The sequence below is a fragment of the Ferrimonas balearica genome (assembly GCF_019802085.1).
In the GTDB taxonomy this organism is placed as follows: domain Bacteria; phylum Pseudomonadota; class Gammaproteobacteria; order Enterobacterales; family Shewanellaceae; genus Ferrimonas; species Ferrimonas balearica_B.
The window spans coordinates 335,305-392,136 of the sequence record NZ_JAHVHV010000003.1 but is presented as its reverse complement, the minus strand read 5'-3'; the positions used below and the strand labels follow the sequence as shown (position 1 = coordinate 392,136).

At 65.6% G+C, this 56,832-nt stretch carries 51 protein-coding genes (2 of these 51 cut by a window edge); 29 read left to right on the top strand and 22 right to left on the bottom strand.

The features are described from left to right. Both KUV81_RS14575 and KUV81_RS14570 read left to right on the top strand, forming a co-directional pair. On the top strand, positions 1–293 hold the 3' portion of the coding sequence (locus KUV81_RS14575; protein ID WP_222544612.1) for a uroporphyrinogen-III C-methyltransferase. 1,090 nt of this gene lie to the left of the window's left edge; 293 of the gene's 1,383 nt are visible here — the last part of the coding sequence; the start codon falls outside the window, past its left edge; it ends in the stop codon at positions 291–293. After that, complete coding sequence (locus KUV81_RS14570) at positions 290–1,453, top strand: heme biosynthesis HemY N-terminal domain-containing protein (RefSeq protein ID WP_222544611.1); 1,164 nt, start codon at positions 290–292, stop codon at positions 1,451–1,453. Before KUV81_RS14575 ends, KUV81_RS14570 begins: the two co-directional genes overlap by 4 nt. A 3-nt stretch (positions 1,454–1,456) precedes the next feature. Here the strand turns inward: KUV81_RS14570 and rarD are convergent, their stop codons facing one another. After that, positions 1,457–2,362 carry an EamA family transporter RarD gene (gene rarD / locus KUV81_RS14565; protein ID WP_222544610.1) on the bottom strand — a complete coding sequence of 302 codons (906 nt, stop codon included), beginning with the start codon at positions 2,360–2,362 and terminating at the stop codon, positions 1,457–1,459. Between the two features lie 215 nt (positions 2,363–2,577). Here rarD and recQ point away from each other — a divergent pair, with 215 nt between their 5' ends. Next, positions 2,578–4,410, top strand: coding sequence for a DNA helicase RecQ (gene recQ, locus KUV81_RS14560; RefSeq protein ID WP_222544609.1), 1,833 nt, complete (start codon positions 2,578–2,580; stop codon positions 4,408–4,410). Here the strand turns inward: recQ and KUV81_RS14555 are convergent. Beyond that, positions 4,386–6,101, bottom strand: coding sequence for a tetratricopeptide repeat protein (locus tag KUV81_RS14555; protein ID WP_222544608.1), 1,716 nt, complete (start codon positions 6,099–6,101; stop codon positions 4,386–4,388). The genes recQ and KUV81_RS14555 overlap by 25 nt on opposite strands. 438 nt (positions 6,102–6,539) lie before the next feature. Here KUV81_RS14555 and leuA point away from each other — a divergent pair, with 438 nt between their 5' ends. The 5 genes from leuA to KUV81_RS14530 all read left to right on the top strand — a co-directional run bounded on the left by leuA (position 6,540) and on the right by KUV81_RS14530 (position 12,839). Continuing rightward, positions 6,540–8,105 carry a 2-isopropylmalate synthase gene (gene leuA / locus KUV81_RS14550; RefSeq protein WP_222544607.1) on the top strand — a complete coding sequence of 522 codons (1,566 nt, stop codon included), beginning with the start codon at positions 6,540–6,542 and terminating at the stop codon, positions 8,103–8,105. Then, positions 8,102–9,199, top strand: coding sequence for a 3-isopropylmalate dehydrogenase (gene leuB / locus KUV81_RS14545; protein WP_222544606.1), 1,098 nt, complete (start codon positions 8,102–8,104; stop codon positions 9,197–9,199). Before leuA ends, leuB begins: the two co-directional genes overlap by 4 nt. Then, positions 9,199–10,608: a 3-isopropylmalate dehydratase large subunit gene (gene leuC / locus KUV81_RS14540; RefSeq protein ID WP_222544605.1), complete on the top strand. Its 1,410-nt coding sequence runs from the start codon at positions 9,199–9,201 to the stop codon at positions 10,606–10,608. Before leuB ends, leuC begins: the two co-directional genes overlap by 1 nt. Beyond that, positions 10,608–11,210, top strand: coding sequence for a 3-isopropylmalate dehydratase small subunit (gene leuD, locus KUV81_RS14535; RefSeq protein WP_222544708.1), 603 nt, complete (start codon positions 10,608–10,610; stop codon positions 11,208–11,210). Before leuC ends, leuD begins: the two co-directional genes overlap by 1 nt. 309 nt (positions 11,211–11,519) lie before the next feature. Continuing rightward, the gene (locus tag KUV81_RS14530; RefSeq protein WP_222544604.1) at positions 11,520–12,839 is read left to right on the top strand and encodes an outer membrane protein transport protein; all 1,320 of its coding nucleotides are present in this window, start codon (positions 11,520–11,522) and stop codon (positions 12,837–12,839) included. Positions 12,840–12,901: 62 nt separating this feature from the next. Here the strand turns inward: KUV81_RS14530 and KUV81_RS14525 are convergent, their stop codons facing one another. The 3 genes from KUV81_RS14525 to KUV81_RS14515 form a co-directional block, all read right to left on the bottom strand. Then, a complete protein-coding gene (locus tag KUV81_RS14525) occupies positions 12,902–13,426 on the bottom strand; it encodes a porin family protein (RefSeq protein WP_222544603.1) in 525 nt (174 codons plus the stop codon). A gap of 228 nt (positions 13,427–13,654) precedes the next feature. Further along, positions 13,655–14,194, bottom strand: a complete 540-nt coding sequence (locus tag KUV81_RS14520) for a porin family protein (protein WP_222544602.1) — start codon at positions 14,192–14,194, stop codon at positions 13,655–13,657. A gap of 89 nt (positions 14,195–14,283) precedes the next feature. After that, positions 14,284–15,168: a LysR family transcriptional regulator ArgP gene (locus tag KUV81_RS14515; RefSeq protein WP_222544601.1), complete on the bottom strand. Its 885-nt coding sequence runs from the start codon at positions 15,166–15,168 to the stop codon at positions 14,284–14,286. A 101-nt stretch (positions 15,169–15,269) separates the two neighbouring features. Here KUV81_RS14515 and KUV81_RS14510 point away from each other — a divergent pair, with 101 nt between their 5' ends. Continuing rightward, positions 15,270–15,872 carry a LysE/ArgO family amino acid transporter gene (locus tag KUV81_RS14510; RefSeq protein ID WP_222544600.1) on the top strand — a complete coding sequence of 201 codons (603 nt, stop codon included), beginning with the start codon at positions 15,270–15,272 and terminating at the stop codon, positions 15,870–15,872. A gap of 227 nt (positions 15,873–16,099) precedes the next feature. Here the strand turns inward: KUV81_RS14510 and KUV81_RS14505 are convergent, their stop codons facing one another. From KUV81_RS14505 to KUV81_RS14495, 3 genes are all read right to left on the bottom strand, one after another. Continuing rightward, positions 16,100–18,157, bottom strand: a complete 2,058-nt coding sequence (locus KUV81_RS14505; protein ID WP_222544599.1) for an alpha/beta hydrolase family protein — start codon at positions 18,155–18,157, stop codon at positions 16,100–16,102. A gap of 63 nt (positions 18,158–18,220) precedes the next feature. After that, complete coding sequence (locus tag KUV81_RS14500) at positions 18,221–19,045, bottom strand: hypothetical protein (RefSeq protein WP_222544598.1); 825 nt, start codon at positions 19,043–19,045, stop codon at positions 18,221–18,223. Between the two features lie 2 nt (positions 19,046–19,047). Further along, a complete protein-coding gene (locus KUV81_RS14495) occupies positions 19,048–19,440 on the bottom strand; it encodes a nitrous oxide-stimulated promoter family protein (RefSeq protein ID WP_222544597.1) in 393 nt (130 codons plus the stop codon). Between the two features lie 206 nt (positions 19,441–19,646). Between KUV81_RS14495 and KUV81_RS14490 the strand changes: the two genes are divergently transcribed. The 5 genes from KUV81_RS14490 (at position 19,647) to KUV81_RS14470 (ending at position 23,481) form a co-directional block, all read left to right on the top strand. Next, complete coding sequence (locus tag KUV81_RS14490; RefSeq protein ID WP_315900090.1) at positions 19,647–21,041, top strand: protein adenylyltransferase SelO; 1,395 nt, start codon at positions 19,647–19,649, stop codon at positions 21,039–21,041. Continuing rightward, complete coding sequence (locus KUV81_RS14485) at positions 21,005–21,334, top strand: DUF3630 family protein (protein ID WP_222544596.1); 330 nt, start codon at positions 21,005–21,007, stop codon at positions 21,332–21,334. The genes KUV81_RS14490 and KUV81_RS14485 overlap by 37 nt, the downstream gene beginning before the upstream one ends. Continuing rightward, positions 21,331–22,326, top strand: coding sequence for a serine/threonine protein kinase (locus KUV81_RS14480; RefSeq protein WP_222544595.1), 996 nt, complete (start codon positions 21,331–21,333; stop codon positions 22,324–22,326). Before KUV81_RS14485 ends, KUV81_RS14480 begins: the two co-directional genes overlap by 4 nt. 55 nt (positions 22,327–22,381) lie before the next feature. After that, the gene (locus KUV81_RS14475; RefSeq protein ID WP_222544594.1) at positions 22,382–23,011 is read left to right on the top strand and encodes a thiol:disulfide interchange protein DsbA/DsbL; all 630 of its coding nucleotides are present in this window, start codon (positions 22,382–22,384) and stop codon (positions 23,009–23,011) included. Positions 23,012–23,274: 263 nt separating this feature from the next. Continuing rightward, positions 23,275–23,481, top strand: coding sequence for a DUF1107 domain-containing protein (locus KUV81_RS14470; protein ID WP_222544593.1), 207 nt, complete (start codon positions 23,275–23,277; stop codon positions 23,479–23,481). Between the two features lie 47 nt (positions 23,482–23,528). On the opposite strand, the gene KUV81_RS14465 is transcribed toward KUV81_RS14470, so the two are convergent. Next, positions 23,529–23,750, bottom strand: coding sequence for a cell division protein ZapB (locus KUV81_RS14465; protein WP_222544592.1), 222 nt, complete (start codon positions 23,748–23,750; stop codon positions 23,529–23,531). A gap of 126 nt (positions 23,751–23,876) precedes the next feature. Then, a complete protein-coding gene (locus tag KUV81_RS14460) occupies positions 23,877–24,293 on the bottom strand; it encodes a DUF2784 domain-containing protein (protein ID WP_222544591.1) in 417 nt (138 codons plus the stop codon). Positions 24,294–24,330: 37 nt separating this feature from the next. Here KUV81_RS14460 and KUV81_RS14455 point away from each other — a divergent pair, with 37 nt between their 5' ends. Both KUV81_RS14455 and KUV81_RS14450 read left to right on the top strand, forming a co-directional pair. Then, positions 24,331–24,804 (top strand): CIA30 family protein, encoded by a 474-nt coding sequence (locus tag KUV81_RS14455; RefSeq protein ID WP_222544590.1) that lies wholly within the window; start codon positions 24,331–24,333, stop codon positions 24,802–24,804. Positions 24,805–24,976: 172 nt separating this feature from the next. Next, positions 24,977–25,375 (top strand): glycine zipper domain-containing protein, encoded by a 399-nt coding sequence (locus KUV81_RS14450; RefSeq protein WP_222544589.1) that lies wholly within the window; start codon positions 24,977–24,979, stop codon positions 25,373–25,375. Positions 25,376–25,488: 113 nt separating this feature from the next. Here the strand turns inward: KUV81_RS14450 and prpF are convergent, their stop codons facing one another. The 5 genes from prpF to KUV81_RS14425 all read right to left on the bottom strand — a co-directional run bounded on the left by prpF (position 25,489) and on the right by KUV81_RS14425 (position 32,076). Next, complete coding sequence (gene prpF / locus KUV81_RS14445) at positions 25,489–26,664, bottom strand: 2-methylaconitate cis-trans isomerase PrpF (protein WP_222544588.1); 1,176 nt, start codon at positions 26,662–26,664, stop codon at positions 25,489–25,491. Then, positions 26,661–29,285: a Fe/S-dependent 2-methylisocitrate dehydratase AcnD gene (acnD, locus tag KUV81_RS14440; RefSeq protein ID WP_222544587.1), complete on the bottom strand. Its 2,625-nt coding sequence runs from the start codon at positions 29,283–29,285 to the stop codon at positions 26,661–26,663. Before acnD ends, prpF begins: the two co-directional genes overlap by 4 nt. A gap of 72 nt (positions 29,286–29,357) precedes the next feature. After that, on the bottom strand, positions 29,358–30,482 hold the full coding sequence (gene prpC / locus KUV81_RS14435) for a 2-methylcitrate synthase (RefSeq protein ID WP_222544586.1): 1,125 nt from the start codon (positions 30,480–30,482) through the stop codon (positions 29,358–29,360). Positions 30,483–30,532: 50 nt separating this feature from the next. After that, positions 30,533–31,414: a methylisocitrate lyase gene (gene prpB / locus KUV81_RS14430; RefSeq protein WP_222544585.1), complete on the bottom strand. Its 882-nt coding sequence runs from the start codon at positions 31,412–31,414 to the stop codon at positions 30,533–30,535. Continuing rightward, on the bottom strand, positions 31,411–32,076 hold the full coding sequence (locus tag KUV81_RS14425) for a GntR family transcriptional regulator (RefSeq protein ID WP_222544584.1): 666 nt from the start codon (positions 32,074–32,076) through the stop codon (positions 31,411–31,413). The genes prpB and KUV81_RS14425 overlap by 4 nt, the downstream gene beginning before the upstream one ends. Before the next feature lie 193 nt (positions 32,077–32,269). Between KUV81_RS14425 and KUV81_RS14420 the strand changes: the two genes are divergently transcribed. Then, positions 32,270–32,770, top strand: coding sequence for a DUF523 domain-containing protein (locus KUV81_RS14420; protein ID WP_222544583.1), 501 nt, complete (start codon positions 32,270–32,272; stop codon positions 32,768–32,770). Here KUV81_RS14420 and KUV81_RS14415 read toward each other — a convergent pair. The 3 genes from KUV81_RS14415 to KUV81_RS14405 form a co-directional block, all read right to left on the bottom strand. After that, a complete protein-coding gene (locus tag KUV81_RS14415) occupies positions 32,700–33,656 on the bottom strand; it encodes an acyltransferase (RefSeq protein ID WP_222544582.1) in 957 nt (318 codons plus the stop codon). The two genes, KUV81_RS14420 and KUV81_RS14415, sit on opposite strands and share 71 nt — an antisense overlap. Then, on the bottom strand, positions 33,657–34,547 hold the full coding sequence (locus tag KUV81_RS14410; RefSeq protein ID WP_222544581.1) for an acyltransferase: 891 nt from the start codon (positions 34,545–34,547) through the stop codon (positions 33,657–33,659). Positions 34,548–34,623: 76 nt separating this feature from the next. Then, positions 34,624–36,141 (bottom strand): YifB family Mg chelatase-like AAA ATPase, encoded by a 1,518-nt coding sequence (locus tag KUV81_RS14405; RefSeq protein ID WP_222544580.1) that lies wholly within the window; start codon positions 36,139–36,141, stop codon positions 34,624–34,626. Positions 36,142–36,555: 414 nt separating this feature from the next. On the opposite strand from KUV81_RS14405, the gene ilvC reads away from it, so the two are divergent. The 9 genes from ilvC (at position 36,556) to KUV81_RS14360 (ending at position 49,620) form a co-directional block, all read left to right on the top strand. Then, positions 36,556–37,554: a ketol-acid reductoisomerase gene (gene ilvC / locus KUV81_RS14400; RefSeq protein WP_222544579.1), complete on the top strand. Its 999-nt coding sequence runs from the start codon at positions 36,556–36,558 to the stop codon at positions 37,552–37,554. Between the two features lie 4 nt (positions 37,555–37,558). Next, positions 37,559–39,205: an acetolactate synthase 2 catalytic subunit gene (gene ilvG / locus KUV81_RS14395; RefSeq protein ID WP_222544578.1), complete on the top strand. Its 1,647-nt coding sequence runs from the start codon at positions 37,559–37,561 to the stop codon at positions 39,203–39,205. Next, a complete protein-coding gene (gene ilvM, locus KUV81_RS14390; protein ID WP_222544577.1) occupies positions 39,202–39,465 on the top strand; it encodes an acetolactate synthase 2 small subunit in 264 nt (87 codons plus the stop codon). The genes ilvG and ilvM overlap by 4 nt, the downstream gene beginning before the upstream one ends. Positions 39,466–39,486: 21 nt before the next feature. Next, positions 39,487–40,458: a branched-chain amino acid transaminase gene (locus tag KUV81_RS14385; RefSeq protein ID WP_222544576.1), complete on the top strand. Its 972-nt coding sequence runs from the start codon at positions 39,487–39,489 to the stop codon at positions 40,456–40,458. A gap of 78 nt (positions 40,459–40,536) precedes the next feature. Beyond that, the gene (gene ilvD / locus KUV81_RS14380; RefSeq protein WP_222544575.1) at positions 40,537–42,372 is read left to right on the top strand and encodes a dihydroxy-acid dehydratase; all 1,836 of its coding nucleotides are present in this window, start codon (positions 40,537–40,539) and stop codon (positions 42,370–42,372) included. Further along, complete coding sequence (gene ilvA / locus KUV81_RS14375; protein WP_222544574.1) at positions 42,369–43,892, top strand: threonine ammonia-lyase, biosynthetic; 1,524 nt, start codon at positions 42,369–42,371, stop codon at positions 43,890–43,892. Before ilvD ends, ilvA begins: the two co-directional genes overlap by 4 nt. Positions 43,893–44,197: 305 nt before the next feature. Next, the gene (locus KUV81_RS14370; RefSeq protein WP_222544573.1) at positions 44,198–45,271 is read left to right on the top strand and encodes an efflux RND transporter periplasmic adaptor subunit; all 1,074 of its coding nucleotides are present in this window, start codon (positions 44,198–44,200) and stop codon (positions 45,269–45,271) included. Between the two features lie 14 nt (positions 45,272–45,285). Then, positions 45,286–48,357 carry an efflux RND transporter permease subunit gene (locus KUV81_RS14365; RefSeq protein WP_222544572.1) on the top strand — a complete coding sequence of 1,024 codons (3,072 nt, stop codon included), beginning with the start codon at positions 45,286–45,288 and terminating at the stop codon, positions 48,355–48,357. 132 nt (positions 48,358–48,489) lie between these two features. Beyond that, on the top strand, positions 48,490–49,620 hold the full coding sequence (locus KUV81_RS14360) for a pyridoxal-phosphate-dependent aminotransferase family protein (protein WP_222544571.1): 1,131 nt from the start codon (positions 48,490–48,492) through the stop codon (positions 49,618–49,620). A 63-nt stretch (positions 49,621–49,683) separates the two neighbouring features. Here the strand turns inward: KUV81_RS14360 and nrfD are convergent, their stop codons facing one another. From nrfD to KUV81_RS14340, 4 genes are all read right to left on the bottom strand, one after another. Further along, positions 49,684–50,631: an NrfD/PsrC family molybdoenzyme membrane anchor subunit gene (gene nrfD / locus KUV81_RS14355; RefSeq protein WP_222544570.1), complete on the bottom strand. Its 948-nt coding sequence runs from the start codon at positions 50,629–50,631 to the stop codon at positions 49,684–49,686. Then, complete coding sequence (locus tag KUV81_RS14350; protein WP_013347138.1) at positions 50,628–51,200, bottom strand: 4Fe-4S dicluster domain-containing protein; 573 nt, start codon at positions 51,198–51,200, stop codon at positions 50,628–50,630. The genes nrfD and KUV81_RS14350 overlap by 4 nt, the downstream gene beginning before the upstream one ends. A 12-nt stretch (positions 51,201–51,212) precedes the next feature. Continuing rightward, positions 51,213–53,492: a thiosulfate reductase PhsA gene (phsA, locus tag KUV81_RS14345; RefSeq protein WP_222544569.1), complete on the bottom strand. Its 2,280-nt coding sequence runs from the start codon at positions 53,490–53,492 to the stop codon at positions 51,213–51,215. Between the two features lie 238 nt (positions 53,493–53,730). After that, the gene (locus KUV81_RS14340; protein WP_222544568.1) at positions 53,731–55,482 is read right to left on the bottom strand and encodes a sensor histidine kinase; all 1,752 of its coding nucleotides are present in this window, start codon (positions 55,480–55,482) and stop codon (positions 53,731–53,733) included. 152 nt (positions 55,483–55,634) lie between these two features. On the opposite strand from KUV81_RS14340, the gene KUV81_RS14335 reads away from it, so the two are divergent. The 3 genes from KUV81_RS14335 to napA form a co-directional block, all read left to right on the top strand. Next, a complete protein-coding gene (locus KUV81_RS14335) occupies positions 55,635–56,228 on the top strand; it encodes a response regulator transcription factor (RefSeq protein WP_222544567.1) in 594 nt (197 codons plus the stop codon). A 108-nt stretch (positions 56,229–56,336) separates the two neighbouring features. Further along, positions 56,337–56,597, top strand: coding sequence for a chaperone NapD (locus KUV81_RS14330; RefSeq protein WP_222544566.1), 261 nt, complete (start codon positions 56,337–56,339; stop codon positions 56,595–56,597). After that, positions 56,594–56,832, top strand: partial view of a nitrate reductase catalytic subunit NapA gene (gene napA / locus KUV81_RS14325; RefSeq protein WP_222544565.1) — the 5' portion only. Its footprint extends 2,242 nt past the window's final position; 239 of the gene's 2,481 nt are visible here — the first part of the coding sequence; it begins with the start codon at positions 56,594–56,596; its stop codon lies off the right edge, out of view. Before KUV81_RS14330 ends, napA begins: the two co-directional genes overlap by 4 nt.

Here is a 56,832-nt window from a genome sequence, read left to right as displayed (position 1 = left end):
CGGAACAGGAGTGGTACCTGCGTGAGCACCTCAAGGGCAAACTGATGCAGGCCCAGCTGGCGCTCTACCACGGCCACAACGAGGCGTTCCAGCAGGCGCTGAATACGGCCCGCACCTGGATGGCCGATTACTTCAGCCTCGAGGACAGCGCCGTCGAGGGCGCCCTGACTCAGCTGGACCAGTGGGCCCAGCTCGACGTGGCCCAGGCTGCACCGATCCGCTTCAGCGTGGCGGATCCCCTGGAGCGGCTGGTGAGCGAACGGCTGCGTCGCAACGGGGGGAGTCAGCCATGATCCGCCTGCTGATCTACGCGGTCCTGATCCTGGCCGGCCTGCTGGTGGGCCCCACCCTGACCGCCAACAAGGGTTACGTGCTGGTGGCCGTCGGCGAGTACACGGTGGAGACTTCGGTGCTGGGCGCGGTGGTGGTGTTGCTGGTGGCCTTTGGCCTGTTGCAGCTGCTGGAGTGGGCGGTGATCAAGGGGATCAACCTGACCGGCTCCACCCTGGCCTACCCCCGTCGCTGGCGCCGCAACCAGGCCCGCAAACACACGCTGCAAGGGGCCCTGGCCCTGGCCCAACAGGATTGGGCGGGGGCGGAGAAGGCGATGGCCAAGGGGGCCCAGGCCGGGGAATACCCGGTGATCAACCTGCTGGCGGCGGCCCGCGCCGCCCACCACCGGGGGGATCCCGAGGCCTGCGAGGGGTACCTGACCCAGGCCGAGGCGCTGCCCAACGCCGCCAAGGCGGTGCGCATCACCCGGCTGCGCTACCAAATCGACGACGGCGAGCTGGCTCAGGCCCGACAAAGTCTGGAGGCGCTGGAGCCCAAGCTGCGCCAGCAGCCCCAGGTGCTGAAGCTGGCCCTGGAGTTGTACCGGGCCCAGCAGGACTGGGATGCCCTGGCCCGATTGCTGCCCGCCCTGAGCAAGCACAAGGTGTTACCGGAGACGGCCCTGGAAGCCCTGCCGGAGGAGATCGAGGTGGCCTGTCTGAGCCAGTGCCCGGACCTGACGGCGCTGGAGCAGCGTTGGCAGGGACTGTCCCGTCGGCTCAAGCGTGCCGATGCCGTGGTGCGGGCCTACGTCACCGGCCTGGCCCGCTTCGGTCAGCCCGCCCAGGGGCGCAAGCTGGTGCTGGAGCGGCTGGACAAGGTGGCACCCCAGCCGATGCTGCTGGGGCTGTTGCCGGAGTTGGCGGAAGACGCCGGGGAGTCGGTGTCCCACATCCTGGAGCGCAAGTACCCGGGCCTGGAGAGTGTGGCGCTGATGGACTGCTATGCCGCCCTGGCGGAGAAGGAGCGCGCCTGGCACCGGGCCAAGGAGTGGCACCAGAAGGCGGCCAAGTCCGAGCCCACCCTGGATCGCTACCGCGCCCTGGCGCGGGTGCAGGAGCAGCTGGGTGAACGGGACGGCGCCCTGCACAGCTATCGCCAGATCCTGGCGATGAGCTGAGCCTCAGTGGGCGGCGATGGGGGCCCGGCGCTTGCGCCGGGCCTTTTGGATCCCGTCCAGGGAGAGCAGCAGCAGGCCGGCCCAGATAAAGCCGAAGGTGACCAACTGTGGGGCCGACAGCGACTCGCCAAACAGGGTCAGGGCCATCACGAACATGATGCTGGGGCCGATGTACTGCAGCATCCCCAGCAGGTAGAGGGGGATGCGGATGGCGGCGGCGGAAAACGCCAGCAGGGGTAGCGTGGTCACCACCCCGGCGGCCAGCAGCAGCAGGTTCAGGGAGAGGGGATTGTTGGCCAGGTTGGCGGTGGGGCTGTCCAGCCACAGCCAGTAGCCCAGGGCCAGGGGCAGCATCATGGCGGTTTCCACGAACAGCCCGGTGCTGGCCTGCAGGTTCACCTGCTTGCGCAGCAGACCGTAGATCCCGAAGGTGCCCGCCAGGGCCAGGGAGATCCAGGGCACCGAGCCGAACTGGATCAGCTGCACCAGCACCCCGACCGCGGCGATCCCCACTGCCATCAGCTGCAGCCGGCCCAGCCGCTCCCCCAGCACCAGCAGGCCCAGGGCCACGCTGAACAGGGGGTTGATGAAGTACCCCAGGCTGGCATCCAGCACGTGGTGGTTGGCCACGGCCCAGATGAACAGCAGCCAGTTGGTCCCCACCAGCAGCGAGGTGAGGGCCAGGATCCCCAGCTTACGGGGCTGGCGGGCCAGGGCGCGCACCTCCCCCATCTTGTCTCCCAGCACCACCAGACCGATCACCAGAAAGAAGGACCAGATCACCCGGTGCATCAGGATCTCGTCCGGCGACACCGTGGCGATCGCCTTGAAGTAGATGGGCGCAAAGCCCCACATCAGGTAGGCGGAGATGGCGTATAGGATCCCCTGGCGGGATTCGGTGTTCGGCATAAGGCCCACTCGGGTGCACAGACGGTGGAAAGGGCGGGCATTATGCCACCGATGGCGGGTTCTTCTCCACACAGGAACCACCTGGTCGGGTGAGCGTCATGGCAGCGCCTGCGTTGGCGGCACTTTCGATGGTCGCCATCGCCCTCCGGGCGGCAGACAATCGGGGGCCGGTTAAGTAGAATAGCGCCCATTCGTGACCACCTCTGCCGGAATTGATGGACGCCCCAGCCCAAGAAATTGCTCCCGATCAGGACCTTACACTAAGCACCCTGCAACAGGTGTTCGGCTACCGTTCGTTCCGTCCCGGTCAGGACCAGGTGGTGGAGCAGGTGCTGGCGGGGCGAGACTGCCTGGTGATCATGCCCACCGGCGGCGGCAAGAGCCTCTGTTACCAACTGCCGGCCCTGGTGTTGCCCGGCCTGACCCTGGTGATCTCACCACTGATCTCCCTGATGAAGGACCAGGTGGATGCGCTGCGCGAGTCCGGGGTGGCCGCCGCGGCGCTCAACTCCAGCCTGGACCGCCAGGAGGTGGTGCAGCTGCTGGGGGCGGTGCACCGGGGGGAGATCAAGCTGCTCTACATCTCTCCGGAGCGGCTGCTCAGCACCGACATTCAGGAGCGGTTGGCCCATTGGCCTCTCTCCATGGTGGCGGTGGATGAGGCCCACTGCATCAGCCAGTGGGGCCACGATTTCCGCCCCGAGTACGCCCAGCTGGGGTGGCTCAAGCAACGCTTCCCCCAGCTGCCGGTGATGGCCCTGACCGCCACCGCCGATGGCGCCACCCGCCAGGACATCTGCCAGCGCCTGGCGTTGGTGAAACCCTTCCATCACCAGTCCAGCTTTGACCGTCCCAACATCCGTTACACCGTGGTGGAGAAGCTGCGGCCCCTGGAACAACTGACCGAGTACCTGAAACAGCAGAAGGGCAACGCCGGCATCGTCTACTGCGGCAGCCGCCGACGGGTGGATGAGGTGGCCGAAAAGCTGCGTCAGAAGGGGTTTGCCGCCGCCGGCTACCACGCGGGCATGGCCCCGGACGAGCGGGCCCAGGTGCAGGAAGCCTTCCTCCGCGACCAGATCGACATCGTGGTGGCCACCGTGGCATTCGGCATGGGGATCAACAAGTCCAATGTCCGTTTCGTGGTCCACTGGGACCTGCCCAAGTCCATCGAGGGCTACTACCAGGAGACCGGCCGGGCCGGCCGGGACGGTCTGGAGTCGGAGGCGCTGCTGCTGTTCGACCCGGCGGACATCGCCCGGGTGCGCCACCTGCTGGAGCAGGGGGAGCAGGAGCCCAACCCGGTGGACCTGCACAAACTCAACGCCATGGCGGCCTTTGCCGAGGCCCAGATCTGCCGCCGTCAGGTGCTGCTCAACTACTTCGATGAGCCCAGCCACGAGCCCTGCGGCAACTGCGACATCTGCTTGGATCCGCCCAAACGCTACGACGGCACCGAGGAGGCGCGCAAGGCCCTCTCCTGCGTCTACCGGGTGGGACAGCGCTTCGGCATGGGGCATGTGATCGAGGTGCTGCGGGGCAGCCAGTCCCAGACGGTGCAGGATCGCGGCCACCATAAGCTCTCCACCTGGGGGATCGGCAAGGACCGCAGTCACGACCACTGGTTGTCGGTGCTGCGCCAGTTGATCCACCACGGGCTGCTCAACCAGGACATCACCCGCTCCATGGTCTTGACCCTGAACCCCGCCGCCCGGACGGTGCTCAAGGGGGAGCGCAGTCTGGAGCTGGCGGAGCCGCGCCTGGTGCTGCAAAAGCCCTCCAGCCGGCGCAGCCGCGCCCTGCCCAGCCAGTACGATCGCAAGCTGTTCACCAAGCTCAAGGCGCTGCGTCGGGAGTTGGCGGAGGAGGCCGGAGTGCCGCCCTACGTGGTGTTCAACGACGCCACCCTGGCGGAGATGGCGGCCCAGTTGCCGGCCAGCGAGTGGGAGCTTTTGGCGATCAACGGCGTGGGCGAGCGAAAGCTGGAACGCTATGGTCGCCCCTTCCTGAACCTGATTGCCGATTATGCGGAGGCGGACTCCGCCTGAGGCTGGGACTCCGATCGGTTGGGGATGCTCTGGCTGATCAGCTCGTACTCCAGCCGCGCCAGCAACGTCTCCTGATCGTCGAAACCGTTGACTCGAGCCTTGGCCAGCAGCAGCGAACCGCGTCCGGCCCCCTGCAGCAACTGGGTGAGGGAGGCCAGGCGCCAGGCCAGCTCGCCGTCCGCCGCCTGGTCCATCAACAGCAGCGCCGTATGGGGCTCGGGAAGCAGCAGGCGATCTTCCGGGCGCAGATCCCGCTTCAGCAGTGTCGTGCTCTCGCCCAGGGGTTGGGTGGGATCCCGCACCAGGATCACCGCCAGGGGCCGTTCGCTCTGTCGCGAGTCGTTGATGGCCCGATTCAGGGTCTCTCGCCACCCCTCGGGAGCGGCTTGGGGCTGGGGCGACTCGGTGACCGGCCAGAAGCGCCAGATGAAGATCCCCATCAGAATCAATCCCAGCACCACCGACGCCCCTCGCCACATCAGCAGGGATTGCTGCAGATGGAACTGCGCTTCGCTGCTGCTGACCAAGCGCTGACGGTGGCGGTCAGCCTCTTCGCTAAGGGCGCGTTGTTGGCGCTCCAGTTCCGAGGCCTGTTGCTTGTCCAGAAAGCGAGATTGCACCTCGGTGTATTGCAGCAATGCCTCGTAAGCCCCTTCGAAGTCTCCCCGCTGATGGTGATAATCGGCAATCCAGCGCCAGCTTTTGGCCAGGTATCCCCAGTCTCCCCTCGCTTCCTCTTCCTTGAAGAGAATGTCCTGTGCCTTAGCGATGGTTTGCCAGCCTGCCTCGGTGTTACCCATCAGGACATAGGACTGACCTTCGACAATCAAAGCTTTGGCGTAGGTTGCCAGCATATCGACCCGGGCGAAATCCATGGCGGCGGCCCGGGCTAATGGCAGGGCCTCGTCAAATCGACCGAGCTTCAACAGCACCTCGGCACGGAACAGGTTGAAAAACCCCTGGTGATACTTGCCCAGTTCCGGTGGATTGTCGTGCAGACGATCGAGTTGCTGCTGAGCCCGAATCGGCTGATCCAGCTGCGACAGGGCCACGGCGAAGTTAAAGCGAATAAACCACTCCAGAGGGGAACCGGGCTTGGCCAGAGTGATGGCCAACTCCATGGATTCCATGGCTCTGGGGTAATTTTCGAAGTAATAGAAGGTTCTGCCCAGGACAAAGTGCACCTGGGCCAGGGTGATGTGGAGCCATTGGGAGTCGCTAAGATGCTCTTTCTGGCGCAGCGCCATGGTGAGGTCTTCCAGCGCCATGGGCAGATGCCCCTGATCGGCCAGGGACGTGGCTCGGCTGGTGTAAGCGAGCATCAGCAGGTGTGGGTCCTGATGCTGCTCGCCAATCTCGATGCTCTTGGTATAGGCCTCGGTCGCGAGCTGCCGTTGTTCCTCGGAGAAGAGGTAAGAGGCGCGACAGACCGAAAAATACCCTTCGACCAGCGAGTTTCCGGCCTTCTGGGCTAAGGCGACGCCAGTGGCAACCTGGTGATCCACCTCTTTGCCATCCGATGCCATGTACGCCAGTTCGCAGCGCAGCAGGTGCCAGCGGATCTGCCAGTTGATGGGGGCTTTGGGGTAGTACTCAGACCAGTAGTGCTCCATCAGCTCAATGGGGCGGGTGTCCATATTGGCGATAGCGTCGGCGATGGGGTCCAGTGAGGGGATCGGCTCATCCGCCATCGCCCCAGGGGCGCCGGCAAACAACCAAAATGCGAGGAACCAAGCCAAGGCTCGGGGTAGGGCCGCCAATACGTCTTTCCTTAGGGCGTTATCATCCTGATCACAACGGCAGGCTATCGCGGCAACTTTAGACAATCAAGCGCATTTACACAGGCTGTGCGGCACGTACATTTCCGGTTCAAAAAGCGGTTGACAAATGCCCAGGCGCTGGCAACTATGGATGGGAATTTGACGCTGTAAGCACAATAACGAGACTGATGACGCACTTCGCCCGCCACAACCAACTAACTCTAATCCTAGCAGGACGCTGCGTGGGAGCAGAGGGTGTGGCCGGCTGACAGGAGCTCGAGCAACAGACTCTAACCCGCGCAGAATGCGCGGGTTTTTTTATGCCTGGAGCAAAACCCGCATTCTGTGAACAGACGAATGGAGGAAAGGATGTCGGATCGGGTCATTTTGTTTGATACCACCTTGCGCGACGGTGAGCAGGCACTGGCGGCCAGTTTGTCGGTGAACGAGAAACTGCAGATCGCCCGGGCGCTGGAACGCACCGGGATCGACATTATCGAGGCGGGCTTCCCGGTTTCGTCACCGGGGGATTTTGACTCGGTGCAGCAGATCGCCCGCACCATCAAGAACAGCCGGATCTGCGCCCTGTCCCGGGCGGTCCAGGGGGACATCGACGCCGCCGCCGAAGCGCTCAAGGTGGCGGACCAGTTCCGCATCCACACCTTTATCTCCACCTCCAGCATCCACGTCGAGAGCAAGCTCAAGCGCAGCTTCGACCAGGTGCTGACCATGGCCACCGACGCGGTGCGCTATGCCCGCCGCTTCACCGACGACGTGGAGTTCTCCTGCGAGGACGCCGGGCGGACCCCCATCGACGATCTCTGCCGTATGGTGGAGGCGGCCATCAAGGCCGGCGCCACCACGGTGAACATCCCGGACACCGTGGGCTACACCACCCCCAGCCAGTTCGGCGGCATCATCACCAACCTGTTTGAGCGGGTGCCCAACATCCACAACGCGGTGATCTCGGTGCACTGTCACGATGATCTGGGCCTGTCGGTGGCCAACTCCATCGCCGCCATCGAGGCAGGAGCCCGCCAGGTGGAGGGCACCATCAACGGCATCGGCGAGCGGGCCGGCAATGCGGCGCTGGAGGAGATCATCATGATCCTCAACACCCGCAAGGATCACTTCGGCCTCACCACCAACGCCCAACCCACCGAAATCTACCGCACCAGCTCCCAGGTCAGCCGCCTGTGCAACATGCCGATCCAGCCCAACAAGGCGATCGTCGGCAGCAACGCCTTCAGCCACAGCTCCGGGATCCACCAGGATGGAATGCTCAAGGCGCAGAACACCTACGAGATCATGACGCCGGAATCCGTGGGGCTGCCCCGCAATACCCTGAACCTGACCTCCCGCTCCGGCCGTCACGTGATCAAGCACCGGATGACCGAGCTGGGCTACCAGGAGCAGGATTTTGACCTGGACGTGCTCTACCAGCGCTTTTTGGAGTTGGCGGACAAGAAGGGCCAGGTGTTTGACTACGACCTCGAAGCCCTGCTGTTTTTCGAGAACCAGCAGGAGGCCGATGCCCACTACCGTCTGCGTCAGCTCAATGTGCAGGCGGGCAGCAACCACTTCGCCACCGGCTCGGTGGAGCTGGGGATCGGCGACGCCGTGGTGACCGAGGCGGCCACTGGCAACGGCCCGGTGGACTCGGTCTACCGGGCCATCGAGCGGGCCACCGGACAGAAGATCGCCATCCAGAGCTTCGACATCGAGGCCACCGGTGAGGGGCACGATGCCCTGGGCCAGGTGGACATTACCGCCGAATACCAGGGGCGGACCTTCCATGGCATGGGGCTGTCCACCGACATCATCGAGGCGTCGGCCCGGGCTCTGATCCACGTATACAACCTGATCCATCGCCAGCAGCGCATCGATCAGCAAAAACACGACAAGACACAAGACAACGCAGTGGGGGACGCATGAGGGAGCACAAGGTGGCCATCCTGGCCGGGGACGGCATCGGGCCGGAGGTGATGGCCCAGGCTCAGAAGGTGCTGGACGTGGCGGGAGCGCAGTTTGGCTTCGCCCTCTCGACCACCCCCTGCCTGGTGGGCGGGGCGGCCATCGACGCCGTGGGCACCCCGCTGCCGGCGGACACCCTGGCGGCCTGCGAGGCGTCGGACGCCATCCTGTTTGGCTCCGTGGGCGGGCCGAAGTGGGAGGGCCTGGCTCCCAACGAGCAACCGGAGCGGGGCTCCCTTCTGCCTCTGCGCAAGCACTTCAACCTGTTCTGCAACCTGCGCCCGGCCAAGATTCACCCGGGACTGGAGCACCTCTCCTACCTGCGCGGCGACATCGCCGCCCAGGGGATGGACGTGCTGGTGGTGCGCGAGCTCACCGGCGACATCTACTTTGGCCAGCCGCGGGGTCGTGAGGGTGAAGGGGAGCAGGAGTGCGGCTTCGACACCATGCGCTACAGCCGCTTCGAGATCCGTCGCATCGCCCGCATGGCCTTTGATGCTGCCCGTCGGCGCCGCGGCCGGGTGCTGTCGGTGGACAAGGCCAACGTGCTGACCACCTCCATGCTGTGGCGGGAGGAGGTGATCGCCATCGCCGCCGATTACCCCGACGTCGAGCTGGAGCACATCTACATCGACAACGCCACCATGCAGCTGCTGCGCCGGGCCAGCGAGTTCGACGTCATCCTCTGCGGCAACCTGTTTGGCGACATCATCTCCGATGAGGCGGCGATGATCACCGGCTCCATGGGCCTGCTGCCCTCCGCCAGCCTCAATGAGTCCGGCTTTGGCATGTACGAGCCCGCCGGGGGCAGCGCCCCGGACATCGCCGGCCAGGGGATCGCCAACCCGGTGGCACAGATCCTCTCCGCCAGTCTGATGTTGCGCCACAGCCTGGGGGAAACCGAGGCGGCGGACGCCATCGATGCCGCGGTCAGTGCCGCCCTGGCGGACGGCTGCCTCACCGGTGAGTTGCTGGCCCCCGAAGCCCGTGACCGCGCCCTCTCCACCGCCCAGATGGGCGACGCCGTTGTTCAGCGCATCAAGGAGGCCCGCTGATGGCCCAGACCCTGTACGAAAAGATTTGGCACAGCCACCGCATCCCCACGCCCAAAGGCGAGACGCCGATCATCTACATCGACCGCCACCTGGTGCACGAGGTGACCTCGCCCCAGGCGTTTGATGGCCTGCGCCAGGCCGGCCGTCCGGTGCGTCGGCCGGATCGCACCATCGCCACCATGGATCACAACACCTCCACCACCAGCGCCTCCATTGCCGCCCTGCCGGCCCTGGCGCGCACCCAGGTGGAGACGTTGCAGAAAAACTGCGACGAGTTCGGTGTCACCCTGTTCGACATCCATCACCCGAACCAGGGCATCGTCCATGTAATGGGGCCGGAACAGGGGCTGACCCTGCCGGGCAGCACCATCGTCTGTGGCGACTCCCACACCGCCACCCACGGCGCTTTCGGCGCTCTGGCCTTCGGCATCGGCACCTCCGAGGTGGAGCATGTGCTGGCCACCCAGACCCTGCGTCAGCGCCAGGCCAAGACCATGAAGATCGAGGTGCGCGGACAGGTGGGGCCGGGGATCACCGCCAAGGACATTGTGCTGGCGATCATCGGCCGAGTGGGCCATGGCGGCGGCACCGGCTACGTGGTGGAGTTCTGCGGTGAAGCGATCCGGGCGCTCTCCATGGAGGGGCGGATGACGGTGTGCAACATGGCCATCGAACTGGGGGCCAAGGCAGGGCTGATCGCGCCGGACCAGACCACCGTCGACTACCTGGAGGGGCGCCCCTATGCGCCCAGCGGGGATGACTGGGTGCAAGCCAAGGCGGACTGGGCGCAGCTGCACAGCGACTCCGACGCGGCGTTCGACGCCGAGGTGGTGCTGGAAGCGGCCGAGATCGAGCCGCAGATCACCTGGGGCACCAACCCCGGGCAGGTGATGGCGGTGGGTGCCCGGGTGCCGGATCCGGCCAGCTTCGCCGATCCCATCGAGCAGAGCGCCGCCATCAAGGCCCTGGCCTACATGGGCCTGGAGCCGAACCAGGCGTTGTCTGAGGTGGCGGTGGATGCGGTGTTCATCGGCTCCTGCACCAACTCCCGCATCGAGGATCTGCGGGCCGCGGCGACTATCGCCAAGGGCCGGACCGTGGCCGCCGGGGTGCAGGCCATCGTAGTGCCCGGCTCCCACCGGGTGAAAGCCCAGGCGGAAGCCGAGGGGCTGGACCGGATCTTCACCGCCGCCGGGTTCGAGTGGCGCCTGCCGGGCTGCTCCATGTGTCTGGGGATGAACGAGGATCGCCTCACGGCCGGCCAGCGCTGCGCCTCCACCTCCAACCGTAACTTCGAGGGGCGTCAGGGCCGGGGCAGCCGTACCCATCTGGTCAGCCCCGCCATGGCCGCCGCCGCCGCGGTGACCGGTCACTTCGCCGACGTGCGCCAGTTCGAGGAGATCCAATGATGCAGGCCTTTACCCAGCACCGGGGCGTGGCCGTCGCCCTGCCCCACGCCAACATCGACACCGATCAGCTGATCCCCAAGCAGTTCCTGGCCAAGGTGACGCGCGAGGGTTTCGGGGTACACCTGTTCCACGATTGGCGCTACCTGGACGACGCCGGCAACGAGGCTAACCCGACCTTTCCCCTCAACCGGGCGGAGTACGCCGGTGCCAGCATCCTGCTGGCGGGGGAGAACTTTGGCTGCGGTTCCAGCCGCGAGCACGCCCCCTGGGCGCTGGCGGACTTCGGTTTTCGCGCCATCATCGCCCCCAGTTTCGCCGACATCTTCTACCAGAACGCCATCAACAATGGTTTGCTGCCGGTGATCCTGCCGGAGGCGCAGATCCAGGCGCTGACGGCGGCGGTGGAGGCCGTGCCGGGCACGGCGTTGACCGTCGATCTGACCGCCTGCCAGGTGGTGACGCCTGAGGGCCAGCGTTTCCCCTTCGAGTTGGACGCCGCGGCGCGGCAGAATCTGCTGGAGGGCAAAGACGCCATCGGTCAGTCCCTGGCCCAGATGGCGGCCATCGAAGCTTTCGAGGCCCAGTCCCCCCGCTGGCGCTGATCCGCCCCCCAATTCAACGCCCTTTCCCAGACCCGGGCCAGCAGATTCTGCTGGCCCGTTTTAACGTTTGGTGCCGCTGGGGCAAGGGCGCACACCCTTGCCAATCAACAAGATATAAATTCAGGTTACGAGTGTTAACTCTAAATTGGCCCAAAAGGTGGAGCAATTGCTCTATTGGCCAGTGAAAACCCCTGCCCTGGTGGCAAATTAGAGTATTAACTCGCAAACTTTTGTTAGGACATTGTGTCCACAGGTTTCCTACCTATGATGACGCCGATCACACAAAGCCAACCTTGAATGGGGAGTTGCATGAAGTACCGTATGTTGTCTGGCGTCATCGCCGCGGCGCTGGCCGGCCAGGCGCACGCCGCCGGGTTCCAGCTGGCGGAAACCTCCGCCACCGGCCTGGGCCGGGCCTTTGCCGGGGAAGCGGCCATCGCCGACAACGCCGCCGCCCAGGGCCGTAACCCGGCCCTGCTCACTCAGCTGGAGGGTCGCCAACTGTCTGCGGGCGCCATCTTCGTGGCGCCGGATGTGGCCGCTGAGGGCACCATCAGCCACCCCCATCTGACCGCCGACGGCGTGGCGATGAAAACCGTGGCCGCCGACGCCGGTGACCTGGTGCCCAATGCCTGGGTGCCCAACTTCTTCTACAGCAACCGGCTGAACGATCGCTGGGCCTATGGCCTGGCCATCAACTCCAACTACGGCCTCAAAAGCGAACTGCCCGCCACCCATCCGGCGGCGATCTTCGGCAGCAACACCGAGATCACCACCATCGAGTTCAACCCCAACCTGGCGTTCAAGGTGAACGAACGGCTGAGCCTGGGGGCCGGGGTGCGTTTCGTCTACGGCGACGGCGCCATCAGCGGCACCGCCCCGGGCTGGGTGGCGGATCCCGACGTGGCCCCGCTGCTGGGGATGATCGGCCTGCCGCCGGTGGCCCCGGGCACCGAGCTCAAGGCGCTCTCCGGCGACGATTACGCCTGGGGCTACAAACTGGGCGCCACCTGGCAACCGGCCCCGGGCCACACCCTGGGGCTCTCCTATCACTCCGAGGTGGAGCTGAACCTGGAGGGCGACGCCGGGGGCCTGCTCTACGCCCCGGATGGCCTGGCTCGTCCCGGTAAGCTCGGCCTGACCCTGCCCGCCTTCGCCGAATTGGCTTCCAGCCACCAGCTGACCGACGCCTGGCGCTTGTCCGCTTCCGTCAATTGGACCCAGTGGAGCCGCTTCGATGACCTGGTGGCCGAATTCCCGGACGGCAGCACGGACCTGGTCAAAGAGGAGGAGTTCAAGGACAACTGGCGCGTGGCCATCGGTTCCGACTACCGCTTGAACGAACAGTTGGTGCTGCGAGGCGGGGTGGCCTACGACCGCACGGCGGTGGACGATGCGCATCGGACCCTCAGCATCCCGGACTCCAACCGCCTCTGGTTCAGCACCGGCCTGGGCTACGCCTTCAGCGAGCGACTGACCCTGGACCTGGCGGTGACCTACATCCACTCTCAGGGGGACGCGCCCATCACCGAAACCTTCGAAGTGGACGGCACCGCCCTGGCCCAGTACAACGGCGAGGTGACCGGCAGCGTCTGGCTGGCCGGCGCCCAGCTGAGCTACAAGCTGTAACGGCCGAGCTTCAAACTAAAAAACCCGCCGACATGGCGGGTTTTTTTATGCTCTGGGGCGGCTCAGAAGCGGTAGGTGAACCCCAGGTTCAGACTGTCGAGATCCTCCACCAGGGAGACGTACTCCAGGGTAAAGGCGGCGTTCTCGGTGCCGCCGAGCTTGAGGCCCAGGCCGTAGCTGAAGTCGTTTTCGCTGGCGCTTTCGCTCTGGCCCAGGGCGCTGGCGGTCAACTCGGCGTCGGCAAAGCCCAACAGGCCATAGACGCTGACCCAGTCGCTGATGGGCAGGGTGCCCACCAGGTAGCCGGCGTAGTAGTGGTCCAGCTCCAGATCGATGTCGGTCTCCATAAAGGTGATGCTGTCGTCGCTGACGCCGAAGCCAAGGCGGGCCTCCAGGCCCAGGTAGGGGTTGAACTGATACCCCCCCAGCAGGGTCAGGCCGATGGGGTTGACGGTGCCCAACCCGGTGTCGCCATCCAGGTAGTTCAGTTGGCCGCCAAAGTAGGGGGAGCCTTGATCGAGGTTGGCGGAGGCGGGGCCGGCCAGCAGCGCGGTGCCTAGGGCCAGGGTAAGCAGAGTGCGTTTCATAATAACTTCCATGTGGTTAGGGTCGGTTAAAGAGTGCACACAGTGTTCAAGGGGTGTCACCTTGTGGCGCACAAACCAGTGATCCTGATCGCAAAATAACCGGTGCAACAACAGGTTGCGAAACTTATCTCACCAGCGACTCTATCAGCTTGAGGGGCCATCCTAAACAGAGAAAAGCGGCCTCTAGGGCCGCTTATGTCGGGGTATCCAGTGCGAGATCCGCCCGGCTCAGAAGTCGTAGCGCACCCCCAATCCCAGGCCGGCCACATCGATGTCGCCCTTGTCGAGCCACTGCACCGCCTCGATGGTGATCGCCAGACGTTCGGTGGCCAGCAAGCTGAGCCCCACGCCGTAGGTGACGTCGGTGCTGCCGAAGGTGTCGCTGCGGCTGTCCAGATCCTGCTCCAGGTTGACGTCGGTGGCCCCCAGCAACACGTAGACCTTGACCCAGTCGCTCAGGGGGAGGGTGCCGGTCAGGTAGAGGCCGTAGTAGGAGTCGATCTCGATGGTGATGTCTTCGTTGGTCTCGTCGTCCGACACCCCCAGGCCGATCCGCCCCTCGACCGCCAGGTAGGGGTTGAACTGGTAGCCCCCCAGGGCGTGCAGGGCGATGGGGTTGGCGTCACCGAACTGGGTGTCCACCTGGCCGTAGTTGAACTGGGCGCCCAGGTACCAGTTGCCCTGGTTGATGGCGCTGAAGTCCCAATCGGCCCGAACCGGGCTCACCAACAGCATCAGAATGGTCAGCAAAATGGCGCGCAAGGTCATGACTTTTCCCTTTAATCTCGTCCCTGAGACTAAGGGTGGCACTTCCTTGGGGCCTTGCCACTCCAATTGCGGGCAAATTGATCTGGCCCCTAGCCCAGGCGCGCCTTGGCCTCCTGGATCAGCACCGACGCCAGGCGGCTCATGGTGGGGGATTGCAGGCGCCAGCTGTGCCAGTACAAGGGCACGTCCAGGTGGTGACCGGTCACCGCCTGCAGGGCTCCGGCCCGGGCGTAGGGGGCCAGTTGGAGGCTGGGGATCAGCGCCCAGGCGATGCCGGAGAGGGCCAGATCCACAAAGCCCTGGGCCGAGGGGATCAGGTGGTGGGGCGGCAGGTGATCCAGTTTGGGAAAGTGGCGGGCCAGGAAGCGGCTGAGCAGGTCGTCGTGCTGGCTGTACACCACGGTGGGGGCCTGGCTCAGGGCCTCGGCATCCAGCCCGTTGGGGAAGTGGCGTTCGATAAAGGCCGGGGCGGCCACCATCTGGTAGCGCAGGGTGCCCAAAGGCTGGGCCCGGCAGCCCTGCACCGGTTTGGCGGTGGCGGAGATGCAGCCGGCCACCTCCCCGGCCTTGAGCCGGTTGAGGGTGATGTCCTCGTCCTCGACGATAAGCTCGGTCAGCAGCTGATGCTCGTCGAACAGCCGGGTCAGGGCCTGGGGCAGCCAGGTGGCCAGGCTGTCGGCGTTGACCGCCAGGGCGATGCGCTCGAAGCGGGAGCGCTCGCCGGTAAGCAGCGCTTCGGAGAGGTTGGCCTCCATCAGCGCCACCTGCTGCTGATGGCGCAGCAACAGCAACCCTGCGTCGGTGGCCCGCACCGGGTTGGCGCGCACCAGCAGGGGCCGACCCACCCGCTGCTCCAGGGTGCCGATCCGCTGTGAGACCGCCGATTGGGTGAGATTTAACCGGCGGGCGGCCTTGTCAAAACTGCCCTGGCGCACCACCTCGGCCAGGGCGTGCAGCAGCTTGTAGTCCAGCACGATTTGTTAATTAATTTTTCTGATATTGAATAAGCATTATTAGATTTTTTCTATGGCGTCTCAACCCTACACTGCCCGCCTTGATTGAGGGGAGAGACAGCATGATCACGGCGTTCGTAAACGGTTTGGGCATTGGCGCGGCACTCATTATGGCGATCGGCGCCCAGGGTGCCTTTGTGCTGAGCCAGGCGCTCAAGCGCCACCACCATCTCTGGGTGGCGCTGGTTTGCACCCTCTGTGATGGCCTGCTGATCGGCCTGGGGGTGGCCGGTGTCGGTGCGCTGATCAGTGAAAGCGAGCTGCTGATGGCGGTGGCCCGTTACGGCGGTGGGGCCTTCCTGCTGGTGTTCGGCCTGGCCTCCCTGCGCCGGGCCCTCAAGGGCACCCAGCTGGAGGCCCAGGGGGGGCTGCAGGGCGGTCGGCGCTCGGTGATCCTGGCCACCCTGGCGGTGACCCTGCTGAACCCCCATGTCTACCTGGATGCCCTGGTGCTGCTCGGTTCCATTGGCGCCCAGTTCGGTGACGAACGCTGGTTCTTCTTCGCCGGCACCGTGACCGCCTCGACCCTGTGGTTCTTTGGTCTGAGCATGGGGGCCGCCCGCCTGGCACCGGTGCTGGCCCGCCCGGCGGTGTGGCGCGGCATCGATCTTATGGTCTGGGCCCTGATGTGGGGCATTGGTCTTAAGCTATTGGTGTGGGGTTAAAAAAAGTTAAAGCCTTGGTCGAACCGCGTCGCTCTTAAGCAGGGAGACCCGGTTTGGCCGGGCAGGGAGGCTCAGTCGGCATTCGCCGGCCAGTGCCTGACCGGGTCTCGGGTCTGTGCCCAACAGACTCTTCCAATGCCCAAGTCCCAAGGCCGCCCGCCCAGGCGGCCTTTCTTGCGTCTGGGGATCAAAAAAAGGGCCGCTGAGGCGGCCCTGTGGTGGAGGACTCACTCCACCGGTTTGCCCAGCACATGGTGCTCGAACCAGGCCAGATCCCACTGCATCTTGGCCAGTTTGTGCCGGTAGGTGCTCAGGCCGTGCCCCTCGCCGGGGTAGATCAGCAGCTCGGTGGGCACCTCCAGGTACTGCTTCAGGGTGCGGTAGAGGCCATAGGCGTGGGGGGCCGGCACCCGGGCGTCCTTCTCCCCCATGTGGATCACCGTCGGGGTGGTGATGTTGGCGGCGTGACTCAGGCTGGAGCCGTGGGTGTAGGCCTCCGGCTGCTCCCAGGGCAGCCCCTGCATAAAGTTGATCACGTGCCCCGGGGTGTCCTCGAGGATCCACTGCAGACGCTGGTCCCAGACGCCGGCGCCGGAGCTGGCGGCCTTGAAACGGTTGCTGGTGCTGATCAGCGCGTTGGTCAGGTAACCGCCGTTGCTCCAGCCCATCACCGCCAGTTTCTCCGCGTCCACCAGCCCCTGGGCAATCAGGTTATCCACCCCGGCCTGGATGTCCGCCACCTCGATGTCGTGCTCCCGTCCCACCAGGTCCACCAGGAAGCGGTCGCCAAAGCCGGTGGAGCCGCGGTAGTTGGGGGAGAGCAGCGCCCAGCCTCGGGCGGCGAAGGTGCTGCGTCCGTAGGTGCGGTGTTGCAGGGCGTAGGGGGTGGCCGCCGTGGGGCCGCCGTGGATCTGCACCACCAGAGGCAGGGGGCCGTCACTCTTCTGGTAGCCGTGGGGCAGCTCCAGGATCCCCTCCACCGGGCTGCCATCGGGGGCGGTCCAGCGCACGATGCTCAGCTGCGGTAGCTGCCAGGCAGCGGTCTGAGGGTTGATGTTGGTACGTCGCTCCGGTGTGCGACCCACCCGGCCGCTGTAGAGCTCGTAGAAGTGATCCAGGCCATTGTGGGTGAGGGCCAGCTCCCGGCCCTTAGCGGAGAAGGCGAAACCGCCGACCACAAAATCGCCCTCGGTGAGGCTGCGGGTGGCGCCCTGCTCGGTGCCGTCCATCTCGGTGCAGTAGAGGCGCACCCGGGCGTGTTCGCTGGCTCGGTAGCAGATCTCATCACTGCCCGGGCGCCAGGCGATGTTGTCGCCGTTCAGGGTGGCGTCGCCGGGCCGGGTCAGGTCCGCCTGGCCCACCACCTGGCCGCTCCGGTCCAGTTCGGTGACGAACAGTTGTCCCGGGTGGCCGTCGTAGTCGATGCGAAACGCCAGACGGGTCCCATCCGGACTCCAGCGGGGCTGCATCAGCCAGCCATAGGGCGAGGGGGCCTGCGCCCGCCAGGCGTCGTCCGGCAGAGTGGCGCCGCGCTGGGCCTGACGGTCATAGACGTGTACATCGGACCACCCCTCCAGGTGCACCAGCTCGTTGTCGTCGGTGATCACCCGGGCGATGCGGTTGCCGTCCGGGCTGATGTCGAAGCCCCACACCACCTTGTTGTCGTCCAGCACCAGCTCACTGCGGTAGCTGGCGAGATCCAGCCGGTAGAGGGGATTGACCGTCACCGTACCGTGGCCGTACTGGGGGGCATCATGGGTACTGCGCAGGCCGGCAAAGGGGTCGTCGCTCTTGTGTTCCTTGTTGCTGGTGTACCACAGCGCCTGGCCCTGGGGCCCCAGGGTGAACTGGCTGATCCCCTCGGGCGAGCGGGTCAGGGGCACCACCTCACTGCTGGTGAGGTTCAATCGGAAGATCTGCGCCTTGCCGTTGTAGGGGGCCTTGGCGTCCTCGCCACGAGACTCGGCCTTGAGGAAATAGAGGTAGCGGCCATCGGCACTGAACTGGGGGTGGCCCTCGTTCTCTTCGCTGAAGGTGAGCCGCTCCGGGGTGCCCTTGGGCAAAGTCATGCGCCAGAGGTCTTTCTTCTGACCGTCGCTCTGCTTGTCCCAGTAGGACTGCACCCAGGTGGCCTGCTTGCCGTTGCCGCTCAGGGTGAGATCGCTCATATGAGCGATGGTGAAGTAGTCCTCTGGGGTGATGACGTGGTCGCGGGGGGTGGCCTGGGCAGCGCCGGCACACAGGGTCAGCAGCGCCAGTGCGGCGGGTAATCGTCCTGTTGTCATTGTTTTAACTCCTTGTAGCCTGGCCCGAGGGTAACGGAAAAGGGTCGAGGGCTAAAGGGGCATTCAGGGGCGGTTGAGATCCCGCAGGAAGGCCAGCTCCTCGGAGCTCAAGATGGACTCGGAGGCCCGCTTGGGAGGATGCACCTCCGGGCTGGGCTGGCGGCGCCGCAACCAGGCGGCGCTGGTGATCTGACGCAGGGCAAAGGCCAGGCTGAACAGCAGCAGGAGAACAATGGCCAGGCGGATCGCCAGGTTCAGCCAGGCGGGTAATGGGCCCCCCAGTGACAGGGGCAGCAGGGCACTGCTCAGGCGCAGCAACCACACCAGGCTGGCGGTCACCGCCAGAACCAGCAGCCAGCGGCGGCGCAGGTCCCGGCCGCTGGCACTGAGGCTGCGCCGGGGGCGGCCCCAGCGGCGCCAGTCCCGCAGCAGGGCCAAGAGGTAGAAGCCAAACTGACTGACCGCCCCCAGGGGCAGCAGCACCAGCAGCAGGCCCTGGTTCCAGCCGAGCTTCTCTGCCCAGGTCGGCAGCATCACCAGGGCCAGGGTGGCCAGGACCAACGCCAGGGGCAGGCCCAGGTGCCAGCCGGGCTCGGCGCGGCGCCGGCGCAGCTGGCTGTTGAGATGGAGGTAGAGGCAGGGCAGCGCCAGAAACTGCAGGGCGAACAGCGGCAGGATCTGCATCGGGCTCAGCAGCCAGGGGGCGAAGGGAAACAGGAAATAGAGCGCCAGCAGGGCAAACCAGGCGGCCAGGTAGCGTTCGGAGCGGTAGGGATCCCGGTAGAGGTAACGCAGGAAGGCCGCCAGCAGCAGGCAGTTGATCCCCCCCACCAGGGCGATCCCCAGGTGCAGCCAGGTGAGCAGATCCATCACCGGCGGCACCGTCATCTTCAGCGCTCCGCGGGGGGCCGCTTACGCGCCCGGTTAGAGCGCATGGGGGGGCGCTTGGGCACCGGCCGACGCTCGTCCAGCAGGTGGCGCAGGGCCTCGATGGGGTGGCGCAGCAGCATCCGGGGGCCGGCGTAGCGCATCACTTCGCGCACCTGGGCCTTGGGCTCCGGCTTGTAGCAGTGGATGGGGCATTTGGCGCAGGTGGGCTTGGTGTCGCCGTAGGGGCAACGATCCAGCTTGGTTTCGGCGTAATCCAGCAGCTCGCGGCACTGGGGGCAGATCCCCTGGTCCCGCTCCACCTGGCCGCAATGATCCTTGCAGTAGATCTGCATCATGTGGGCGATGGTCTGGTATTCCCGGGCCAGGCGGCCGGTGAGCCGGGTGCTTTTCATGGTATAACCTAGTGCGTAACTCGGATTTTCTTCATCCTAACCCCGCGCCATGCTGGGGATAAGTCGAAGATAACGAATTCGCGATCGAGATCAAATGGGGATCATCGGGCCGCAGGCCTCTGCGTCGTCGGCCCGACTCAGGCAAGGGGGATGGAGCAGTGGCAGAGCAGACGGATAGGGAAGGCACGCCGGGCTGGCAACCGGGGATCGGCCATCGGTTGCCCTGGCTGGGCAGCCAGGTGCGCCCGGCGCCCCTGGCCAACCCCCGCTGGGTCGGCTGGAGTGAGGATCTGGCCGCCACCCTGGAGCTGGCCCCGGACGAGGCCACCCTGGCCCTGCTCAGTGGCAGTGTCACGCCCCTGCCCTGGACACCGGTGGCCCAGGTCTACAGCGGTCACCAGTTCGGGGGTTACACGCCGAGGCTGGGGGACGGACGCGGTTTGCACCTGGGGGAGCGGCACGGCCAGGAACTCTTCCTCAAGGGCAGCGGCCCTACCCCCTATAGCCGCAGTGGTGACGGTCGGGCGGTGCTGCGCAGTGCCATCCGAGAGTTTCTTGCCAGCGAAGCGCTGCACCATCTGGGGATCGCCACCACCCGGGCGCTGGCGGTGATCGGCTCCGACACCCCGGTGTGGCGCGAGCAGCAGGAGACCGGCGCGATCACCGTGCGGGTGAGCCCCAGCCACCTGCGTTTTGGCCACTTCGAGTACTTCTACTACACCCGGCAGCAGGCGCAGCTGGCGGCGCTGATTGAGGACACCCTGGCCCACCATTTTCCCGATGCCCTGGCGGCGCCCAACCCCAAGCTGGCCTGGCTGGAAGCGGTGGTATCACGCACCGCCGAGACCGTGGCCGACTGGCAGGCGTTCGGTTTCTGCCACGGGGTGCTCAACAGCGACAACATGTCCATCCTGGGGGAGACCTTCGACTACGGCCCCTTCGCCTTTTTGGACGCCTTCCAGGCCGGCCACATCTGCAACCACTCGGATCACCAGGGGCGCTACGCCTTCGACCAGCAGCCGGGGATCGGCCTGTGGAACCTTAACCGCCTGGCGGTGACCCTGACCCCCTGGCTCTCCGAGGAACAGCTTAAAGGCGCCCTGGCCCGTTACGAGCCGGTGCTGGTGGCCCGTTACCTGGCACGGATGGGCGCCCGCCTGGGATTGGACGCCCCGCAGGAGGCGGATCTGGCGCTGATCGGGGGCCTGCTCAATCTGATGGAGGCGGCCGGTGCCGACTACAGCAACACCCTGCGCAGCTTTGCCGAGCTGGATCCGGCCAGCGACGACACTCCGCTGCACCGACGCCTGGCGACCCAGCCGGGCTTCGACCCGTGGTGGCGCCGCTACCAGGCGAGACTGGGGGGCGTGACGGAGCTGGGCCCCTGGCAGTGGGCCCGCGCCCAGGCCAATCCGGCGCTGATCCTGCGCACCCACCTGGCCCAGGAGGCGATCGCCGCCGCCGAGCAGGGGGACAACGCCCCCCTGGCCCGCTTGCACCGGGCCTTGTGCCGGCCCTATGATCCGGACTCGGACTTTGACGACCTGCGAGACGATGCCCCCTCATGGAGCCAACAGATCACCCTCTCCTGCTCAAGCTAGGCCCCGCCCGCTATGACCGCGAGCCCGCCCAGCTGCTCTGGCCCTGCCCCCTCAGTCAGGAGGAGGCCCTGGTGGCCGCCCCCCTGCTGATGGCTTCCTTGGAGTGCACCCTGGGGCCGGTGGAGCAAGGCGCCGACCGGCTCTACTGGCCGCTGGAGTTTGAGGGCACGGCCCTCAGCCTGCAGTACGAGGCCCTGTGCGACAGCCTGTGGATCCAGGCCGGAGAGGGCGGTGATACCGAAGGTGACCAGGTGGTGGCCTTCCTGGCCCGGCTGGCGGGAGCGAGCGTGTGAGCGAGGCCCAGTTCGATTTCCAATCCCTGACGCCGGATCTGGTGCTGGACGCGGTGGAGTCCCTCGGGGTTTACCCGGACACCGGGCTGCTGCCGCTGAACAGCTACGAGAACCGGGTCTATCAGTTCCGCGCCGAAGACGGACGGCGCTACGTCACCAAGTTCTACCGGCCCCAGCGCTGGAGCGAGGCGCAGATCCTGGAGGAGCACGCCTTTGCCCGGGAGCTGGCCGACAACGAGGTGCCGGTGGCGGCGCCCATCGCGTTGGAGGGCCGCACCCTGTTCGCCCACCAGGGTTACCGCTTTGCCCTCTGGCACAGCGTCGGCGGTCGCCAGTTCGAGGTGGACAACCTGGAGCAGCTTGAGGGGGTGGGCCGCTTCCTCGGCCGGCTCCACCAGGTGGGCCGCCAGGCGCCGTTTCAACATCGGCCGGCCCTGAGCCTTGAGGAGTTTGGTCATCAGGCCCGGGCGGTATTGCAGCAGCAGGCCCAGTTGGGGCCGCACATCGAAACCCCCTTCTTTACCGTGCTCGACCAGGTGCTGGCACGCATCGAGGGCCCGCTCAGCGAGCCGGTTACGAGCTTGCGGCTGCACGGCGACATGCACCCGGGCAACATCCTCTGGCTCGACGAGGGCCCCAGCTTTGTCGACCTGGACGACGCCCGTTCCGGCCCCGCGGTGCAGGATCTGTGGATGATGCTCAACGGCGACCGGGCCAGTCAGCTGTTGCAGCTGGACGTGCTGCTGGAGGGCTACGAGACCTTTGCCAGCTTGCCCAGCGCCGAGCTGAAACTGATTGAGCCGCTGCGGGCGCTGCGGATGATCAACTACCTGGCCTGGTTAACCAAACGCTGGCATGACCCGGCGTTTCCCCGGAACTTTCCCTGGTTTGGCACGGACAAATTCTGGGAACAACAGGTTCTGGCCCTGAAGGAACAGCTGGCGGCCCTCGATGACGCCCCGCTTTCCCTGGCGCCGGGCTACACTCCCTAGGGATCCTGTGGCACTCTTGTGCTGCATCCATTTGTAAACTCAAAGAGAAATCTCGATGAAAAAAATGCTGGCCATCGCCTTTGCCCTGGTCCTGGCGCCCCTGAGTGCCTTTGCCGCGGCTACCGATGGGGCTTCCAACTTCAAGGAAGGCACCCACTACACCACTTTCAACCAGAGCCCGGTTAACGGCCAACCTACGGTCACCGAGTTCTTCTCCTTCTACTGCCCCCACTGCTACACCTTCGAAAAGAACTACGTCGGCGCCATCAAGGCCGGCCTGGCAGACGGAGTGGAGTTTGAGCAGTACCACGTGGACTTCATTGGCCGTGAGATGGGCCCCGAGATGTCCCGCGCTCTGGCCGTGGCTCAGCTGCTGAAGGTACAGGACACCATCAAGCCGGCGATGTTCTCCGCCATCCACGATGCCCGTCGCACCTTTACCGGCCGCAACGACGTGCGCCAGCTGTTTGTCGACAACGGCGTCTCCGCCACCGACTTCGACAAGGCCGCCGAGAGCTTTATGGTCAACAGCACCATGAAGAAGTGGAAGAAGGCGCAGCAGGACAGCGGCATCCGCGGTGTGCCCTCCCTGATGGTGAACAACAAGTACATCGTCGATGTGGGCAGCGTGCAGTCCCTGGAAGAGCTGACCGATCTGCTGAACTACCTGGCCAAGAAGGGCTAAGTGACAGATAAGCTGTAATCTTTTCTGTACACTCGAGGCGGGACTCCATACGGGGTCCCGTCTCTTTTTGTCGTCAAAATCCCCGTACTATGCCCGCGGTTTTTCACTAACCCGAGCGAAATCCGACAGATGCCAAAGGTCTTACCAAGCATTCTGAACTGGAACTGGGTTCGCACGTGATTTTTTGTTCTGGATAGGAACCTCATTGCGGTAAGATCGGTCAGACCTTACGCATGAGACGTAACGCATTAAGGATTGAAGCTGTGAGAATTTTTCCGCTCTACGCCCCCAGACTGATCGCCAAGCACGCCCGCATCTTCCGCGACGGCGTGGTGATGGTGCGCCACCTGGGCCGGCTGGAGTTTCGCAATGGACGCTTCGTTATGCCAGAACGGCCGCTGCCCAAAGTGCGCACGGCCATCACCGAGCTGAACGAGCTGTTGGCGCCCCAGCCGGCGCCGAGTTTCTGAAGCCGGGCACAAAAAAGGGTGGGACAGTTCCCACCCTTTTTGTTTGCTCAGGCCTCCCGGGGCAGGCGCCCCAGTAACCCCTCCACCTTACTGTGCCAGGCGGCCAGTTGCTGCCGCAGCTGCTGGTTTTCCTGCTCCAACCGCTGTTGCTGTATTGCCATCTCGCCGCTGCGCTGTCGCTCTTCCTCAAGCTCCAACTGCATCAGCTCCATGGTGTCCAGGGCGTTCTGTACCCGGGACTCCAACTGTTCCAGTAACTCCAGGCTCATCTAGGTCAGTCCTTACTTCGGTGTCAGGCCCCGATTCTAGCAGCCCCCCGGGGCCCGGGATACGCTTTGAATGGCGTTTGGCGAGGGATTGAGCAAAGGGGTAAACCCCAGTAAATCCGTAAGTTATCAGGGTTTGTTTCGACGCTTTTCCTTGGGGGCCGGAGGCACGCCCCACCAGGTGATCACCACCAGCAGGGCAAACAGGGTGTAGGCCAGGGTGAACACCCACCAGGGGGCCTCGAAATAGAGCAGCCGATGCAGGTAATGCTGGATGAAGCTGCCCTGGTAGCTGACCGCGCCGGCGGCACTGCGCAGGGATTGCTCAAGAATGGTCAGGGGGCAGAGCTGTCCCAGCCAGGCCTGGGCCACCACCACGGCGATGGCCGCCAGGTGGGCCCAGCGAAACCCCCGGTGGTGCACCCAGCCCCAACCCAATCCCCAGCCCAACCAGATGACCAGCAGGCCACCGATCACGAAAAGGACAAAGGCCAGGTGCAGCACCAGCACCAGATCGGCCGCCAGCAGCAGGAGAAGATCAGGCATGATGTTCAGTATAAGGGTGAGGGCAAAGGAGCGAGTCATGTGGCAACTGCAGCTGGATGAGGTGGCCCCCTGGCGGGCGGTCAACGACGATGTGATGGGCGGGCAGTCTCAGAGCCAATACGAGGCTCGGGATGGACAGGGGCGCTTTTGGGGGCGGGTCTCCCTGGCCAACGGCGGGGGCTTCGCCTCGGTGCGCCGGCCAGTGTCCCTGCCCCCCACGCTGAGCCAGTTGGTGCTCAAGGTGCGGGGGGATGGCCGCCGCTACCAGTTGCGGTTGCGTACCCACCGGCGGCTGGATGGCGTGGTGTACGCCGCTCCCTTTGACACCCAGAAGGGGCAGTGGCAGACACTGACCTTTGTGGCCAGTGACTTCACCGCCACCTACCGGGGCCGCCCGGTTGCCGGGGCGCCCCCCCTGGTTTTGGCCGAGGCGCGTCAGCTGGGGCTGCTGATTGGTCAGGGGCAGGCCGGCGACTTTGCCCTTAGCCTGGCGTCGCTGGTAGGCCGCTAAAGGGCAGCAACCGAGATGAGGCCGGTGCCCCCTCCTGCGGAGGCGGCAGGGGGTTTCAGCGGCGCTTAATCGACTCTTAAGTGGTCAAGGTTTCGCCAGTTGGGCAGACTTAGCGCCCAGTTGGTGCCGCGGTGGCGGTGCCGTGGCTCGCCCTACCCCTGAGGAGAACGTCATGACCAAGCCCCTGATCGTCTTGCTGGCCGGCACCCTGCTGATGGGGTGCGCCAGCCCCGCCTTCGACCACGACAACGAAAACGCCGCGCGCAACAAGGGGGCCGCCGGTGGTGCCCTGCTGGGTCTGACGGCCGGTGCCCTGACCGGGGACGCCGAGCTGGCGGCCAAGGGGGCGGTGGCCGGTGCCGTGGCCGGCGGCGTGGCCGGCTCCATGCATGATACCGAGCAGGCGCGGGAGAACGGCCGCAACGCCGAAACCGCCGATGCCCTGCGCCAGGACAATCGCAGTGAGGCCGAGAAACGGGCCGATGAACTGGAGGCGGAGTTGCGGATCCTGGAGCTGGAGCGGCAAATTGCCGAGCTCAATGGCGCCGCCGATGCCCGCGAAGCGGAGTAAGTCCGTGCCAGCGCCCCTAGAACGCGACCCCGGTGGTCGCGTTTTTTTTGTGCCCGGTTGGCCATAAAAAAGCCCCGCACAGGGCGGGGCAAGGGTTGGGATATTTGGTGGAGTTAGCGGGGTACCCGCACCGCCCCCTCCATCAACACCCGGGCGCTGCGGCTCATGGTGACGGAACGGGCCTGCCATTGACCGTCGACTTCCGCCACCTCGGCGCCCACCTTGAGGGTGCCCGAGGGGTGGCCGAAACGGACGCCGGCCACGGTGTTGCCGCCGGCTGCGTCGTTCACCAGGGTGCCGGGGATGGCCGCCGCCACGGCGATGGCCACCGCGGCGGTGCCCATCATGGCGTGGTGCAGCTTGCCCATGGACAGCGCCCGCACATTGAGATCGATCTGCTGGGCCTCTATGACCTTACCGCTGGAGGCGGTGTAGGTTTGGGGGCCGGCAACGATGGCGATCTTGGGGGTATGGGCCCGGCTGGCGGCTTCGCTCAAGTCGGCGATCAGCCCCATCTTCCGGGCGCCGTAGGCCCGCAGCTGCTCGAACCGCGCCAAGGCGGCCGGGTCGCCGTTGATCGCCTCCTGTAGTTCGGTGCCCTGGTAGCCCAGATCCTCGGCCCGGACGAACACCGTGGGGATCCCGGCGTTGATCAGGGTGACGGTGAGGCGACCACCGGCCACCAGGGCCTCCGGCACCTCGAGCACCTCGGTGCGCTCTCCGGTGGGGAAGAGTTCGCCATCCGCCGGATCGGCAAAGGTGACCGCCACCTCGGCGGCGGGAAAGGTGACCCCGTCCAGCTCGAAGTCCCCGGTCTCCTGCACCTGGCCGTCGGTGATGGGCACCCGGGCCAGGATGGTTTTGCCGATGTTGGCCTGCCAGATCCGCACGGTACAGATGCCGTTCTCGGGCACGCGCTCGGCCTCCACCAGGCCGTTCTCGATGGCAAAGGCGCCCACCGCGGCGGTGAGGTTGCCGCAGTTGCCGCTCCAGTCGATCACCGGCTTGTCGATGGCCACCTGGCCAAACAGGTAGTCGACGTCGTGCTCGGGGCGGTCGCTCTTGTCGAGGATCACCGTCTTGCTGGTGCTGGAGGTGGCGCCACCCATGCCGTCGGTGTGCTTGCCGTAGGGATCGGGGCTGCCGATCACCCGCAGCAGGATGGCGTCCCGCTGCGGTCCGGCTGCCTGCGCCTCGGTGGGCAGGTCCGTCCGCTTAAAGAACACCCCCTTGCTGGTGCCGCCCCGCATGTAGGTGGCGGGGATTTTGCGCTGTGGCTGGTGGCTCATTGTGCCCCCTCGCTGGCCAAGAAATCCTTGGCAAAGCGCTGCAGCACGCCGCCGGCTTCGTACACCGAAACCTCCTCGGCGGTGTCCAGACGGCAGGTGACCGGCACCTCCAGGGTGTCGCCGTTGGCGCGGTGGATCAGCAGGGTCAGGGTGGCCCCCGGGGTGCGCTCCCCCAGCACGTCGTAGGTTTCGGTGCCGTCCAGGCCCAGGGTCAGGCGGGTGGTGCCGGGCTTGAACTCCAGCGGCAGCACGCCCATCCCCACCAGGTTGGTGCGGTGGATGCGCTCGAAGCCCTCCGCCACGATCGCCTCGACGCCGGCCAGGCGCACGCCCTTGGCGGCCCAGTCCCGGCTGGAGCCCTGACCGTAGTCGGCCCCGGCGACGATGCACAGGGGCTGCTTGCGGCCCATGTAGGTTTCAATCGCCTCCCACATGCGGGTGACCTGCCCCTCCGGCTCGATGCGGGCCAGTGAGCCCTGCTCCACCTCACCCTGTTGGTCCCGCACCATCTCGTTGAGCAGCTTGGGGTTGGCGAAGGTGGCGCGCTGGGCGGTCAGGTGGTCGCCCCGGTGGGTGGCGTAGGAGTTGAAGTCCTCCTCCGGCAGGCCCATCTTCGCCAGGTATTCGCCGGCGGCGCTGGCGGCCAGGATGGCGTTGGAGGGGGAGAGGTGGTCGGTGGTGATGTTGTCCCCGAGCACCGCCAGGGGACGCATCCCCTTGAGGCTGCGCTCACCGGCCAGGGCGCCCTCCCAGTAGGGGGGACGGCGGATGTAGGTGGACATGGGCCGCCAGTCGTAGAGCGGGTTGTTCTCTTCGCCGTAATCGACGCTGAGATCGAACATCGGCTCGTAGACGGACTTGAACTGCTCCGGTTTCACAAAGTCCCGCACGATGGCGTCGATCTCTTCGTCACTGGGCCAGAGATCTTTGAGGGTGATGGCATTGCCGTTGGCATCCCGACCCAGCACATCCTGCTCGATGTCGAAACGCACGGTGCCGGCGATGGCGTAGGCCACCACCAGCGGCGGAGAGGCCAGGAACGCCTGCTTGGCATAGGGATGGATCCGGCCGTCGAAGTTGCGGTTGCCGGAGAGCACGGCGGTAGCGTAGAGGTCGCGGTCGATGATCTCCTGCTGGATGGTCGGGTCCAGGGCACCGCTCATGCCGTTACAGGTGGTGCAGGCGTAGGCGACGATGCCGAAGCCCAGCTTCTCCAGCTCCGGCAGCAGGCCGGCGGCCTCCAGGTAGAGTCGGGCCACCTTGGAGCCGGGGGCGAAGGAGGATTTCACCCAGGGTTTGCGCACCAGCCCCAGGGCGTTGGCCTTCTTGGCCACCAGGCCGGCGGCCACCACGTTGCGGGGGTTGGAGGTGTTGGTACAGCTGGTGATGGCGGCGATGATCACCGCCCCGTCCGGCAGCTGACCCTCGGCTTCCTGCTGCTGGGCGGCGGCCAGCTCGGTGGCGATCCCCCGCTCGGCCAAGGCGCTGGTGGGCAGGCGGCGATGGGGGTTGGAGGGGCCGGCCATGTTGCGGCCTACGGCTCCCAGGTCAAACTCCAGCACCCGCTCGTACTGGGCGGTTTTCAGGTCATCGGCCCAGAGCCCGGCGGTCTTGGCGTACTGCTCCACCAGGGCGACCTGCTCCGGCTCGCGGCCGGTGAGGGTCAGGTAGTCCAGGGTCTGCTGGTCGATGTAGAACATGCCGGCGGTGGCGCCAAACTCCGGGGTCATGTTGGCGATGGTGGCGCGGTCGCCGATGGTAAGGCTGTCGGCACCCTCGCCAAAGAACTCCAGGTAGGCGGAGACCACCCGCTCCTGGCGCAGGAACTCGGTCAGGGCCAGGACGATGTCGGTGGCGGTGATGCCGGGTTGACGCTGGCCGGTCAGCTTAACGCCGACGATCTGGGGCAGGCGCATCATGGAGGGGCGGCCCAGCATGACGGTTTCCGCTTCCAGGCCACCGACGCCGATGGCGATCACCCCCAGGGCGTCGACGTGGGGGGTGTGGCTGTCGGTGCCGACGCAGGTGTCCGGGAAGGCGATGCCGTCGCGGGACTGGATCACCGGGGACATCTTCTCCAGGTTGATCTGGTGCATGATGCCGTTGCCGGCGGGGATCACATCCACGTTCTTGAACGCCGTCTTGCACCAGTCGATGAAGTGGAAGCGGTCGGCGTTGCGGCGCTCCTCGATGGCGCGGTTCTTCTCGAAGGCGTCGGGGTCGAAACCGGCGTGTTCCACCGCCAGGGAGTGGTCGACGATCAGCTGGGTGGGCACCACCGGGTTGACGGCGGCGGGGTCACCGCCCTGCTCGGCGATGGCGTCGCGCAGGCCGGCCAGGTCCACCAGGGCGGTCTGGCCCAGGATGTCGTGACAGACCACCCGGGCAGGGTACCAGGGGAAATCCTTGTCGCGCTTGCGCTGGATGATCTGCGCCAGGCTGGCGGTCAGCTCGCTGGGGTCGCAGCGGCGCACCAGTTGCTCCGCCAGGACACGGGCGGTGTAGGGCAGGGTGTCGTAGGCCCCGGGCTGGATGGCGTCCACCGCTTGTCGGGTGTCGTAGTAGTCCAGGCCACTGCCGGGCAGGGGTTTGCGGTATTCGGTGTTGTTCACTGCAGGCACCTTGATTCTTCGCTGGCTGGCCTCGTTGGCCAGGGGGAGAGCAAAAGGGGGCCATCGGCCCCCTGTGTGCGTTTAGGGGCGGTCCTCGATGGCCACCCAGTCGGCGCTGTCCGGGCCGGTGTAATCGGCACTGGGCCGGATGATGCGGTTGTTGGCCCGCTGCTCCATCACGTGGGCGGTCCAGCCGGAGACCCGGGAGCAGACGAAGATGGGGGTGAACAGCTTGGTGGGGATCCCCATGAAGTGGTAGGCGCTGGCGTGGAAGAAGTCGGCGTTGCAGAACAGCTTCTTCTCCCGCCACATCACCGCTTCAACCCGCTCGGAAACCGCGTACAGGGTGGTGTCGCCCACCTGCTCCGCCAGCTTCTGCGACCAGGCCTTGATGATGGCGTTGCGCGGATCGGACTCGCGGTAGATGGCGTGACCAAAGCCCATGATCTTCTCTTTGCGCTCCAGCATGCCCATGATGGCGTTCTCCGCCTCGTCGGCTGACTGCCAGTTCTGGATCATGTCCATGGCGGCCTCGTTGGCGCCGCCGTGCAGCGGGCCGCGCAGGGAGCCGATGGCGCCGGTGACGCAGCTGTGGACGTCGGACAGGGTGGAGGCGCACACCCGGGCGGTGAAGGTGGAGGCGTTGAACTCATGCTCGGCGTAGAGGATGAGGGAGGCGTGCATCACCTTGACGTGCAGCGGGTCCGGCTTGGCGTCGTGCAGGGTCCAGAGGAACTGCTCGGCGATGGAGTCGGCGTCGGTCTCGACGTTCACCCGCTTGCCGTGGTGGCTGAAGTTGTACCAGTAGTTGATGAGGCCCGGGAAGACGGCCAGCATGCGGTCGATGTGCTGGTGCTGCTCGCCAAAGTCCTGTTCGGTCTCCAGGTTGCCCAGCATGGAGCAGCCGGTGCGCATCACGTCCATGGGGTGGGCGTCGGCGGGGATCTGCTCCAGCACCACTTTCAGGGCGTCCGGCAGGGCGCGCATCCCTTTGAGCTTGGTCTTGTAGGCCGCCAGTTCGGCCACGTTGGGCAGCTTGCCGTACAGCAGCAGGTAGGCCACCTCTTCAAACTCGGCCTTGTCGGCCAGCACGGCGATGTCATAGCCGCGGTAGGTCAGGCCGGAACCGGTCTTGCCAACGGTACAGAGGGCGGTTTCACCGGCGCTCTGGCCACGCAGGCCGGCGCCACCAATGGGCTTAGTCATGTTAACGCTCCTTATCCTTGTTCTAATCCGTCATGGTGTGGGCCGTAGCCTCACTTGCCCTGCTTGAACAGGGTGTCCAGCTTGTCTTCGTAACTGTGGTAACCGAGGAAGTCGTACAGTTCGGCGCGGGTCTGCATGGCCGCCACCTGGCTGCGCTGGTGGCCGTCGTTTTTCAGCGCCTCGAACACCTTGAGGGCGGCGGCGTTGGCGGCGCGGAAGGCCCCCAGGGGGTAGAGCACCATGTCGGCGCCGGCCTCGAACAGCTCGTCCTTGTTGAACAGCTCGGTCTTACCAAACTCGGTCATGTTGGCCAGGATGGGGGCCTTCACCTGGGCCTTGAACTGGCGGTACTGGTCCAGCTCGGTCAGGGCCTCGGCGAAGATCATGTCAGCACCGGCCTCCAGATAGGCCTGGGCGCGCTCAATGCCGGACTCCAGCCCCTCCACGGCCACCGCATCGGTGCGGGCCATGATGACAAAACTCTCGTCGGTGCGGGCGTCCACCGCCGCCTTGATGCGGTCACACATCTCCTCGATGCTCACCACCGCCTTGTTGGGGCGATGACCGCAGCGTTTCTGCGCCACCTGGTCCTCCATGTGCACGGCGGCAACACGGGCTTTTTCAAACTCCTGGATGGTGCGGGCGATGTTGAAGGCGCCGCCCCAGCCGGTGTCGATGTCCACCAGCAGCGGCAGTTCGGTGGCGGAGGTGATGCGGCCGGCGTCGATCAGCACGTCGTTCATGGAGGTCATGCCCAGATCCGGCAGGCCGTAGGAGGCGTTGGCCACGCCGGCGCCGGAGAGGTAGAGGGCCTGGTGGCCGACCCGCTCCGCCATCAGGGCGAAGTAGGCGTTGACGGTGCCGACGATCTGCAGCGGCTGGGCGTTGGCGACGGCGTCGCGGAAGCGTTGTCCGGGGGTGGGGCGGGTCATGGGGTGGTCTCCTCGATTTTTTGTCGCAGCACCTGGGCGGTATGGCGGGCGCCGGCCTCGATGTGGCGGCGCATCAAGAGCGCGGCCAGTTCGCCGTCGCCCTGGGCCACGGCATCCAGCACCTGGCGGTGTTGCGCCAAGGCTTCCAAGGGGCGGCGTCCGCTGCTGCATTGGTAGCGGTACATCTGCAGTTGGTGGTAGAGATCGCCGGTCAAGGTGGCGATCAGGGTGGCGTTGCCACTGGCCTGGATCAGGCCGAAGTGAAAGTCGATGTCGTCCTGGGGTGCGATGGGGGTCTGGGAAAAGGCCACCTGCTGTCGATCCAGCAGGGCGTGGAGCTCATCCAGCTGCGCCTGGGTGATGCGCTGGGCCGCCAAGCGGCAGGCCATGGCCTCCAGTTCGGCGCGGACCTGGTAGAGGTCCTCGAGCCGCTCCGGGGTCAGGCTGACCACCCGAGCCCCCACGTGGGGGATGCGTTCCACCAGGCGACGCTGCTCCAGCCGCTGCATCGCCTCGCGCAGGGGGCCGCGGCTGACGCCGAAGCGGGCGGCGAGATCCTGCTCATTGATCTTGCTGCCGGGGGTGAGTTCGCCCCGGATGATCGCCTGCTGCAGTTGCGTCAGGGTGCGATCCGCCAGGGTGGTCTGCTTGAGGTCGCTCACAGGGTGTCCAATACTGACCGGGTTGACTGTCTGGTGTGGTCAAAACTGTGCGCCAAATCACCAAAATTGTCAACAAAGTGTTGACGCTGACGTCAGCGTGGCAGGCCTGACGATTGATGGCTAATTGCCTGTTTGGCCAATAAAATCGGGTTATGCAGAGTGTTTTGTTCGACTTTTGGCTAAGGAAAAAATAGTGGATTGTCTACAATCTTCCGGCTTTCGGGTGTTGACCAGTGGGTGTTTATTGGGCAGGGCGGTGCGTTATGACGGTCAGGCCAAGGGCTTGGAGGACCCCCGGCTGGCAGCCTGGCAACAACAAGGCTGGCTGTTGCCGGTGTGCCCGGAGGTGGAGGGGGGCTTGCCGATCCCCCGCCCGGCTGCCGAGCGGCAGGGGGAGGGCCGGATCCTGACCGCCAGCGGCGAGGACGTCAGTGGCGCCTTCTACCGGGGGGCCCGGCTGGCCCTGGCCCTGTGCCAGCGCTACGGACTGACCCTGGCACTGCTGAAAGCCAACAGCCCCTCCTGCGGCAACCGGCGGATCTACTCCGGGCGCTTTGACGGGACTTTGGTGACTGGGGAGGGGGTGACCGCCGCACTGCTGGCGCAGCACGGCGTGCAGGTGTTTAACGAGACTCAGCTGGACGCGCTGACGGCAGCCCTTGATAGAACGCCTTTGGGCCCCCCTGCTGGCTGAGGATCCCGTCGATGGTGTCGTCCTTTTGCTCCCACAGGCCGTTGAGCCATTTCTGGAACTCGATGCGGTAGGCCTTGTCGCTGTCGTAATCGCCGTGGGGCACTTCGCTCAACGGCAGGGTCTGCACCGCCACACAGATGTTGTCCAGCTCGCCGCCGAGCAGTGACCACATGATGTTCTCCGGGGCATCGGGGTAGACGATGGTGACATCCAGCAGCTGGTCAAACTGGCTGCCCAGGGTGTTAAGGGCAAAGGCGATCCCCCCGGCCTTGGGCTTCATCAGGTAACGGAAGGGGCTGCGCTGGCGCTGGTGCTTGCCCGGGGTCAGGCGGGAGCCCTCGACGAAGTTGATGACGCAGGTGGGCAGGTGCTTGAACTTCTCGCAGCTGCGGCGAGTGGTCTCGATGTCCTTGCCCTTGAGCGCCGGGTTCTTGGCAATTTGGCTTTTGGTGTAGCGGCGCATAAAAGGCATATCGAGGGCCCAGCAGGCCAGCCCCATGATGGGGATGTAGAACAGCTGCTGCTTCAAGAAGAACTTCAGCATAGGCACGTGGTTGCGCAGCACCACGGTGACCACCACGATGTCCGCCCAGGAGAGGTGGTTGGCCAGCACTAGGTACCAGCCCTGCTTGGACAGACCGCTCTCCTCCAACCCCTGGACCCGCCAGCGGGTCTTGGTGGTCAGCCGCAACAGGCCGTAGTTGACGCTCACCCAGCCGTGCATGCAGGCGTTGCACAGGGCGCTGATCTTCAGCCGCAGCGGGGGGATGGGCAGCAGCTTGAACAGCGCCAGGACCAGGATCAGGCTGCCCCAGAACAGCACGTTCAGTATCGCCAGCAGGGCGTTGAGCGGCGCCAGGAGGGGCGCGGGCAGAAACGACAGCATTCAGCGGTCCTGTTGTCGGTGTTGGTTTTCCAAAGCGGCAAGCTTACCCGCTTTCTCACTCCAGATCTGGTTCAACCAGCTCTGAAAGTGACCTTTGTCCTCCCGGCGGTTGTAGTCCAGCCGGTTCATCTGCGCCAGGCAACGCTCCTCCACCACCAGCTCCACCTGGGGCACCCGGCCACACAGGTAGTCCCAGAAACTGGGGACCCCGCCGGGGTAGTAGATGGTGACATCCAGCAGCTTCTTCAGCTTGCCCCCCATGGCGTCCAGGGAGAGGGCTACGCCCCCCACCTTGGGTTTGAGCAGGGTGGGAAAGGGGCTCTGCTGATGGGCCTGCTTGATGGGGGTGAAGCGGGTGCCTTCGACGAAGTTCATGATGCTGACCGGCTGGTGCTGGAACTTTTCGCAGGCCTGGCGGGTGGCCTCCTGGTCCTTGCCCTTAAGGTGCGGATACTTGGCCAGGAAACTCTTGCTGTAGCGGCGCATAAAGGGGAAATCCAGCGCCCACCAGCACAGCCCGAGGAAGGGCACGTAGAGCAGCTCCCGCTTTAGGAAGAACTTGAGGAAGGGGATCTTGCCGTTGAACAGCCGCTGCAGCATCAGGATGTCGACCCAGGACTGGTGGTTGGCGATCACCAGGTACCACTGACGGGGGCTGAGCTCCGGCAGGGCGTGGGTCACCACTTTGGTGCGGGAGAGCAGACGCTGATTGAGGTTATTGATGGCGATCCAGAGGCTGGCCACGCCGTCGATCAGCCAGTTACAGAGTCGGCGCAGTGGCGCGATGGGCAGCAGTTTGAGCAGTCCCAGGCTGAGCACCCAGGGAAACCAGAACAGGGTGTTGATCACGTAGCCGCTGAAGGACAGCAGCCCCCGCAGGGTGGACAGCATCGCCTTTCCTCCTGAATGGAAACGGCACCTATGGTAATCACTGGGTTATCGATGGACAAGGCGGTGAGCGGACCACTCACCCGCTTTGCGAGCTCAGTTGGGTCAGCAGCCGATCCATGGCCCGGTAGCCCAGGGCTTCGGCCACGTGGGCCTGCTGCACCTGGTCGCTGTCCGCCAGATCGGCGATGGTGCGGCTGACCCTGAGGATGCGATGAAAGGCCCGCACCGACAGCCGCAGCCGGCTGACCGCTCGCTCGGTGTAGGCGAGAGCCGCCTGGGGGATCCCCACCTCCGGCCCCAGCCGGTGGCCTGGCAGGGCCTGGTTGAGGCCGCCCTGGCGGGTCATTGCCCGGCTCCGGGCGGCCAGCACCAGGCCCCGGGCCTCGGCGCTGGTGAGGCCCTCGGTCCGCCCTTGGGCCAGGCTGCCCGGCGGCAAACGGGGCACGTCCAGGGTGAGATCGAAGCGATCCAGCAGGGGGCCGGAGAGGCGGCTTAAGTACTTGCGGATCTGCTCCGGGGTATCGCGGCTGTGGCGGCCCACTTCCCCACTGGGGGAGGGGTTCATGGCCGCCACCAGCTGGAAGCGGGCGGGGAAGGTCAGCTTGGCGCTGGCCCGGGAGATCACCACTTCACCGCACTCCAGAGGCTCCCTCAGGCTGTCCAGCACCGGCCGTTGGAACTCCGGCAGTTCGTCGAGAAAGAGCACGCCGCGGTGGGCCAGGGAGATCTCCCCCGGCTGGGGCACGCTGCCGCCCCCCACCAAAGAGGCGGCGGAGCTGGAGTGATGGGGGGCGCGAAAGGGGCGGTCGCTCAGCTGGGCCAGCTCCCGCTGCAGTCCGGCCACCGAGTGGATCGCCGCCACCTCCAGGGCCTCCTCCGGGCTCAACGGGGGCAGCAGGCCCGGCAGTCGACTGGCCAGCATGGTCTTGCCGGTGCCCGGTGGGCCCAGCAGCAGCAAGTGGTGACCGCCGGTAGCGGCGATCAGCAGGGCCCGTTTGGCGTGGTCCTGGCCGAGGATCTCGCTCAGGCAGGCGGAGGGGGGCTGGGCTTGGGTCGTTGGGGTGTCAGGGGTGGGCAGCGGCTGCTGCCCCAACAGGGCGGCCACCAGGGCAAGCAGGGAGGGGCTGAGCTGGTGATCGGCGCCGGTGACCAGCTGGGCTTCCGCCTGGTTGCCCATGGGCAGATAGAGGCGGTGACCGGCCCGCTGGCCCGCCACCAGGGCCGGCAGGGCACCGACGATGGGGCGCAGCTCTCCGGACAGGCTGAGTTCACCGTAAAATTCGCGATTGTGCAGGCAAGACTCAGGAAGTTGCTTGGAAGCGGCAAGGATCCCCAGAGCGATGGGGAGATCAAATCGCCCCCCTTGCTTGGGCAAGTCCGCTGGGGCCAGGTTGATGGTGATGCGGCGGGCGGGGAATTCGAAACCGGCGATCTGCAGCGCCGCGCGTACCCGCTCCCGGGACTCCCGCACCGAGGCCTCAGGTAGGCCGACGATGGCGAAGCTGGGCAGGCCACCGCCCAGATGGGCTTCCACGGTCACCAGCGGGGCGTCGATCCCCAGCTGGCCACGACTTAACACTCGGGCAAGGCTCACTTTTCCACCTCCATGTGGATAGGGTTGGCCGGGCACAGTTAAAAAATGGCTGTTTATTCAGGGATTTTAGTCCATCCCCTTGGTTTTGCTTGTGTGAAACATTTTGTTACATGTGGCGAAAAGCCCGGGTGCAAATAATTCTTTGCATCTGAAAATTGGCTGTGCTAACTCTAAAAGGGCTCACAAGTTGAGCACCGAATTTTTAACCGTCGAGAGTGTTGTCCATGTTCCGTACCGCCCATCAACTAGTGCTAGTCGTGATTACCGTGGTGATTATTGTCACCTGCGGGGGTCAGGGTGTGGCACGCGGCGGAACCAGACGCTAGCGACGAAGCCAAGAATACCAAGCCCCCCGCACCGAAAGGTCCGGGGGGTTTTTTCTTTTCAGGTCATTATTTTACGGAGAGCCACACCATGACCCAGATGTATCACCAAGCGGACGCCAATCCGAGCTTGCTGGAAGGAAAGACCATCGCCGTGCTCGGTTACGGCAGTCAGGGCCGGGGCCAGTCCCTGAACCTGCGGGACAGCGGTGCCAACGTGGTGATCGGTCTGCGCCCCGGTGGCCCGAGCTGGCAGCAGGCCGAGTCCGAGGGCTGGCAGCCGGTGCCCTTCGCCGAAGCGGTCAAGGACGCGGACATCGTCATGATGCTGACTCCCGACATGGCCCAGGCCGAGATCTACCGTGACGCCGTGGAGCCCAACATCAAGCCCGGCGCCATGCTGATGTTCAGCCACGGCTTCAACATCCTGTACGAGATGATCACCCCCTCCGCCGACATCGACGTCACTATGGTGGCGCCCAAGGGCCCGGGTTACCTGGTGCGCACCGAGTACGAGCGCGACGCCGGCGTGCCCTGCCTGATGGCGGTGCATCAGGACGCCACCGGCAGCGCCCACGCCAAGGCCCTGGCCTTCGCCGACGCCATCGGTGGCACCCGCGGTGGCGTGTTGACCACCAACTTCAAAGAGGAAACCGAGACCGACCTGTTCGGTGAGCAGGCGGTGCTCTGCGGCGGCGCCATCGCCATGGTGCGCAAGGGCTGGGAAACCCTGGTGGAAGCGGGTTATCAGCCGGAGCTGGCCTACTTCGAATGTCTCCACGAGCTGAAGCTGATCGTCGATCTGCTCTACGAGGGCGGGATCAGCCGGATGCACCAGTTTGTCTCCGACACCGCCTCCTACGGCGCCCTGACCCGCGGCGATCGCATCGTCGACGACCGCGCCAAGGAGACCATGAAGCAGGTGCTCAGCGAGATCCAGACCGGCCAGTTCGCCCGCGAATGGATCGCCGAGTACCAGTCCGGCAACACCGATTACCACCGCCGCAAGACCGAAGAGTGCAGCCACCCCATCGAAGCGGTGGGCGAGGACCTGCGGGCACGGATGAGCTGGTTGAAGCGAGGGGAGTGAACCCATGATTAGCGGAGCGGAGGCGGTAGTACGCGCGTTATCGGAGCAGGGGGTTCGTACCCTGTTCGGGTACCCGGGCGGCGCCATCATGCCAATTTACGATGCCCTGTACGACAGCCCGGTGGAGCATCTGCTGTGTCGGCATGAGCAGGGCGCAGCCTTTGCCGCCATCGGCTACGCTCGCGCCTCCGGCAAGGTGGGGGTCTGCATGGCCACCTCCGGCCCGGGGGCCACCAACCTGATCACCGCCCTGGCGGACGCCATGATGGACTCCATCCCGGTGGTGGCCATCACCGGTCAGGTGCCCAGCGCCGCCATCGGCACCGACGCCTTCCAGGAGATCGACGTGCTGGGCCTCTCGTTGGCCTGCACCAAGCACAGCTTCCTGGTGGACCGACCCGAAGCGCTGTGCGAGACCCTGCACAAGGCGTTCGAGCTGGCGATGGAGGGGCGGCCGGGCCCGGTGCTGGTGGACATCCCCAAGGATGTGCAGCAGGCGATGGTGGCCTACCAGGGGCGTCAGCGCGCCCTGCCGGAAGCGGCCAACGATACCTTCGAGCTGGAAGCGGCCCAGCAGATGCTGACCCAGGCCCAGCGCCCCCTGCTCTACGTGGGCGGCGGCGTGGGCATGGCCGGTGCGGTGGCGGAGCTGCGGGATTTCATCCGTATCACTGGCGTACCCTCGGTCACCACCTTGAAGGGGATCGGCGCCATCGCTCACGGCACCCCGGGCTTTCTCGGCATGCTGGGGATGCACGGCAGCAAGGCCGCCAACCAGGCGGTGCAGGAGTGTGATCTGCTGATCGCCGTGGGCGCCCGCTTCGATGACCGGGTGACCGGCAAGCTGGACGCCTTCGCCCCCAACGCCAAGGTGATCCACCTGGACATCGATCCGGCGGAGATCAGCAAGCGCCGCGCCGCCTTGGTCTCCTACTGCGGCGATCTGCGTCGGGTGCTGCCGGCCCTGGCGATGCCCCTGGCGGTGACCGACTGGCGAGACCACTGCGACGAGCAGAAACGCCAGTGCGCCCACCGCTACGATCACCCCGGCGCCACCGTCTACGCCCCGGCTCTGCTCAAGCGCCTGGCGGAACGCCTGCCCCGCAACGCCATGGTTTCCTGTGACGTGGGTCAGCACCAGATGTGGGTGGCCCAGCACATGTGGTTCGACAGCCCCAGCAACCACCTCTCCAGTGCCGGCCTGGGCACCATGGGCTTTGGCCTGCCGGCGGCCATCGGGGCCCAGTTGGCCCGCCCCGACGACCTCTCGGTGCTGGTCTCCGGTGACGGCTCTTTCATGATGAACGTGCAGGAGCTGACCACCATCAAGCGGGCCCGGCTGCCCCTGAAGATAGTGCTGCTGGACAACCAGCGCCTGGGGATGGTGAAGCAGTGGCAGGAGCTGTTCTTCGAGGAGCGCTTCAGCGAGACCGACCTGTCGGATAACCCGGATTTTGTCACCATGGCGGCGGCCTTCAACATCCCCGGTCGCCACATCTGGCGCAAGGATCAGGTGGAGGAGGCGATGAGCGAGATGCTCAGCGCCGAGGGCCCCTTCCTGCTGCACGTGTCCATTTCGGAAAAGGAAAACGTCTGGCCCCTGGTGCCCCCGGGTGCCTCGAACGACGAGATGATGGAGGAAAAGCGATGAGCGAGCACACTTTGTATATCGAGATGAACCCCAGTGCGGACGTGCTGGAGCGGGTGCTGCGGGTGACCCGCCATCGCGGCTTCACCATTCGTCATATGAACATGGCCCAAAGCGGGGCACACTCTCAGATGGCGGTCACCGTCAGCAGTGAGCGCCCCATCGACCAGCTGACCCGTCAGCTGGACAAGTTGTTCGATGTGACCGACTGTCGCATTGAGACGGCCTGCGAAGCGGCCCCCGCCGCCGCGGCCAACGCCTAAGCATTGAAAGGAGTATTCACCGTGAGCCAAGCCGATTACATCTGGTTTAATGGAGAGATGGTGCCCTGGCAGGACGCCCAGGTGCACGTGCTCAGCCATGCCCTGCATTACGGTTCGTCGGTGTTCGAGGGGATCCGCGCCTACCACACCCCCAAGGGGCCGGCGGTGTTCCGTCTCCAGGAGCACATCCAGCGGCTGTTCGATTCCGCCAAGATCTACCGCATGCCGATCCCCTGGTCGGTGGCCGAAATCGAGCAGGCCTGCCGGGATGCCGTGGGCCACAACGGCCTGGACAGCGCCTACATCCGTCCGCTGGCCTTCTACGGCCATGTGGGGTTGGGGCTGAACGTCCCGCCGGGCAGCCAGGCCGAGGTGATCGTCGCCGCCTTCCCCTGGGACGCCTATCTGGGGGATGAAAGCGCCCAGACCGGGGTGGACGTGTGCGTCTCCAGCTGGAACCGTCTGGCCGCCAACACCATGCCCACCGGCGCCAAGGCCGGCGGCAACTACCTCTCCTCCCAGCTCATCTCCGGGGAAGCCAAGCGCCACGGTTACGCCGAGGGGATCGCCCTGGACGTCAACGGCCAGATCTCCGAAGGGGCCGGGGAGAACCTCTTCCTGGTGAAAAACGGCGTGATCATCACCCCGCCCACCACCGCCGCCATCCTGCCGGGGATCACCCGCGATACGGTGATCACCCTGGCCCGGCACGCCGGCTACCAGGTCAAGGAGGAGGCGATCGCCCGCGAGGCCCTCTACCTGGCGGACGAGATCTTCATGACCGGCACCGCCGCCGAGATCGTGCCGGTGCGTTCGGTGGACGGCATCACCGTGGGGGATGGGGCCCGGGGCCCGGTCACCGAGGCGATGCAGACCGCCTTCTTCGGCCTGTTCACCGGCCAGACCGAGGACAAGTGGGGCTGGCTGGATTACGTCCACGCCCCCAGCGACGAGCAGGCCTTTGCCGCTCACACCATGGCGGTTGAGCTCTGAGCCAGCGCCACAGTTAACCCCGGGGCCCGTCAGGGCCCCCTGATGTCAGCCGGGGCCGCCCCGGCGAAGGGACCCGTTATGCCAAAGCTTCGCTCCGCCACCACCACCGCCGGCCGCAACATGGCGGGGGCCCGCGCCCTGTGGCGCGCCACAGGGATGACCGACGACGACTTTGGCAAACCCATCATCGCCATCGCCAACTCCTTTACCCAGTTTGTGCCCGGTCATGTCCACCTCAAGGACATGGGGGATCTGGTGGCCGGGGCGATCGTCGAGGCGGGAGGCGTGGCCAAGGAGTTCAATACCATCGCCGTGGACGACGGCATCGCCATGGGCCACGGGGGCATGCTCTACTCCCTGCCCAGCCGCGAGCTCATCGCCGACTCGGTGGAGTACATGGTCAACGCCCACTGCGCCGACGCCCTGGTGTGCATCTCCAACTGCGACAAGATCACCCCGGGCATGCTGATGGCGGCGATGCGGCTCAACATCCCCACCATCTTCGTCTCCGGCGGCCCCATGGAAGCGGGCAAGACCAAGCTGTCGGATCAGATCATCAAGCTGGACCTGGTGGACGCCATGGTCCAGGCGGCGGATCCCAAGGTGTCCGACGCCCAGAGCGACCAGGTGGAGCGCAGCGCCTGCCCCACCTGCGGCTCCTGCTCCGGGATGTTTACCGCCAACTCCATGAACTGCCTCACCGAGGCCCTGGGCCTGGCATTGCCGGGCAACGGCTCCATGCTGGCCACCCACGCCGATCGCAAGGGACTGTTCCTGGAGGCGGGGCGACGCATCGTCGATCTCTGCCACCGCTGGTACCACCAGGAGGACGACACCGCCCTGCCCCGCGGCATCGCCAATCGTCAGGCGTTTGAGAACGCCATGGCCCTGGACATCGCCATGGGCGGCTCCACCAACACCATCCTCCACCTGCTGGCCGCGGCCCAGGAGGGTGAGGTGCCCTTTACCATGGCGGACATCGACGCCCTCTCCCGCCAGGTGCCCAACCTGTGCAAGGTGGCCCCGGCCACCCCGCAGTACCACATGGAGGACGTGCACCGCGCCGGCGGGGTGATGGCGCTGCTGTCGGAGTTGGCCCGAGGGGGACTGATCCACACCCAGGTGCCCCACGTGGCTGGCCAGTCCCTGGAAGCGGTGCTGGCGGAGCGGGACGTGGCCAACGCCCCCTGCGCCAGCGTGGCCGAGTTCTACCGGGCCGGGCCGGCGGGGGTGCGCACCACCCAGGCCTTCTCCCAGGCCTGCCGCTGGCCCACGTTGGACGTGGACCGGGAAAACGGCTGCATCCGCGACATCGAACACGCCTACAGCCAGGAGGGCGGCCTGGCGGTGCTCTCCGGCAGCCTGGCCCCCAATGGCTCGGTGGTGAAAACCGCCGGAGTGCCCGAGTCCTGCTGGCAGTTCACCGGCCCGGCCCGGGTCTACGACAGCCAGGAGGACGCGGTCAACGGCATCCTCGGCGGCGAAGTCCAGGCGGGGGAAGTGGTGGTGATCCGCTACGAGGGGCCCAAGGGCGGCCCGGGCATGCAGGAGATGCTCTACCCCACCAGTTACCTCAAATCCATGGGGCTGGGACAGGCCTGCGCCCTGATCACCGACGGCCGCTTCTCCGGCGGCACCTCGGGGCTCTCCATCGGCCACGTCTCCCCGGAGGCGGCCAGCGGCGGCCCCATCGCCCTGGTGCAAACCGGCGATATCATTGCCATCGACATCCCCAGCCGGACGCTCACTCTGGAGGTGGACGCCGACATCTTGGCGGCCCGGGCGGAGGGGTGTCGCTACAAGCCCAATCGCGAGCGTCAGGTCTCCCCGGCGCTCAAGGCCTACGCCCATCTGGCCACCAGTGCCGACCAGGGTGCGGTACGCAACCTGGCGTTGCTGGAGGAAGGGTCGTGAGCGGCCAGGCGCTGCTTCAGCAGACCCTGCGCCAGATCCTGCTGGCGCCGGTCTACGACGTGGCGGTGCAGAGCACCCTGGATCCTCTCAAACGCCTCTCTGCCCGGCTTGACCGCCAGGTGTGGCTGAAGCGAGAGGACCAGCAACCGGTGCACTCCTTCAAGCTGCGCGGTGCCTACAACAAGATTCACAGCCTGAGCCCGGCCCAGGCCGAGGCCGGGGTGGTGGCCGCATCGGCGGGCAACCACGCCCAGGGGGTGGCCCTGGCCGCCAGCCGCAAGGGGATCCGTGCGGTGATCGTGATGCCCCAGACCACCCCGGAGATTAAGGTCGAGGCGGTGCGCGGCCACGGCGGTGAGGTGGTGCTCCACGGAGACAACTTCGACGCCGCCTACCAGCACGCCCGTCAATTGAGCGAGACCCAGGGGCTGACCATGGTGGCCCCCTACGACGACGCTGCGGTGATCGCCGGCCAGGGCACCGTCGGCCAGGAGCTGCTGCAGCAGCGGCGGGACCTGGATGCGGTGTTCGTGCCCGTGGGGGGCGGCGGCCTGATCGCCGGTGTGGCGGCCTACCTCAAGGCCCTGGCGCCTCACATCAAGGTGTACGGGGTGGAGCCGGACGACGCCGCCTGCCTCAAGGCGGCCCTGGCGGCGGGCACGCCGGTCACCCTGCCACGGGTGGGGCTCTTTGCCGACGGTGTGGCGGTCAAGCGGATCGGGGACGCCCCCTTCGAGCTGGCCCGGCACTGCGTCGACGGGGTGATCACCGTCAGCAGTGACGAGATCTGCGCCGCGGTGCAGGACATCTACGAGGACCGGCGGGCCATCGCCGAGCCGGCGGGGGCCCTGGCCCTGGCAGGACTGAAGCGCTACTGCGCCGATGGCGGTGACGGGCAGCAGCTGGCGGCGATCCTCTCCGGCGCCAACGTCAACTTCCACAGCCTGCGCTACGTCTCCGAGCGGTGCGAGCTGGGGGAGGGCAAGGAGGCGGTGCTGGCGGTGACCATCCCCGAGCGCCAGGGGGCTTTCCTGCGCTTCTGCCGTTTGCTGGGCCGGCGTCTGATCACCGAGTTCAACTACCGGCTGTCGGGCCGGGAGCAGGCCAACGTCTTCGTGGGGATCCGCCTCAAGCATCAGGAGGAGCTGGCCCAGATCAGCGCCGCCCTCAGCGCCGAGGGGTACCCCCACCAGGATCTCTCCGACGACGAGACCGCCAAGCTGCACGTGCGCTACATGGTGGGGGGGATCCCGCCGGAGGCACTGAACGAACGGCTGTTCCACGTCCGCTTCCCCGAAGCCCCGGGGGCGCTGGAGCGGTTCCTGGCAGATCTGGGCAGTCGCTGGAACATCTCGCTGTTCCACTACCGCAACCACGGCGCCGCCGCCGGTCGGGTGCTGCTGGGGATGGAGGTGCCCGACGGCGACTACCCGGATCTCTGGGCGCAGCTGTGCGCCCTGGACATGGACTGCGAGGAGGTCACCGACAGTCCGGCCTACCACTTCTTCCTTCGGGGCTAGCGCAACCCTGGAATCGTTAAGAGGCTTCGGCCTCTTTTTTTCTGTCCCCAACTCTTTTGGTAACAAAGGTTTGCTGCAGGGCCTTTTTTTGATGGCGTCGTTAGTTCCGGTAACGAAAAGGCGAGAAAATGCTCCGCTGATGTAATCAAAAGGTTCCGCAGTTCAGGTTGTTGTCAGCATCGCTGTGGTTTGATTTATACCCCGAGATTTTCTGCTTATAACTGCGGATTTTCCGAGTCATGGGCAGCGCTTCAGTGGTAATACCGACTTTTTGTCTCTTTTCGAGTTTGGAAGGACTTCCGAGGATGTTTAAACGCAGTGCGTTGGTAGTGGGAGGGCTGATTGCCCTCCTTTTGGTGCTGGGCGGCATCAAGTACAAGCAGGTTCAAGCCGGAATGGCGCAGCTGGCCAGCTTTGCCCCGCCCCCGGCCACCGTGGCCGTGGTGGACGCCGTCACCGAGCGCTGGCAGCCGGAGATCGCCGCCGTGGGCACTCTGACCGCCAAGGCCGGGATCGAGCTGTCCCCGGAAGTGGGGGGCCTGGTGCAGGGCCTCTACTTCCGCAGTGGCCACCAGGTAAACAAAGGGGATCTGCTGCTGCAGCTGGATGACGCCGTGGAGCAGGCCAACCTGGAAAGCTTCCGCGCCCAGGCGGAGCTGGCCAAGGTGAAGCACGACCGCAACCAGTCGATGTTCGAGCGGCGCAACATCTCCGAGACCGAGTTCGACGAGTCCAGCGCCAACCTCAAGGTGGCCCTGGCTTCCGTGGCCCAGACCGAGGCCACCATCGCGAAAAAAGCGGTGCGCGCGCCCTTCAGTGGCGTACTGGGGATCCGTCAGGTGGACCTGGGCCAGTACGTCAAGGCCGGCGACACCCTGGTGAGCCTGCAGGACGTCTCCAGTCTCTACACCGACTTCTCCGTCCCCGAGCACAACCTGCCGGATCTCTACGTCGGCCAGACGGTGCTGTTCAACACCAGCGCCTACCCCGGGGTGGATTTCGAAGGCAAGGTGCTGGCCTTGGATGCCAAGGTGGACGAGAACACCCGCAACATCGCCATCCGCGCCGAGGTGCCGAACGCCGAGGGCAAGCTGACCCCCGGCATGTACGCCGACATCCGTCTGCTTAAGCGCGATGCCATCGAGCCGGTGACCGTGCCCTCCACTGCCGTGACCTACAGCCCCTTCGGCGACGCCGTGTTCGTGGTCAAGGCCGACGAACAGGGCCAACTGCGGGCCTACCGCCAGTACATCAAGATCAGCGAGCGCCGGGGCGACACCGTGGCGATCGCCTCTGGCCTCGAGGCCGGCGAGCAGGTGGTCAGTGCCGGCACCCAGAAGCTGGCCAACGAAGCGCCGGTTCAACTGACCCAGCCCTAACCCGAGGCTTCTGAATGTTTACTGACATTTTCATACGTCGTCCCGTGCTGGCGGTGGTGCTGAACGTGCTGCTGCTGGTGTTCGGGGTGCGGGCGCTGATGGAACTCCAGGTGCGGGAATACCCGGACATGGAGATCGGTCAGATCAACGTCACCACCACCTACCCCGGCGCCAACGCCGAGCTGGTGCAGGGCTTTGTCACCACCCCCATCCAGGAGGCGATCGCCTCCACCGAGGGGATCGACTACATCAAGGCCACCTCCCGGGCCAGCTTCAGCCAGCTGGAGGTCTACCTTCAGCTTGGTTACGACGCCAACACCGCCATGGCGGAGATGCTGACCAAGCTCAACGAGGTCAAGGGCCGGCTGCCCACCGACATCGATGAGCCCATCATCGCCAAGGCCACCGCCGGCGGCGGTTCCATCATGTACCTGGCCTACACCAGCGAACAGATGAGCGGCGTCCAGCTGACCGACTACCTGCGCCGGGTGGTGCAGCCCAAGCTGACCGAAGCGGAGGGCGTGGCCGAGGCGGAGATCATCGGTGAGCAGCAGTTCGCCATGCGGATCTGGCTGGACCCGGTGCGGATGCGCGCCAACAGCGTCTCCCCGGACGACATCAACCGGGCCCTGGCCAGCAACAACTTCCAGTCCGCCGCCGGTGAGATCCGCGACAGCCTGACGGTGACCCCGGTGCGGGCCTCCACCTCGCTGCAGGACGTGGACGCCTTCCGCAACATCACCGTCAAGACCGACGGTCAGAAGGTGGTGAAGCTGCAGGACGTGGCCCGGGTGGAGCTGGCCTCCAAGTCGGACAAGGTGATCGTGGTTTACACCGGCAAGCCGGCGGTGTACATCGGCATCAACACCACCCCGGACGCCAACCCCCTGGACGTGGCCAAGGAGGTACGCCAGATCCTGCCTGAGATCGAGCGGGACCTGCCGCCGGGACTGGAGCAGCACCTCTCCCACGACTCCACCGAGTACATCGAGGAGTCGATCAACGAGGTGGTGATGACCCTGTTCGAGGCCGTGGTGATCGTGATCCTGGTGGTGTTCCTCTTCCTCGGTTCCCTGCGCTCGGTGGTGATCCCCATCGTCACCGTGCCCCTGTCCCTGATCGGCGTCTGCCTCTTTATGATGGGCATGGGATTCTCCTTGAACCTGCTGACCCTGCTGGCGATGGTGATGGCCATCTCACTGGTGGTGGATGACGCCATCGTGGTGGTGGAGAACGTCCACCGTCACCTGGAGGAGGGGCTGTCGCCGGTGCGTGCCGCGGTGTTCGGCGCCCGGGAGATCGCCATGCCGGTGATCGCCATGACCATCACCCTGGCGGCGGTGTACGCGCCCATCGGCTTTATGGGGGGCCTGACCGGTTCGCTGTTCTCCGAGTTCGCCTTCACCCTGGCCGGGGCTGTGCTGATCTCCGGCTTTATCGCCCTGACCCTGTCGCCGGTGATGTGCGCCAAGCTGCTGAACAAGCAGGCGTTGGAAGGTCGCTTCGTGCACTGGCTGGATCACAACTTCGGCCGGCTGAAGGACGGCTACCAGCGGGCGCTGGTGCACATCGTGCGCGACTACAAGGGCCCGATCCTCAGCGCCGCAATGCTGTTGCTGCTGGCCATCGGCGGGATGTTCATGATGACCCAGTCCGAGCTGGCGCCCACCGAGGACCGGGGTTTCATCTTCAACCTGGCCACCGGCCCGGACAACGCCAACGTCAACCACAGCTTCGAGTACGCCAAGCAGTTCCAGGCGATGGCGGAAAGCCTGCCGGAGTACGAGCAGACCTTCATGTTTGCCGGCTACCCGACGGAAAACCAGTTCATGTCCGGGATGGTGCTCAAGCCCTGGAGCGAGCGGGAGCGCACCCAGATGGAGGTGCAGCCCCAGCTGCAGGCGATGGTCAAATCCATTCCCGGCATGGACGTGTTCGCGGTCAACCCGCCGGCGCTGCCCGGTACCGCCATGGGCCTGCCGGTGCAGTTCGTGATCACCTCCACCATGGACCACCACCTGCTCTACGAGGTGGCGGAGCAGCTGAAGCAGGAAGCGGAGCAGTCCGGCCTCTTTATGGTGGTGAACAACACCCTGAAGCTGAACAAGCCCCAGGTGCACGTCCAGATTGACCGTCAGAAGGCGGGCCAGTTGGGGATCTCCATGCAGGCCATCGGCTCGGCGCTGGCGGCCCACCTGGGGGACTTCCGCACCAACTACTTCGACATGCAGGGGCGCAGCTACGAGGTGATCCCCCAGGCTGACGCCGGTTTCCGGATGAATCCTGAGTCCATCGCCGATCTCTACGTCCAGGCGGACTCCGGCCAGCAGGTGCCGCTGTCCACCGTGGTGAAGGTGACCGAGGAGGTGATCCCCAACGCCCTGACCCAGTTCCAGCAGCTGAACTCCGCCACCATCGAGGCGATGCCGATGCCTGGTGCCGCCACCATCGGTGACGCCCACCAGTTCCTGGCCAGCAAGCTGCGGGAGATCGCCCCCACCGGTTACGCCTACGACTTCGGCGGCGAGAGTCGCCAGTACGAGCAGGAGGGCTCGGCCCTCTACGTCACCTTCGCCCTGGCGCTGGTGGTGATCTTCCTGGTGCTGGCGGCCCAGTTCGAGAGCTGGCGAGACCCCGTGGTGGTGCTGGTGACGGTGCCGCTGTCGATCTTCGGGGCGATGATCCCGCTGTTTTTGGGGGTGGCCACCCTCAACATCTACACCCAGGTGGGACTCATCACCCTGGTGGGGCTGATCTCCAAGCACGGCATCCTGATCGTGGAGTTCGCCAACCAGCTTCAGCGCACCGGCAAGGACAGGGCCGAGGCGGTGATCGAGGCGGCGGCGTTGCGTCTGCGCCCCATCCTGATGACCACCGCCGCCATGGTGCTGGGGGTGATGCCCCTGGTGCTGGCGGACGGGGCCGGGGCGGTCTCCCGCTTCAACATCGGCCTGGTGATCACCGTGGGGCTCTCCGTCGGCACCCTGTTCACCCTTTTCGTGGTGCCGGTGATGTACAGCCTGTTCGCCAAACGCATCGACAACGTGGCGGAGGCCGAGCTACTGGAAGCCACCAGCGCGGCCTGAAGGCCATGACCGAAAAAACCGGCGCCTGGCGCCGGTTTTTTTGTGCTCAGTCTGCCGGAACGGCCGCGATTTCTATGGTAACGTGGAGCGTCTGACACCGAACGTCGCGTTAATGAGCAGGAATCGCAACCGATGACAATCCAACCCTTTAACCCGCCGCGCCGGACCCTGATGGGCCCGGGTCCCTCCGATGTCCACCCTCAGGTGCTGCAAGCCCTGGGCAAGCCCACCGTGGGCCACCTGGACCCGACCTTCATCGCCATGATGGATGAGGTCAAGGCGCTGTTGCAGTACGCCTTCCAGACCGAGAACGCCTTCACCATCGCCGTCTCGGCCCCCGGCAGCGCCGGCATGGAGACCTGCTTCGTCAACCTGATGGAGCCCGGCGACAAGGTGATCGTCTGCCGTAACGGGGTGTTCGGTGAGCGGATGCGTCAGAACGTCGAGCGCCTGGGCGGCGAAGCCGTGGTGGTGGATGATACCTGGGGCACCCCGGTCTCCGTCGACAAGGTGGCGGACGCCCTGACCCAGCACCCGGACGCCAAGTTCCTGGCCTTTGTTCACGCCGAAACCTCCACCGGCGCCCTGTCTGACGCCCAGGCGCTGTGCGCCCTGGCCCGTCAGCACGACGCATTGACCATCGTCGACGCCGTCACCTCCCTGGGCGGGGTGGAGCTTAAGGTGGACGAGTGGGGGATCGACGCCATCTACTCCGGCAGCCAGAAGTGCCTCTCCTGCGTGCCCGGCCTGTCGCCGGTCTCCTTCTCTCCCCGGGCGGTGGAGCAGCTCAAGGCCCGCCAGGCGCCGATCTCCAGCTGGTTCCTCGACCAGTCCCTGGTGATGGGCTACTGGTCCGGCGAGGGCAAGCGCAGCTATCACCACACCGCGCCGGTCAACAGCCTCTACGCCCTGCACGAGTCCCTGCGCCTGCTCCAGGAGGAGGGGCTGGAGAACGCCTGGGCCCGCCACCGGGCGATGCACGACAAGCTCAAGGCGGGTCTGGAAACCATGGGGCTGCGCTTCGTGGTGGATGAAGCCCACCGCCTGCCCCAGTTGAACGCCGTCTACATTCCCGAGGGCGTGGACGACGCGGCGGTGCGCAGCGCCCTGCTGGAGCGCTTCAACCTGGAGATCGGGGCGGGTCTGGGCGATCTGGCCGGCAAGGCCTGGCGCATCGGCCTGATGGGCTATGCCGCCCGTGAAGAGAACGTCACCCTCTGCCTGGCGGCCCTGGCCCAGGTGATGGCGGAGGCGCGTCAGTAAGCGCCGCAATCTGTCATAAAAAAACGGCACCCCAGGGTGCCGTTTTTTGTGCCCGAGTCGGGCTCAGCTGATGTAGCTCTGGCCGGCGTACACCACGAAGTGACGCAGTGACAGCACCCCGAGGATGGTGCAGCAGGAGACCGCAATCAGGAAGCCACGACTGTGCTTGAGCTTGGCCGGGGTAAAGACACTGGCCAGTACCGGCACTGCCAGACCCAGGCCCACCACGCCAACCCAGAATACGCTGGCCCAGGTGCCGGTGGTGATGGCGGCGGTGGCGGCCTGGGCTGCCGGACCGGAGAAGTTCAGGCCGACAAACAGCAGCACCAGGCAGAGCGCTTCGTTAAAGGCCACCGGGTACTCGATGCGGTGCACCTGCTCGATGCAGTCGGAGGCCTTCTTGTTGAAGAACAGGGTGGCCACCAGGATGTTGCCGGCGGAGCCCACGCTCAGGGCCGAGGCCAGGAACAGGGCCGGCAGCACTGCGGTGTTGAGGATCGGGTAGCTGATCATCGCCGACAGCAGGAAGCCGGTGTACACCCCCACCGCCAGGGCCAGGGCGAAGATCACCTTGAGCAGAGTGCCCTCCAGGGTGCGGGCCACCTTCAGCAGCCCGGCTAGCGCCGGCATCCTGGCCACCAGCGGGCGCTCAAACACCAGGGCGGCGTAGAGGAATACCAGCGGGATGTAGACCAGCAGGGCTATCACCCCCCAGGCCATCACCGAGGTGAGGTTGTAGTTGATGAGGATCAGGTAGAACTGAAACGGCTTGGTCAGGTCCAGCACCAGCAGCCCCATCCCGGCACAGATCGCCAGCGGACCGATCAGCGCCGAGGCCTTGATCACCGGCAGACCTTCCACCGGCAAGCCGCGCTTCTCCTTGTACCAACGCAGGCCGATGGCCACCAGCAGACTGCCGGCGGAGAGGCCCGCCATAAACAGGTATACAGCGATGATCCAGTTCCAAACGACGGGATCGTATTGCGCCATGTCGCCCCAGATGTTGTTCATGCGGAGATCCCTCCTTTACGGCCTGGAATGCGGTAGACCCGGGGCTGAGTGCCCAGGTGGGCCTTGTTCTGGAAATTGATGGTGGTGTCCAGCAGCTCGCGTACCGGGCTGTTGGGATCGTTGGCGTCGCCAAAGGTCAGGGCCTGGGTCGGGCAGACGCTGACGCAGGCGGGTTGTTCGCCACGGGCCAGACGGGTGTCCTTACAGAAGTTGCACTTGTCCGGCACCCGGGTTTCCGGGTTGATAAAGCGCACCTTGTAGGGGCAGGCGGCGACGCAGTAGAGGCAGCCCACGCACTTGTCCTCTTTGATGGAGACGATGCCGTCCTCGCCCACGTAGGCTGCGCCGGTCGGGCAGACATGCACACAGGGGGCGTTTTCACACTGCTCGCAGGAGACCCGGTTGTACTTAAAGTGCAGGTGCGGGAAGTTGCCGTGGGGCCCCTCGATGCGCACCTGGATGCGGGTAACCCCTTCCGGCACCTGGTTTTCGCTGCGGCAGGCCACGTTGCAGGCCTGACAGCCGATGCACTTGTTCTCGTCGTGCACCATTACGTAACGCTTGTTCATAGCCATCTCCGATTAACGCTTGCTGATCTTGACGCCGGTGGTGTGCAGGTTCATGCCGGTCACCGGTGAGGTGACGTGGGGCAGCAGGTTGCCGCAGTGCACGCCGCGTCCGGTGGCCCGGGCCAGCTCCTTGTTCTTGGAGCCGAAACCCATGTAGGCAAACACGGTGTCCGGGCGGATCCCCGGGGTCAGCAGGGCGTGGCCCTCTTCGCTGCCAGTGTCGTTGTGCAGGCGGATGGGGTCGCCGTTTTCGATGCCCAACTGGGAAGCAGTCAGCGGGTGGATCCACACCGCGTTGTCGGACATCAGGTTGGCCAGCATCGGGATGTTGTGGGTGGCGCCATTGGTGTGGATGGCCACCTTGCCCTGGATAAAGAACAGCTCGTCGGCTTGCTTCATCCGCACCTCCCGGTAGCGGATCACGCCGCGGCCCGGGGCCATCGCTTCCACCTTGGCGGAGCTCAGCTCAATCTTGCCGCTGGGGGTCTTGAAGCTCAGGGCGCTGGCGTAGGTGCCGTCGGCGTCCGGGGTGCGGGCGTCCGGGTAGCGGTCGGCAAAGGTGCGGACCATCTGGGCCTCCCGCAGCATCAGTGGCACGCCGTAGCTGACAAAGCCCTCGGACTTGATGGTCTGCAGCCATTGGGCGTCGCCCTTCACCTGGGTCATCTGCAGCGCGTTCATGCTGTCCCAGGGGAAGAACTGGCCCAGACCCAGGGCATCGCCCAGCTCTTTCCAGATCTGCCAGGAGGGCTTGGCGTCCCCGAGCACGTCCACCACCTGCTGACGCACGTAATAGGCGGGGCTCTTGCCGGACTTGTCGCTGATCTCCTCGTCCCGCTCCAGGTAGGTGCACTCCGGCAGGATCACGTCGGCGTAGGCGGCGGTTTCGCTGATGTAGACGTCGCAGGCCACCACGAAGTCGAGTTTGTTGAGGGCCTCCACGACACGCTGGCGGTCGGTCATGGTCTGCATCGGGTTGGAGCGGCTGATCACCCAGCCTTTGAGGGAGTAGGGCACGCCCTGCAGGGTGGCGTCCAGCACGCTCTGGTAGATGCCACCGGAGGACCAGCACATGGCGAACTGCTCATCCACTTGGTCGATGCGCTTGGCGGTCGCTTTGGGCATCCCCTCCACGCCGGGTTTGCCCAGCGACGGTGTGACCTCGGCCCCGGCCAGCTTGTTGTAGGTGCCGGCCTTCTTGCCGAAATAGAGGCCGCCTTTGCGCTCGATGTTGCCGATCAGGATGTTGGCGGCATAGAGGGCGCGGCGCAGCTCGAACTCTTCGGTGGTGAAGCTGGCGCGGTGGCCGAAATCCACCACGGCGTGGGGGGCCGCGGCGGCGTATTCGTGGGCGATGCGGCGGATGTCGGCGGCGGGCACGTCGCTGATCCGCTCGGCCCATTCCGGGGTGTAGGCTTTCACCTCGGCGGCAAAGGCGTCGAACCCTTCCACGTACCGGGCGACGAACGCCTTGTCGTACAGGTTGTCTTCGATCAGCACATGACAGAGCGCCAGGGCCACGGTGACGTCGGTGCCGGGTTTGATGGCGTACCACTCGTCCGCCTTGTCGGCGACGATGGAGAAGCGCGGCTCAAACACCACCAGCTTGGCGCCCCGGTCCATCTGGGCTTTCATCATGCCGCGGGTCTCGGACATGTTGATCCCTTCGTACAGGTTGTGGCCGAAGTTGATGATGTACTTGGAGTTGCCCAGGTCACGCTTGATCTTGCCACCGAACATCGCCTTGGCGGCGATCACGTAGCCACCCGGGCAGGTGGTGGCGTGGGTAAAGGTGTTGGGGCTGCCAAAGGCCTTGGCCAGGTGGAACAGGTGGCCGGAGAGGGAGCCGGACTTGGAGGAGAAGGCCACCGCTTCCGGGCCATGCTCCGCCTTGATGCGGTTGAGGTTATCGCTGATCAGCTGATAGGCCTCACTCCATTCGATCTCCTGCCACTTACCTTCGCCCCGCTCACCGGTGCGCTTGAGGGGTTTGACGATGCGCTGCTTGTCGTACAGCAGGCTGTGACCGGCGCCGCCACGGGCACAGACCGCACCGCCAAAGGATTTGGCTTTGGGGTTGCCCAGAATAGACACCGCCTTGTCGCCCACCACCCGGGCCGAGATGGGGCAACGGGTGGAGCACATCTCACAGATGCTGGCGATCTCCTCGCCCTTGGCATTCAGTGCGCCGGGCTCCATCGCGCCGACGCTGCCCGGCAGGAGCGTGGCCAGGGCGCAGCCGGCGGTGCTGGCGCCGGCCCCTTTGATGAACGTTCGACGATCGAGTTTCATCCTCTTTCCCCTTGTTCAGCCCGGTTCCGTACCGGGCGCTGACGATTGCAAAGGTGGCGGTGCCACCGGACTCGTCCCTAGAGATACCCAAGGGGGGTGGTGAGCGGACATTGTGGTTAACCACATATCGCCGGGGCGATGTAGTGGTTTTGTGAACTGGATCGAAACAAAAAGGGCCCCTACCGGGGCCCGTTGAGGCTGTCAATTGTGGTGAACCACAGGGGGGAGTTTCACGGATTCAGCGGCGCTGATGGGGCAGGGTCAGGGTGGCCTGACAGCCGCCCTGGGGGCCGTTGTCGATCTGGAAAGTGCCCTCGTGGGCGGTGGCAATGTCGGCGCAGATCGCCAGCCCCAGCCCCAGCCCATCGGGCTTGGTGGTGGTGAAGGTGGCCATCAGCTGCTCCACCGGCAGACTGAGTCCCGGGCCATTGTCGGTGACCGTGAGGGTGACCTGATCGGGCTCGAAGTGCAGGGTGATCCAGACCATAGGGTCGGCCTGGGGTGGGTGCGCTTTCAGGGCGTCCAGGCTGTTTTTCAGCAGGTTCACCATCACCTGCTGCATCCCCACCGCGTCGGCTTCCACCACGTAGGGCTCCCCGGTCACCCGGGAGCGCAGGGCGATGTGGTGGCGTTCGCTCTCCGGCCGCAGCAGGGCCAGGCTCTCATCCACCAAGGTCAGCAGGTTGGTTTTGCCGAACACCGCCTCCCGCCGTTTCAGCAGGCCGCGGATGCGGTGCACTATGGCCCCGGCCCGGGAGGATTGCTGGTGGATCTTGTCCAGCAGCGCCAGCAGTTCGGTGTCCGGCTGGGTCTGGCTTCGCAGCCGGATCATGCCCCCTTCGCTGTAGTTGGTGATGGCCGCGATGGGCTGATTCACCTCATGGGCCAGGCCGGCGCCGATCTCGCCGATGATGGCGGCGCTCTGCAGCCGCTCCATCTGCAGCGCTTTTTGCTTCAGGGCCCGCTCGGTTTTCACCAGGGTGTCGCTCTTCTGGCGGAATTTGTACTCCAGCCAGAAGTGGTAAAAGGTGGCCGCCAGGAAGATCACCAGGGCCAGCAGGCCCCAGTGGCGGTTCTCTTTCAGCCAGTTCTGGAAGTGCTGCCAGTAGGTGACCCGCTCGGGCTTGCCCTGCAGCTCGCTGAACAGCTGGATCACCTTGAGCTGACTGATGGGGGAGGTCCAACCCCAGAACTGCCCGGCAATGGCGGCCGGGTGGTCCGGTGGAATGTCCAGCAGTGCCTGGGTGATCACCTTGGTGGTGCGGGTGTCCACGGTTTCGCTGGCGGCAAAGGACCAATTGGGGTAGAGCGCGGTGCTCACTTCGCAATCGTAGCCCGGGGGGTGGCTGGGGTTCAGCACCCTGAAATCCTCCGGATTGACCAGCCCCCGCTTCACCATCTCCTCCAGGGTGCAAAAGGGGGTGATGGCCGCGTCCACCTGGCGGTCTCGCACCTGGTACACCAAAGGATCCAGCGGGAATCCCAGGAAATTGACCTGCTGAAAGTAACTGTCCGGCTGCATCCCCAGTTTGCGCATCAGCCCCACCGTCGCCTGGTAACCGCCCAGGGCATGGGGGCCGGAGGCCGCCACCGTGCGATTTTTCAGGTCATACAGGGTGCGATAGGGGCTGTCGGCGCGCACCAGGATGGCGGAGCCGATGGCGTAGGTGGTGCCCTGGTGCTGGCGAGAGCGCATGGTGGCCAGCCAGGAGAGCGGGTACTGATTGGAGAGGTAGAGGTACTGGCCCGGGTTGGTGACGATAAACTGGATCTTGCCCTCTTCCAGGGCCTGGTTGAGCTGCTCGAAGGTGCCGGGGTAGATGGAAAACTCGGTGCCGGGCAGGTGGGCTTCCAGGTAGCGGGCCAGCGGCTGCCAGCGCTCCTGGGCCGCCTGGTAGCCCCAGTTGGCCAGCACGCCAACGGTCAGCTCGGCGCCGAAGGCCGGATGGATCATCAGGCTCAGCAACAGGGGCAGCAGATATTTGGGCATGGCGAACACCGGGTATCCTCAGGGACGGGCGTCGCCAGCTTATCCGCTCCTCTGTTGCGCGGATGTGAACTGCTTCACTGTTACAGCAGGGCGAGTCGCACCGGGGGACAAAATGCGATACCTATCGAGGGAGACATTGTGAGGGCCCAACCATGACCAGCTCCCCGGCCATCTACCTGGTGGACGACGACAGCGCCATTCTCGACTCTCTCAGCTTCCTGATGGAGAGCTACGGGTTTCCCCTGACCCCCTATGCCGAGGGTGAGCGGTTCCTGGAGGAGGTGGACCTGAGTCTGCCCGGGTGCGTCATTCTCGACAGCCGCATGCCGGGCCTCAGCGGCCAGGATCTGCAGCGTCATCTGGTGGCGGCCCGCAGCCCCTTGGCGGTGATCTTCCTGACCGGGCACGGCGACGTCCCCATGGCGGTGGAGGCCTTCAAGGCCGGTGCCTTCGACTTCTTCCAGAAGCCGGTCAAGGGGCAGGAGCTGGCGGCGGCCCTGCGTGAGGGGCTGGCCCAAAGCCAGGCCCGATTCGAAACCGGTCAACAACAGGCCAAGCTGGCCACCCTCAGCGTCCGGGAGCGGGCGGTGTTTGACCGGGTGATCCAGGGCCACACCAACAAGCAGATGGCGGACAGCCTCTGCGTGGCGGTGCGCACCATCGAAGTGCACCGCGCCAACATGATGAAAAAGCTGGGGGTGGACTCGCTGGCGGCGCTGATGCAGCTGGCATCCCAGCGCCCCTGACCCCGTTAAGGGACGGCAACCGGCCTTTGGGCCGGTTTTTTTGTGCCCAAACCCCTGCTCCCGGGCTGGTCTATCTTGATAGAACCCTGGCCAGAGAATCGAGGACGCATGGAGCGCAACTATCACGTCAGCAGCCTGGTGGTGCACTGCCGACCGCAGCAGGTCGACGCCGTGGCCCAGGCCATTGCCGCACACCCCGGGGCGGAAGTCCCCACCCGTCAGGACGCCAAGCTGGTGGTGGTGCTGGAAGCCACCGACGGCCAGGCGGTCCTGGATTTGGTGGACGCCATCCGGGCATTGGAGGGGGTGCTGAGCACCGCCCTGGTGTATCAGCAGGTCGAACCCATGACGGAGGAGCAGTGGATATGAGCCTGTCACGTCGCAGCTTTTTGAAAGCCAAGGCCGCCCTGGCGGCCGCTTCGGTGGCCGGTGCCACCCTGCCCGCCCGGCTGGTGGAAGCCGCCGAAGCCGGCGAGGATCTCAACTGGCAGAAAGCCCCCTGCCGCTTCTGCGGTACCGGCTGCTCGGTGCTGGTGGGCACCGACAAGGGCAAGGTGGTGGCCACCCAGGGCGACCCCAAGAGCCCGGTCAACATGGGGATGAA

Excerpts from the sequence above, each read along its gene's own strand:
- KUV81_RS14570 (WP_222544611.1), top strand. The coding sequence starts at position 290 with ATGATCCGCCTGCTGATCTACGCGGTCCTGATCCTGGCCGGCCTGCTG.
- rarD (WP_222544610.1), bottom strand. The coding sequence starts at position 2,362 with ATGCCGAACACCGAATCCCGCCAGGGGATCCTATACGCCATCTCCGCC.
- recQ (WP_222544609.1), top strand. The coding sequence starts at position 2,578 with ATGGACGCCCCAGCCCAAGAAATTGCTCCCGATCAGGACCTTACACTA.
- KUV81_RS14555 (WP_222544608.1), bottom strand. The coding sequence starts at position 6,101 with ATGGCGGATGAGCCGATCCCCTCACTGGACCCCATCGCCGACGCTATC.
- leuA (WP_222544607.1), top strand. The coding sequence starts at position 6,540 with ATGTCGGATCGGGTCATTTTGTTTGATACCACCTTGCGCGACGGTGAG.
- leuB (WP_222544606.1), top strand. The coding sequence starts at position 8,102 with ATGAGGGAGCACAAGGTGGCCATCCTGGCCGGGGACGGCATCGGGCCG.
- leuC (WP_222544605.1), top strand. The coding sequence starts at position 9,199 with ATGGCCCAGACCCTGTACGAAAAGATTTGGCACAGCCACCGCATCCCC.
- leuD (WP_222544708.1), top strand. The coding sequence starts at position 10,608 with ATGCAGGCCTTTACCCAGCACCGGGGCGTGGCCGTCGCCCTGCCCCAC.
- KUV81_RS14530 (WP_222544604.1), top strand. The coding sequence starts at position 11,520 with ATGAAGTACCGTATGTTGTCTGGCGTCATCGCCGCGGCGCTGGCCGGC.
- KUV81_RS14525 (WP_222544603.1), bottom strand. The coding sequence starts at position 13,426 with ATGAAACGCACTCTGCTTACCCTGGCCCTAGGCACCGCGCTGCTGGCC.
- KUV81_RS14520 (WP_222544602.1), bottom strand. The coding sequence starts at position 14,194 with ATGACCTTGCGCGCCATTTTGCTGACCATTCTGATGCTGTTGGTGAGC.
- KUV81_RS14510 (WP_222544600.1), top strand. The coding sequence starts at position 15,270 with ATGATCACGGCGTTCGTAAACGGTTTGGGCATTGGCGCGGCACTCATT.
- KUV81_RS14505 (WP_222544599.1), bottom strand. The coding sequence starts at position 18,157 with ATGACAACAGGACGATTACCCGCCGCACTGGCGCTGCTGACCCTGTGT.
- KUV81_RS14500 (WP_222544598.1), bottom strand. The coding sequence starts at position 19,045 with ATGACGGTGCCGCCGGTGATGGATCTGCTCACCTGGCTGCACCTGGGG.
- KUV81_RS14495 (WP_222544597.1), bottom strand. The coding sequence starts at position 19,440 with ATGAAAAGCACCCGGCTCACCGGCCGCCTGGCCCGGGAATACCAGACC.
- KUV81_RS14485 (WP_222544596.1), top strand. The coding sequence starts at position 21,005 with ATGGAGCCAACAGATCACCCTCTCCTGCTCAAGCTAGGCCCCGCCCGC.
- KUV81_RS14475 (WP_222544594.1), top strand. The coding sequence starts at position 22,382 with ATGAAAAAAATGCTGGCCATCGCCTTTGCCCTGGTCCTGGCGCCCCTG.
- KUV81_RS14465 (WP_222544592.1), bottom strand. The coding sequence starts at position 23,750 with ATGAGCCTGGAGTTACTGGAACAGTTGGAGTCCCGGGTACAGAACGCC.
- KUV81_RS14460 (WP_222544591.1), bottom strand. The coding sequence starts at position 24,293 with ATGCCTGATCTTCTCCTGCTGCTGGCGGCCGATCTGGTGCTGGTGCTG.
- KUV81_RS14455 (WP_222544590.1), top strand. The coding sequence starts at position 24,331 with ATGTGGCAACTGCAGCTGGATGAGGTGGCCCCCTGGCGGGCGGTCAAC.
- KUV81_RS14450 (WP_222544589.1), top strand. The coding sequence starts at position 24,977 with ATGACCAAGCCCCTGATCGTCTTGCTGGCCGGCACCCTGCTGATGGGG.
- prpF (WP_222544588.1), bottom strand. The coding sequence starts at position 26,664 with ATGAGCCACCAGCCACAGCGCAAAATCCCCGCCACCTACATGCGGGGC.
- prpC (WP_222544586.1), bottom strand. The coding sequence starts at position 30,482 with ATGACTAAGCCCATTGGTGGCGCCGGCCTGCGTGGCCAGAGCGCCGGT.
- prpB (WP_222544585.1), bottom strand. The coding sequence starts at position 31,414 with ATGACCCGCCCCACCCCCGGACAACGCTTCCGCGACGCCGTCGCCAAC.
- KUV81_RS14415 (WP_222544582.1), bottom strand. The coding sequence starts at position 33,656 with ATGCTGTCGTTTCTGCCCGCGCCCCTCCTGGCGCCGCTCAACGCCCTG.
- KUV81_RS14410 (WP_222544581.1), bottom strand. The coding sequence starts at position 34,547 with ATGCTGTCCACCCTGCGGGGGCTGCTGTCCTTCAGCGGCTACGTGATC.
- ilvC (WP_222544579.1), top strand. The coding sequence starts at position 36,556 with ATGACCCAGATGTATCACCAAGCGGACGCCAATCCGAGCTTGCTGGAA.
- ilvG (WP_222544578.1), top strand. The coding sequence starts at position 37,559 with ATGATTAGCGGAGCGGAGGCGGTAGTACGCGCGTTATCGGAGCAGGGG.
- ilvM (WP_222544577.1), top strand. The coding sequence starts at position 39,202 with ATGAGCGAGCACACTTTGTATATCGAGATGAACCCCAGTGCGGACGTG.
- ilvD (WP_222544575.1), top strand. The coding sequence starts at position 40,537 with ATGCCAAAGCTTCGCTCCGCCACCACCACCGCCGGCCGCAACATGGCG.
- KUV81_RS14370 (WP_222544573.1), top strand. The coding sequence starts at position 44,198 with ATGTTTAAACGCAGTGCGTTGGTAGTGGGAGGGCTGATTGCCCTCCTT.
- KUV81_RS14365 (WP_222544572.1), top strand. The coding sequence starts at position 45,286 with ATGTTTACTGACATTTTCATACGTCGTCCCGTGCTGGCGGTGGTGCTG.
- KUV81_RS14360 (WP_222544571.1), top strand. The coding sequence starts at position 48,490 with ATGACAATCCAACCCTTTAACCCGCCGCGCCGGACCCTGATGGGCCCG.
- nrfD (WP_222544570.1), bottom strand. The coding sequence starts at position 50,631 with ATGAACAACATCTGGGGCGACATGGCGCAATACGATCCCGTCGTTTGG.
- KUV81_RS14350 (WP_013347138.1), bottom strand. The coding sequence starts at position 51,200 with ATGAACAAGCGTTACGTAATGGTGCACGACGAGAACAAGTGCATCGGC.
- phsA (WP_222544569.1), bottom strand. The coding sequence starts at position 53,492 with ATGAAACTCGATCGTCGAACGTTCATCAAAGGGGCCGGCGCCAGCACC.
- KUV81_RS14340 (WP_222544568.1), bottom strand. The coding sequence starts at position 55,482 with ATGCCCAAATATCTGCTGCCCCTGTTGCTGAGCCTGATGATCCATCCG.
- KUV81_RS14335 (WP_222544567.1), top strand. The coding sequence starts at position 55,635 with ATGACCAGCTCCCCGGCCATCTACCTGGTGGACGACGACAGCGCCATT.
- KUV81_RS14330 (WP_222544566.1), top strand. The coding sequence starts at position 56,337 with ATGGAGCGCAACTATCACGTCAGCAGCCTGGTGGTGCACTGCCGACCG.